The 54,134-nt window shown below is 72.4% G+C and carries 59 protein-coding genes (1 of these 59 running past the window's edge); 31 read left to right on the top strand and 28 right to left on the bottom strand.

What is annotated here, in order from left to right:
• Window positions 1-475, top strand: partial view of a MarR family winged helix-turn-helix transcriptional regulator gene (locus tag ACWC0C_RS40640; protein WP_450869616.1) — the 3' portion only. 47 nt of this gene lie to the left of the window's left edge; 475 of the gene's 522 nt are visible here — the last part of the coding sequence; the start codon falls outside the window, past its left edge; the stop codon is at window positions 473-475.
• Window positions 476-550: 75 nt separating this feature from the next.
• Here ACWC0C_RS40640 and ACWC0C_RS40635 read toward each other — a convergent pair whose 3' ends face one another.
• The 3 genes from ACWC0C_RS40635 to ACWC0C_RS40625 form a co-directional block, all read right to left on the bottom strand.
• A complete protein-coding gene (locus tag ACWC0C_RS40635; RefSeq protein WP_450869596.1) occupies window positions 551-1,603 on the bottom strand; it encodes an aldo/keto reductase in 1,053 nt (350 codons plus the stop codon).
• Between the two features lie 151 nt (window positions 1,604-1,754).
• Window positions 1,755-2,519: a VOC family protein gene (locus tag ACWC0C_RS40630; RefSeq protein ID WP_449199652.1), complete on the bottom strand. Its 765-nt coding sequence runs from the start codon at window positions 2,517-2,519 to the stop codon at window positions 1,755-1,757.
• Window positions 2,520-2,698: 179 nt separating this feature from the next.
• Window positions 2,699-3,091 (bottom strand): VOC family protein, encoded by a 393-nt coding sequence (locus tag ACWC0C_RS40625; protein WP_450869594.1) that lies wholly within the window; start codon window positions 3,089-3,091, stop codon window positions 2,699-2,701.
• A 70-nt stretch (window positions 3,092-3,161) separates the two neighbouring features.
• Here ACWC0C_RS40625 and ACWC0C_RS40620 point away from each other — a divergent pair, with 70 nt between their 5' ends.
• A complete protein-coding gene (locus tag ACWC0C_RS40620; RefSeq protein WP_449199654.1) occupies window positions 3,162-3,698 on the top strand; it encodes a GNAT family N-acetyltransferase in 537 nt (178 codons plus the stop codon).
• 37 nt (window positions 3,699-3,735) lie between these two features.
• Here ACWC0C_RS40620 and ACWC0C_RS40615 read toward each other — a convergent pair whose 3' ends face one another.
• Window positions 3,736-4,419 (bottom strand): glycerophosphodiester phosphodiesterase, encoded by a 684-nt coding sequence (locus ACWC0C_RS40615; RefSeq protein ID WP_449199655.1) that lies wholly within the window; start codon window positions 4,417-4,419, stop codon window positions 3,736-3,738.
• A 393-nt stretch (window positions 4,420-4,812) separates the two neighbouring features.
• On the opposite strand from ACWC0C_RS40615, the gene ACWC0C_RS40610 reads away from it, so the two are divergent.
• The 5 genes from ACWC0C_RS40610 (at window position 4,813) to ACWC0C_RS40590 (ending at window position 10,266) form a co-directional block, all read left to right on the top strand.
• Window positions 4,813-6,210: a DUF6421 family protein gene (locus tag ACWC0C_RS40610; RefSeq protein WP_450869591.1), complete on the top strand. Its 1,398-nt coding sequence runs from the start codon at window positions 4,813-4,815 to the stop codon at window positions 6,208-6,210.
• A complete protein-coding gene (locus ACWC0C_RS40605; protein WP_450869589.1) occupies window positions 6,207-6,998 on the top strand; it encodes an SDR family NAD(P)-dependent oxidoreductase in 792 nt (263 codons plus the stop codon). The genes ACWC0C_RS40610 and ACWC0C_RS40605 overlap by 4 nt, the downstream gene beginning before the upstream one ends.
• On the top strand, window positions 6,995-8,065 hold the full coding sequence (locus ACWC0C_RS40600; protein ID WP_450869587.1) for a threonine aldolase family protein: 1,071 nt from the start codon (window positions 6,995-6,997) through the stop codon (window positions 8,063-8,065). Before ACWC0C_RS40605 ends, ACWC0C_RS40600 begins: the two co-directional genes overlap by 4 nt.
• Window positions 8,066-8,143: 78 nt before the next feature.
• Window positions 8,144-8,734, top strand: coding sequence for a transglutaminase domain-containing protein (locus ACWC0C_RS40595; RefSeq protein ID WP_450869586.1), 591 nt, complete (start codon window positions 8,144-8,146; stop codon window positions 8,732-8,734).
• A 329-nt stretch (window positions 8,735-9,063) separates the two neighbouring features.
• Window positions 9,064-10,266: a hypothetical protein gene (locus ACWC0C_RS40590; protein ID WP_450869584.1), complete on the top strand. Its 1,203-nt coding sequence runs from the start codon at window positions 9,064-9,066 to the stop codon at window positions 10,264-10,266.
• Window positions 10,267-10,287: 21 nt separating this feature from the next.
• Here the strand turns inward: ACWC0C_RS40590 and ACWC0C_RS40585 are convergent, their stop codons facing one another.
• The 3 genes from ACWC0C_RS40585 to ACWC0C_RS40575 form a co-directional block, all read right to left on the bottom strand.
• The gene (locus tag ACWC0C_RS40585) at window positions 10,288-11,271 is read right to left on the bottom strand and encodes a hypothetical protein (RefSeq protein ID WP_450869583.1); all 984 of its coding nucleotides are present in this window, start codon (window positions 11,269-11,271) and stop codon (window positions 10,288-10,290) included.
• A 221-nt stretch (window positions 11,272-11,492) separates the two neighbouring features.
• The gene (locus ACWC0C_RS40580) at window positions 11,493-12,218 is read right to left on the bottom strand and encodes a lysophospholipid acyltransferase family protein (RefSeq protein WP_449199662.1); all 726 of its coding nucleotides are present in this window, start codon (window positions 12,216-12,218) and stop codon (window positions 11,493-11,495) included.
• 187 nt (window positions 12,219-12,405) lie between these two features.
• Window positions 12,406-12,822: a DUF4395 domain-containing protein gene (locus tag ACWC0C_RS40575; protein ID WP_449199663.1), complete on the bottom strand. Its 417-nt coding sequence runs from the start codon at window positions 12,820-12,822 to the stop codon at window positions 12,406-12,408.
• 75 nt (window positions 12,823-12,897) lie between these two features.
• Here ACWC0C_RS40575 and ACWC0C_RS40570 point away from each other — a divergent pair, with 75 nt between their 5' ends.
• From ACWC0C_RS40570 to ACWC0C_RS40545, 6 genes are all read left to right on the top strand, one after another.
• Window positions 12,898-13,311: a thioredoxin family protein gene (locus ACWC0C_RS40570; RefSeq protein ID WP_450869615.1), complete on the top strand. Its 414-nt coding sequence runs from the start codon at window positions 12,898-12,900 to the stop codon at window positions 13,309-13,311.
• A gap of 83 nt (window positions 13,312-13,394) precedes the next feature.
• Complete coding sequence (locus ACWC0C_RS40565; RefSeq protein WP_362615633.1) at window positions 13,395-13,475, top strand: putative leader peptide; 81 nt, start codon at window positions 13,395-13,397, stop codon at window positions 13,473-13,475.
• A 48-nt stretch (window positions 13,476-13,523) separates the two neighbouring features.
• The gene (locus ACWC0C_RS40560; protein ID WP_449199664.1) at window positions 13,524-14,033 is read left to right on the top strand and encodes a flavin reductase family protein; all 510 of its coding nucleotides are present in this window, start codon (window positions 13,524-13,526) and stop codon (window positions 14,031-14,033) included.
• A gap of 228 nt (window positions 14,034-14,261) precedes the next feature.
• Window positions 14,262-15,047, top strand: a complete 786-nt coding sequence (locus ACWC0C_RS40555) for an electron transfer flavoprotein subunit beta/FixA family protein (protein WP_450869581.1) — start codon at window positions 14,262-14,264, stop codon at window positions 15,045-15,047.
• Between the two features lie 53 nt (window positions 15,048-15,100).
• On the top strand, window positions 15,101-16,063 hold the full coding sequence (locus ACWC0C_RS40550) for an electron transfer flavoprotein subunit alpha/FixB family protein (protein ID WP_450869579.1): 963 nt from the start codon (window positions 15,101-15,103) through the stop codon (window positions 16,061-16,063).
• Window positions 16,064-16,246: 183 nt separating this feature from the next.
• Window positions 16,247-17,545, top strand: coding sequence for a DUF6986 family protein (locus ACWC0C_RS40545; RefSeq protein WP_450869577.1), 1,299 nt, complete (start codon window positions 16,247-16,249; stop codon window positions 17,543-17,545).
• 138 nt (window positions 17,546-17,683) lie between these two features.
• On the opposite strand, the gene ACWC0C_RS40540 is transcribed toward ACWC0C_RS40545, so the two are convergent.
• Together ACWC0C_RS40540 and ACWC0C_RS40535 are read right to left on the bottom strand one after the other, a co-directional pair.
• On the bottom strand, window positions 17,684-18,481 hold the full coding sequence (locus ACWC0C_RS40540) for a hypothetical protein (RefSeq protein WP_450869575.1): 798 nt from the start codon (window positions 18,479-18,481) through the stop codon (window positions 17,684-17,686).
• Window positions 18,482-18,488: 7 nt separating this feature from the next.
• Window positions 18,489-19,538, bottom strand: a complete 1,050-nt coding sequence (locus tag ACWC0C_RS40535; RefSeq protein ID WP_450869574.1) for a LacI family DNA-binding transcriptional regulator — start codon at window positions 19,536-19,538, stop codon at window positions 18,489-18,491.
• A gap of 218 nt (window positions 19,539-19,756) precedes the next feature.
• Between ACWC0C_RS40535 and ACWC0C_RS40530 the strand changes: the two genes are divergently transcribed.
• Window positions 19,757-20,707, top strand: coding sequence for an ROK family protein (locus ACWC0C_RS40530; protein ID WP_450869572.1), 951 nt, complete (start codon window positions 19,757-19,759; stop codon window positions 20,705-20,707).
• Between the two features lie 106 nt (window positions 20,708-20,813).
• On the opposite strand, the gene ACWC0C_RS40525 is transcribed toward ACWC0C_RS40530, so the two are convergent.
• From ACWC0C_RS40525 to ACWC0C_RS40515, 3 genes are all read right to left on the bottom strand, one after another.
• Complete coding sequence (locus ACWC0C_RS40525) at window positions 20,814-22,835, bottom strand: NPCBM/NEW2 domain-containing protein (protein WP_450869570.1); 2,022 nt, start codon at window positions 22,833-22,835, stop codon at window positions 20,814-20,816.
• Between the two features lie 219 nt (window positions 22,836-23,054).
• A complete protein-coding gene (locus ACWC0C_RS40520; RefSeq protein WP_450869568.1) occupies window positions 23,055-23,825 on the bottom strand; it encodes a maleylpyruvate isomerase family mycothiol-dependent enzyme in 771 nt (256 codons plus the stop codon).
• Window positions 23,822-24,175: a hypothetical protein gene (locus tag ACWC0C_RS40515; RefSeq protein ID WP_449199673.1), complete on the bottom strand. Its 354-nt coding sequence runs from the start codon at window positions 24,173-24,175 to the stop codon at window positions 23,822-23,824. Before ACWC0C_RS40515 ends, ACWC0C_RS40520 begins: the two co-directional genes overlap by 4 nt.
• A 542-nt stretch (window positions 24,176-24,717) precedes the next feature.
• Between ACWC0C_RS40515 and ACWC0C_RS40510 the strand changes: the two genes are divergently transcribed.
• Together ACWC0C_RS40510 and ACWC0C_RS40505 are read left to right on the top strand one after the other, a co-directional pair.
• Window positions 24,718-24,924, top strand: coding sequence for a hypothetical protein (locus ACWC0C_RS40510; RefSeq protein ID WP_450869567.1), 207 nt, complete (start codon window positions 24,718-24,720; stop codon window positions 24,922-24,924).
• Window positions 24,925-25,067: 143 nt separating this feature from the next.
• Window positions 25,068-26,111: an NUDIX hydrolase gene (locus tag ACWC0C_RS40505; protein WP_449199676.1), complete on the top strand. Its 1,044-nt coding sequence runs from the start codon at window positions 25,068-25,070 to the stop codon at window positions 26,109-26,111.
• An 84-nt stretch (window positions 26,112-26,195) separates the two neighbouring features.
• Here ACWC0C_RS40505 and ACWC0C_RS40500 read toward each other — a convergent pair whose 3' ends face one another.
• Both ACWC0C_RS40500 and ACWC0C_RS40495 read right to left on the bottom strand, forming a co-directional pair.
• The gene (locus ACWC0C_RS40500; protein WP_450869565.1) at window positions 26,196-26,900 is read right to left on the bottom strand and encodes an MBL fold metallo-hydrolase; all 705 of its coding nucleotides are present in this window, start codon (window positions 26,898-26,900) and stop codon (window positions 26,196-26,198) included.
• Between the two features lie 62 nt (window positions 26,901-26,962).
• On the bottom strand, window positions 26,963-28,318 hold the full coding sequence (locus tag ACWC0C_RS40495; protein ID WP_450869563.1) for a M20/M25/M40 family metallo-hydrolase: 1,356 nt from the start codon (window positions 28,316-28,318) through the stop codon (window positions 26,963-26,965).
• Between the two features lie 140 nt (window positions 28,319-28,458).
• Between ACWC0C_RS40495 and ACWC0C_RS40490 the strand changes: the two genes are divergently transcribed.
• Window positions 28,459-29,700: a geranylgeranyl reductase family protein gene (locus tag ACWC0C_RS40490; RefSeq protein ID WP_450869561.1), complete on the top strand. Its 1,242-nt coding sequence runs from the start codon at window positions 28,459-28,461 to the stop codon at window positions 29,698-29,700.
• 48 nt (window positions 29,701-29,748) lie between these two features.
• On the opposite strand, the gene ACWC0C_RS40485 is transcribed toward ACWC0C_RS40490, so the two are convergent.
• Window positions 29,749-30,165: a nitroreductase family deazaflavin-dependent oxidoreductase gene (locus tag ACWC0C_RS40485; protein WP_449199680.1), complete on the bottom strand. Its 417-nt coding sequence runs from the start codon at window positions 30,163-30,165 to the stop codon at window positions 29,749-29,751.
• 180 nt (window positions 30,166-30,345) lie between these two features.
• Here ACWC0C_RS40485 and ACWC0C_RS40480 point away from each other — a divergent pair, with 180 nt between their 5' ends.
• From ACWC0C_RS40480 to ACWC0C_RS40470, 3 genes are all read left to right on the top strand, one after another.
• A complete protein-coding gene (locus ACWC0C_RS40480) occupies window positions 30,346-31,032 on the top strand; it encodes a TetR/AcrR family transcriptional regulator (RefSeq protein ID WP_450869559.1) in 687 nt (228 codons plus the stop codon).
• Window positions 31,033-31,181: 149 nt separating this feature from the next.
• The gene (locus ACWC0C_RS40475) at window positions 31,182-32,405 is read left to right on the top strand and encodes a sensor histidine kinase (RefSeq protein WP_450869557.1); all 1,224 of its coding nucleotides are present in this window, start codon (window positions 31,182-31,184) and stop codon (window positions 32,403-32,405) included.
• A complete protein-coding gene (locus ACWC0C_RS40470) occupies window positions 32,402-33,067 on the top strand; it encodes a response regulator (protein WP_450869555.1) in 666 nt (221 codons plus the stop codon). The genes ACWC0C_RS40475 and ACWC0C_RS40470 overlap by 4 nt, the downstream gene beginning before the upstream one ends.
• Here the strand turns inward: ACWC0C_RS40470 and ACWC0C_RS40465 are convergent.
• Together ACWC0C_RS40465 and ACWC0C_RS40460 are read right to left on the bottom strand one after the other, a co-directional pair.
• The gene (locus ACWC0C_RS40465) at window positions 33,028-33,312 is read right to left on the bottom strand and encodes a DUF6332 family protein (protein WP_450869553.1); all 285 of its coding nucleotides are present in this window, start codon (window positions 33,310-33,312) and stop codon (window positions 33,028-33,030) included. The two genes, ACWC0C_RS40470 and ACWC0C_RS40465, sit on opposite strands and share 40 nt — an antisense overlap.
• Window positions 33,313-33,387: 75 nt before the next feature.
• Window positions 33,388-34,875: an MFS transporter gene (locus tag ACWC0C_RS40460; protein WP_450869552.1), complete on the bottom strand. Its 1,488-nt coding sequence runs from the start codon at window positions 34,873-34,875 to the stop codon at window positions 33,388-33,390.
• 85 nt (window positions 34,876-34,960) lie between these two features.
• On the opposite strand from ACWC0C_RS40460, the gene ACWC0C_RS40455 reads away from it, so the two are divergent.
• On the top strand, window positions 34,961-35,359 hold the full coding sequence (locus tag ACWC0C_RS40455; protein ID WP_449199686.1) for a MarR family winged helix-turn-helix transcriptional regulator: 399 nt from the start codon (window positions 34,961-34,963) through the stop codon (window positions 35,357-35,359).
• Between the two features lie 7 nt (window positions 35,360-35,366).
• Here the strand turns inward: ACWC0C_RS40455 and ACWC0C_RS40450 are convergent, their stop codons facing one another.
• From ACWC0C_RS40450 to ACWC0C_RS40440, 3 genes are all read right to left on the bottom strand, one after another.
• Complete coding sequence (locus tag ACWC0C_RS40450) at window positions 35,367-36,101, bottom strand: maleylpyruvate isomerase family mycothiol-dependent enzyme (protein ID WP_450869550.1); 735 nt, start codon at window positions 36,099-36,101, stop codon at window positions 35,367-35,369.
• A gap of 599 nt (window positions 36,102-36,700) precedes the next feature.
• Complete coding sequence (locus tag ACWC0C_RS40445; RefSeq protein ID WP_450869549.1) at window positions 36,701-37,879, bottom strand: MFS transporter; 1,179 nt, start codon at window positions 37,877-37,879, stop codon at window positions 36,701-36,703.
• Between the two features lie 416 nt (window positions 37,880-38,295).
• On the bottom strand, window positions 38,296-38,982 hold the full coding sequence (locus tag ACWC0C_RS40440) for an SDR family oxidoreductase (RefSeq protein WP_450869547.1): 687 nt from the start codon (window positions 38,980-38,982) through the stop codon (window positions 38,296-38,298).
• 170 nt (window positions 38,983-39,152) lie between these two features.
• Between ACWC0C_RS40440 and ACWC0C_RS40435 the strand changes: the two genes are divergently transcribed.
• Together ACWC0C_RS40435 and ACWC0C_RS40430 are read left to right on the top strand one after the other, a co-directional pair.
• Complete coding sequence (locus ACWC0C_RS40435; RefSeq protein ID WP_450869546.1) at window positions 39,153-40,166, top strand: sigma-70 family RNA polymerase sigma factor; 1,014 nt, start codon at window positions 39,153-39,155, stop codon at window positions 40,164-40,166.
• 207 nt (window positions 40,167-40,373) lie between these two features.
• The gene (locus ACWC0C_RS40430) at window positions 40,374-40,769 is read left to right on the top strand and encodes a luciferase domain-containing protein (RefSeq protein WP_449199691.1); all 396 of its coding nucleotides are present in this window, start codon (window positions 40,374-40,376) and stop codon (window positions 40,767-40,769) included.
• Window positions 40,770-40,877: 108 nt separating this feature from the next.
• On the opposite strand, the gene ACWC0C_RS40425 is transcribed toward ACWC0C_RS40430, so the two are convergent.
• A complete protein-coding gene (locus ACWC0C_RS40425; RefSeq protein WP_449199692.1) occupies window positions 40,878-41,657 on the bottom strand; it encodes a DeoR/GlpR family DNA-binding transcription regulator in 780 nt (259 codons plus the stop codon).
• 124 nt (window positions 41,658-41,781) lie between these two features.
• Here ACWC0C_RS40425 and ACWC0C_RS40420 point away from each other — a divergent pair, with 124 nt between their 5' ends.
• Window positions 41,782-42,663 (top strand): SIS domain-containing protein, encoded by an 882-nt coding sequence (locus ACWC0C_RS40420; protein WP_450869545.1) that lies wholly within the window; start codon window positions 41,782-41,784, stop codon window positions 42,661-42,663.
• Between the two features lie 39 nt (window positions 42,664-42,702).
• Window positions 42,703-43,569 carry a class II fructose-bisphosphate aldolase gene (locus tag ACWC0C_RS40415; protein ID WP_450869543.1) on the top strand — a complete coding sequence of 289 codons (867 nt, stop codon included), beginning with the start codon at window positions 42,703-42,705 and terminating at the stop codon, window positions 43,567-43,569.
• Here the strand turns inward: ACWC0C_RS40415 and ACWC0C_RS40410 are convergent.
• Window positions 43,556-44,689, bottom strand: coding sequence for a methyltransferase (locus ACWC0C_RS40410; protein ID WP_450869613.1), 1,134 nt, complete (start codon window positions 44,687-44,689; stop codon window positions 43,556-43,558). The genes ACWC0C_RS40415 and ACWC0C_RS40410 overlap by 14 nt on opposite strands.
• Before the next feature lie 80 nt (window positions 44,690-44,769).
• On the opposite strand from ACWC0C_RS40410, the gene ACWC0C_RS40405 reads away from it, so the two are divergent.
• The 3 genes from ACWC0C_RS40405 to ACWC0C_RS40395 are packed head-to-tail and all read left to right on the top strand — an operon-like array spanning window position 44,770 to window position 47,101.
• Window positions 44,770-45,075 carry a hypothetical protein gene (locus ACWC0C_RS40405; protein WP_450869541.1) on the top strand — a complete coding sequence of 102 codons (306 nt, stop codon included), beginning with the start codon at window positions 44,770-44,772 and terminating at the stop codon, window positions 45,073-45,075.
• 35 nt (window positions 45,076-45,110) lie between these two features.
• Window positions 45,111-46,349, top strand: coding sequence for an ROK family protein (locus ACWC0C_RS40400; protein WP_450869540.1), 1,239 nt, complete (start codon window positions 45,111-45,113; stop codon window positions 46,347-46,349).
• The gene (locus ACWC0C_RS40395; protein WP_449199697.1) at window positions 46,346-47,101 is read left to right on the top strand and encodes an NUDIX hydrolase; all 756 of its coding nucleotides are present in this window, start codon (window positions 46,346-46,348) and stop codon (window positions 47,099-47,101) included. The genes ACWC0C_RS40400 and ACWC0C_RS40395 overlap by 4 nt, the downstream gene beginning before the upstream one ends.
• 121 nt (window positions 47,102-47,222) lie before the next feature.
• Here ACWC0C_RS40395 and ACWC0C_RS40390 read toward each other — a convergent pair whose 3' ends face one another.
• From ACWC0C_RS40390 to ACWC0C_RS40370, 5 genes are read right to left on the bottom strand one after another with little or no spacing between them, the layout of a single operon-like run.
• Window positions 47,223-48,134 (bottom strand): phosphotriesterase family protein, encoded by a 912-nt coding sequence (locus ACWC0C_RS40390; RefSeq protein WP_450869538.1) that lies wholly within the window; start codon window positions 48,132-48,134, stop codon window positions 47,223-47,225.
• Entirely contained in the window at window positions 48,131-48,715 is a 585-nt protein-coding gene (locus tag ACWC0C_RS40385) for a DUF4865 family protein (RefSeq protein WP_450869536.1), read from the bottom strand. Before ACWC0C_RS40385 ends, ACWC0C_RS40390 begins: the two co-directional genes overlap by 4 nt.
• A gap of 22 nt (window positions 48,716-48,737) precedes the next feature.
• Window positions 48,738-49,127: a (R)-mandelonitrile lyase gene (locus ACWC0C_RS40380; RefSeq protein WP_450869535.1), complete on the bottom strand. Its 390-nt coding sequence runs from the start codon at window positions 49,125-49,127 to the stop codon at window positions 48,738-48,740.
• A gap of 4 nt (window positions 49,128-49,131) precedes the next feature.
• Window positions 49,132-49,722, bottom strand: a complete 591-nt coding sequence (locus ACWC0C_RS40375) for a TetR/AcrR family transcriptional regulator (RefSeq protein ID WP_450869534.1) — start codon at window positions 49,720-49,722, stop codon at window positions 49,132-49,134.
• Window positions 49,723-49,730: 8 nt separating this feature from the next.
• Window positions 49,731-49,898: a hypothetical protein gene (locus ACWC0C_RS40370; protein ID WP_450869532.1), complete on the bottom strand. Its 168-nt coding sequence runs from the start codon at window positions 49,896-49,898 to the stop codon at window positions 49,731-49,733.
• 37 nt (window positions 49,899-49,935) lie between these two features.
• Between ACWC0C_RS40370 and ACWC0C_RS40365 the strand changes: the two genes are divergently transcribed.
• Genes ACWC0C_RS40365 through ACWC0C_RS40355 form a run of 3 tightly spaced genes read left to right on the top strand, consistent with a single transcriptional unit; the run spans window position 49,936 to window position 53,533 of the window.
• Complete coding sequence (locus ACWC0C_RS40365; protein ID WP_450869530.1) at window positions 49,936-50,229, top strand: SHOCT domain-containing protein; 294 nt, start codon at window positions 49,936-49,938, stop codon at window positions 50,227-50,229.
• A complete protein-coding gene (locus ACWC0C_RS40360; protein ID WP_449199703.1) occupies window positions 50,226-50,975 on the top strand; it encodes an ABC transporter ATP-binding protein in 750 nt (249 codons plus the stop codon). Before ACWC0C_RS40365 ends, ACWC0C_RS40360 begins: the two co-directional genes overlap by 4 nt.
• Window positions 50,972-53,533 (top strand): ABC transporter permease, encoded by a 2,562-nt coding sequence (locus ACWC0C_RS40355; protein ID WP_450869528.1) that lies wholly within the window; start codon window positions 50,972-50,974, stop codon window positions 53,531-53,533. Before ACWC0C_RS40360 ends, ACWC0C_RS40355 begins: the two co-directional genes overlap by 4 nt.
• 412 nt (window positions 53,534-53,945) lie before the next feature.
• Here ACWC0C_RS40355 and ACWC0C_RS40350 read toward each other — a convergent pair.
• Window positions 53,946-54,134, bottom strand: a 189-nt coding sequence (locus tag ACWC0C_RS40350; RefSeq protein WP_450869527.1) for a hypothetical protein, incomplete at its 5' end; no start/stop codon positions are given.

Genomic DNA, 54,134 nt, shown 5'->3' with positions numbered 1-54,134 from the left:
GCAGTGGCGGGCCGTGCACCCCGAGCTGGACACCGGGCCCATGGAGGTCATCGGCCGGATCAACCGTTGCGCGGCTCTCCTCCAGCAGGCCGAGGACGCCCCGCTGCGGCGGGCCGGGCTCAGCAGGCCCGAGTTCGACCTGCTGGGCGCGCTGCGCCGTACGGGCCATGAGCTGACCCCGGGGGAGCTGGCCCGGGAGACCTTCTCCTCGGGGGCAGCGGTCACCAAGCGGCTCAAGCAGCTGACCGAACGCGGACTGGTCGAGCGGCGCGGCGACACCCGTGACCGCCGCGTCGCCCACCTCCGTCTCACCGACACCGGCCGCGACCTGGTGGACGGCATCCTCCCGGAGCAACTCGCCTATGAAACAGCCGTGTTGTCGGTGCTGGCCCCGGAGGGTCAGGACGAACTCGCGGGCCTGCTCGCCGAGTTGCTGAGCCGCTTGGAAGGCCGCATGGGTGCGCTGCGGGCCTAGGACGCCTTCTAGGCGGCCGCCGATGCCAGGCGGCTCTCACGTCCCCGTCCAGGGATACAGCTGACGCGACCGGCGTCAGAGCACGTCGTGGACCGTACGGCGGTACGTGGAACGGCGGTCGTCGATGTCGGCCCAGCGGTCGCCGTAGACGTTCCGTGTGATGGGCGGCTCCCGCAGGAAGTCGTGCGGGAAGCCGAGCGGCACCGCGCTCACCTCGTCCAGCCGCTTCAGCGCGTCCGCGTCCAGCCGGACCTCGGTGCTCGCGAGGTTGTCGGCCAGCTGCTCCGGCTTCGTGGCGGAGATGAGCGGTACGACGTTCCCGGGGCGCCCCAGCAGCCACGCCAGGGCCACCTGTGCCGGGCTCCAGCCGCCCTGCTCGGCGACCTCCAGGACGGCGCCGATCACCTCCTCCTCCCGGGCCGTCGGCTCGTCACCCACGACGTCGAGCCGTCCCGTCTCCCCGCGCCGGTACTTCCCGGTGAGCTTGCCCCTCGCCAGCGGCTCCCAGGCGAACACGGCGAGGTCGAACGCTCGTGCCTGCGGGAGCAGTTCGCGCTCCGGAGTGCGTTCCAGCAGGCTGTAGCGCAGCTGCGAGCCCGCGAAATGCGTCCAACCCCTGAGTTCCGCAAGGGTGTTGGCCTGCGCGATCTCCCAGGCAGGCCAGTCCGAGACGCCCACGTACAGCACCTTCCCGGAGCGCACGACGTCGTCCAGGGCGCGCATCACCTCCTCGACCGGGGTGAAGTTGTCGCGGGCGTGCACCCACAGCACGTCCAGCCGGTCCGTGCGCAGCCGGCGCAGGCTCTCCTCGACCGACTGCACGAGGTTCTTGCGGTGGTTGCCCGCGGAGTTGGGGTCCCCGTCGCGGGTACCGCAGGTGTACTTGCTGGCCAGGACGAAGTGGTCCCGGCGTCCGGCGAGCAGTTCGCCGAGGATCCGCTCCGAGCTGCCGTCGGTGTAGTTGTTGGCGGTGTCGATGAAGTTGCCGCCGGCGTCGGCGTAGGCGTCGACGATCCGCGCGCAGGTGTCCTTGCCGGCACCCCACCCCCAGTCCTCGCCGAAGGTCATCGTGCCGAGCGCGAGCTCGCTGACGCGCAGACCGGTCCGTCCGAACAGCGTGTGACGCACGTGTGCTCCCTTTCCGAGCTTCCCGGGATGCCCAGGTCTTCCGGGCTACGGGTGGTGCCCGCGACGCTAGGAGTTGAAGCGTGCACGAAGGCAAGCGGGCGAGCGGGGCGAGCGGGGTAACGGGGGGAGAGAGCGGGGCAGGCGAAGTGTCTCAGCCCTCCTCGCCCGCCTGGTGTACCCCGAACGCCGCGCCCTGCGGATCCCGGAGCACCGCGATGCGCGGGCCGTCCGGCACCGACACGGGAGCCAGGAGGACGGCACCGCCCGCCCCCGCCGCGACCTCGGCCGTCGCGTCCACGTCGGCCACCGCGAAGTACGGCAGCCAGTGCGGCGGCACCTCGGGCGGGAAACGGTCGCCCATGTCGGCCATGCCGCCGAAGTCGTCGCCGTCGATGCCCCACTGCGTGTACCAGCCGGAGGCGTTGACGCTCCACCCGAACACCGTGGTGTAGAAGTCCTGGGCCCGCTCGGTGTCCCGGGTCGCCAGCTCCACCCAGCCGAGCGTGCCGGGCGCGTTGAACAGCCCGGCGCCCGGGAACGACCGCGCCTGCCACAGCTGGAACGCCGCTCCCGTCGGGTCGAGGGCCACCGCGAACCGGCCCACGTCGAACACGTCCATCGGGCCGAGGACCACCGTCCCGCCGGCCTCCTCCACGCTCCGTACCGCCGTGTCCGCGTTCGTCACCGCGAAGGAGACGTTCCACGCCACAGGCTGGGACTCCTGGTACAGCGGGGTGAGCGCGGCGACGGCCGCGTCCCCCAGGTGCGCCACCGTGTACCCGCCCGCCTCGGGCCGTGGATCGGTCTCCGGCCGCCAGCCGAACAACTCGGTGTAGAACCGCTTGGCCCCCTCCAGATCGCTGGTCCCGAGCTCGGTCCAGCACGGTCCGCCGATCACCGGCTTGTCGAACTTCATGGGGGATTCCTTCCGGCCGGGTGGACTGCCGTACGGCACAGAGATCTCTCCCGCACGCTAACCCCGCCCCCCTGCCCCGGCCATCCGGGGCGGTCCCGGAGCCCGGAAATCACCGAGTACGACGGCCACGACCAGGAGGACGCCCGGCTGCGCGGCGGCGGCAGCGGCACCCACGCGGACTAGATCCCCGGCCGGTACCGCATCGGATGGTCATCCGGGACCTCCACCAGCGCGATGCGGGTGCCGTCCGGGTCGGTGATCCACATCTCGACCAGGCCCCATGGCTCCTTCACCGGCGGCCGGGCGATGGCGACGCCCTTCGCCCGCAGCTCCTCGTGCGCGGCCGTCACGTCGTCGACCTGCAGCCACAGCCGGACCGCGGGAGACGGCGACGTCTGCGACCTCCCGGACACCTCCAGGAAGCCGCCGCCGAGGAAGTAGACCGTCCCGCGTTCGGGCCCCGCGCCGAACTCGCGGTAGACGGACAGTCCCAGCTGCTCGCCGTAGAAGGCCCGGGAGCGCTCGGGGTCGGTGGGGGTGAGCAGCGTTCGGCTGCTGAGTACGTGCACCATGCAGGCGGAGCCTAATGGCAGGGTTACCCTCGACCCTGGGTGAGCCACGCCCGAGATCGGAGACCGCCCCATGGAAGCGCGCACCACCGGACCCACCTTCCGCGACGCCACCGACGCGGACGTCGACGCGCTGGTCGCGCTGATCGAGTCGGCCTACCGCGGGGACTCCAGCCGGGCCGGGTGGACCACCGAGGCGGACATCCTGGAGGGCCCGCGGACGGACCCCGACGGCGTGCTGGACGTGATCAAGTCGCCCGACAGCAAGCTGCTGACGGTGGAGCAGGACGGCCGGATCGTTGCCTGCTGCCAGCTCGAACACCGCGGCGACCACGCCTACTTCGGTATGTTCGCGGTCAGCCCCACGCTGCAGGGCGCGGGCCTGGGCAAGACGGTCATGGCGGAGGCCGAGCGCCAGGCCCGCGAGGCCTGGGGAGCCACCGAGATGCACATGACGGTGATCTCCGTACGGGACGACCTGATCGCCTGGTACGAGCGGCGCGGCTACCGCCGTACGGGAAAGATGTCGCCCTTCCCGTACGGCCAGGAGCGCTTCGGCATCCCGCAGCGCGACGACCTGCAGTTCGAACTGCTGATCAAGAAGTTCTGATCGTTTCGGTCTGCCACCTGCGCCGTGAAGCGCCCGGTTACGCCGTGAAGCGCGCCGTGCGCTTGATCTCCGGGAAGTCGGTCGTCGCGCCGTCCAACTCCAGCGCGCGTACCAGCCGCAGATGATCCTGGGTGTTGACGACCCAGCCGATGATCCGCAGCCCGGACTTGCGTGCGTGCTCGACCACCTCCAGGGTGAGCCGGCGGATGTTGAGGCAGACCGTGGCCGCGCCGACGGCGACCGCGCGCTCCACCACGTCCGTGCCGTAGCGGCCGGCGATCAGCGCCGTGCGCACGCCCGGCACCAGCCGGGCGATCTCGGCGACCGCCTCGTCGTGGAACGAGGACACCTCCACGCGACCGACCAGGTCGCGCTCGTGCATCACCGCCGCGAGCGCCCGGGCTGCCGCCACATCCTTGATCTCGGCCTGGAGCGGCGTGTGCACAGCGTCCAGGACCTCCTCGAACACCGGCACCCGCTCGCCGCGGCCCGCGTCCAGGGCGCGCAGCTCGGCCAGGGTCTTGTCGGCGATCGGCCCGGTGCCGTCGGTCGTACGGTCCACCTCGGCGTCGTGCATGACGACCAGGGCGCCGTCCTTGCTCAGATGCAGATCGAGTTCGATCAGGTCGAAGCCGGCGTCCCGCGCGGCGACGAAGGAACGAAGGGTGTTCTCGGGCTCGACACCCATGACCCCGCGGTGACCGATGGTAAGAAAGTTCAAGGTTCGACTCGCTTCCGTCGACGGCGGCTCGGCACGCGCGGGACGGACGGACGCCGTCGTCCGCGCGGGAGAGTCGCAGCCTAATGGCCGGGCCCCGCGATGAACCCGCACGTGCATGAGGCATTAGGGGCGCGTGGCAGCTGTCAGCTGGCCGATATCCGCCCCCACCGTCACCCTCTCGTGGGCGAGTCCCGCGTGCCTTGACCGACCGGATCGCTACGGCGCGGGGATCAGGGGTACCCGACGGAAGTGAGCGCCGTCACGGTTTACGGCAGGAAAAATGTCCGTGACCAAGGTGCTGGACAGAAAATTTTCCCGAGCTGCCTCTTGCTGGCGGAAACCGGGTATGCATACGGTGTCCGCGACGCGAGGTTCTCCCGTGGAGGATGGGACATGACGGAAATTCTTGTGCAGGCGGCTACCGAAGGACAGGTTCCTTCGTCGAACAGGGTGATCGAGCACCCGGCCTGGCCCGTGCTCAAGGATGCCGTGGAGCAGATCCGGCCATGGCAGTCGAAGGACGGATCGATCGACTTCGAGGCCGAGGGCGCCCCCGCGAAGGCGGACGCCGAGACCGCCGTACGGCGTGTCGTCGACGCGGTCGAGCAGCTGTCCCCGCTGCTCCCGCACGACGAGGCCTACCACCAGGCCATGGTGAAGGACCTGCACCGCTGGGCCGACGGCGGCTTCCAGGTGCCGGACTTCCTGGACTCCCTGCTGGCCTTCCAGCCCGCCGCGAACCGTGCGGACGGCCTCCAGCACCTGGTCGTCTTCCCGATGTACACGCAGAACGGCAACCTGGACCGCAACCTGGAGGCGGTCGTCCTGCGCATGGTCTGGCCCGACTGGCTGGCCGAGCTGGAGCGCACCCGCTACGACAACCCGCTGTTCTGTGGCATCACGTTCGAGGACTTCACCTCCGGCTACGACACGAACTCGGCAGTGCTCTTCCCGGAGACCATCGCCGTACGCGAAGCGCCGGAACGTTTCTCTTGGGGCGGGATCTTCTGCGACCGCGAGGCCGCACGCTTCCGCCGGGTCACCGACGCGGCCGTCGACATCCTGGGCCTCGAACTCCCCGAGGACATCGCCGCGATGGTCCACGACCAGAAGCGCTGCGAAGAGGCCTTCGTGCTGTGGGACATGGTCCACGACCGCACCCACAGCCACGGCGACCTGCCGTTCGACCCGTTCATGATCAAGCAGCGCCAGCCGTTCTGGATGTACGGCCTGGAGGAGCTGCGCTGCGACCTCACTGCCTTCAAGGAGGCCGTGAAGCTCCAGGCGGACGGCGTCCCGCAGGCCCGTGACGTGCAGTACGCGGTGCTCTTCGACCGGATGTTCCGCTTCCCGGTCACCGGTGACCGGGTGCGCAACTACGACGGCGTCGGCGGCCAGCTGCTCTTCGCCTACCTGCACAAGCACGACGTCATCCGCTGGACCGACAACAAGCTCTCCATCGACTGGGAGCGCGCCCCGCAGGTCACCAACCAGCTGTGCGCCGAGATCGAGAAGCTGTACAAGGACGGCATCGACCGGCCCAAGCTCGTGCACTGGTTCGCCGGCTACGAGCTGGTCTCCACCTACCTCGCCCCGCACCCGGGCTCGAAGTGGGCCAAGGGCCCGGACGCCCTGGACCTGACCCAGCCGCCGCGCAAGCTCGTGGACGACGTGCTTCCGGACGAGTTTCCGCTGAGCATGTTCTACGAGGCCCTGTCCAAGAAGCTGAAGACTGTGATCGCCTCCACCAAGGGCATCACGGCGGACAGCGCCGAGCCGGTCGCCGCGTGAGCGACCGCGTCCAGAACACTGTTCAAGAGGGGAAGAACGTGGGGAACAACGGGTCTCTCAGCGGTGCGGTGATCGCGGTGGCCGGTGCGGGCGGACCGGCCGGACACGCGACACTGGTCCGGCTCGCCGAGGCCGGCGCGGTCGTCGTCGGCGCCGACAACAACCCCGAGCGCCTGGCGGAGTCCGTGGACGCCGCTCGCTATGCGCGTGGCGGTGCCACGGTCACCGGGGAGACGGTCGACCTGCTCGACCTGGAGAACACCCGGGCCTGGGCCGACCGCATCGAGAAGGACCACGGCCGGATCGACGGCCTGGTCCACCTGGTCGGCGGATGGCGCGGCAGCGCGAACTTCGCCGAGACCGATCTCTCCGACTGGGATCTGCTGGAGAAGCTGCTGATCCGCACCGTCCAGCACACCTCCCTCGCCTTCTTCGACGCCCTGCAGCGCAGCGACCGCGGCCGCTACCTGCTGATCAGCGCCGCCGGCGCGTCGAAGCCCACGGCGGGCAACGCGGCGTACGCCGCGTCCAAGGCCGCCGCGGAGGCGTGGACGCTGGCCATGGCGGACGGCTTCCGCAAGGCCGGGGGCGAGGAGGGTCCGCGTGCGGCTGCTGCCATCCTGGTGGTGAAGGCGCTGGTGCACGACGCGATGCGCGCCGAACGCCCCAACGCGAAGTTCGCGGGCTTCACGGACGTCAAGGACCTCGCCGAGGCCATCGAGGGCGTCTGGAGCAAGTCCGCCGGTGAAGTGAACGGAAACCGTCTGTGGCTGACCGAGAAGCCGTGAACCCTCCCAAGACCGACGCGCGTCGCCATCACGACCCGCAGGTCCGCGGTTTCGCCAGTGACAACTACGCCGGAGCCCACCCGGAGGTGCTGGCCGCCCTGGCCCTGGCCAACGGCGGCCACCAGGTGGCGTACGGCGAGGACGAGTACACCGAGAACCTCCAGGGGATCATCCGCAGCCACTTCGGGGCCACCGCGGAGGCCTTCCCGGTCTTCAACGGCACCGGCGCGAACGTCGTCGCGCTCCAGGCGGTCACCGACCGCTGGGGCGCGGTGATCTGCGCCGAGAGCGCGCACATCAACGTCGACGAGGGCGGCGCGCCCGAGCGGATGGGCGGCCTGAAGCTGCTCACCGTGCCCACGCCCGACGGCAAGCTCACGCCGGAGCTGATCGACCGGCAGGCCTGGGGCTGGGAGGACGAGCACCGCGCGATGCCGCAGGTCGTCTCGATCACCCAGAGCACGGAGCTGGGCACCCTCTACACGCCGGACGAGATCCGCGCGATCTGCGAGCACGCCCACGCCCGGGGCATGAAGGTGCACCTGGACGGCTCCCGGATAGCCAACGCGGCCGCCTCCCTGAACGTGCCCATGCGGACGTTCACCAACGCGGTCGGCGTCGACATCCTCTCGCTGGGCGGGACCAAGAACGGCGCCGTCTTCGGCGAGGCGGTCGTGGTCATCAACCAGGACGCGGTGCGGCAGATGAAGCACCTGCGGAAGATGTCGATGCAGCTGGCCTCCAAGATGCGCTTCGTGTCGGTGCAGCTGGAGGCGCTGCTGGCGAAGGACCTGTGGCTGCGCAACGCCCGGCACGCCAACGAGATGGCCCAGCGGCTCGCCGAGGGCGTGCGCGCGGTGCACGGCGTGGAGATCCTCTACCCGGTGCAGGCCAACGGCGTCTTCGCCAAGCTCCCGCACGACGTGAGCGAGCGCCTGCAGAAGCGGTTCCGGTTCTACTTCTGGGACGAGGGCGCCGGAGTGGTGCGCTGGATGTGCTCCTTCGACACCACGGAGGACGACGTCGACACCTTCGTCGCCGCGCTCAAGGAGGAGATGGCGCGCTAGTCCCCAGCTATGCATAGGTATGCGATCACTCGAAAAGTCATTGACTGTCGAGTGATCGCATTCCTATGCTCTGCGGGCATGGAGCTGATCCAGAACATCGCCGATCTGTCCGCATACTTGGCTGCGGACGAGGTCATCGACCATCACCATCCGGTGGTCCGGAAGACGGCCGCCCAGCTGGCCGCAGGGGCGGCCGACTCGTATGCCTATGCGCGGGCCGCCTACGAATTCGTGCGCGACACCATCCCGCACTCCGCCGACGCCGACGACCACCGCGTCACCTGGCGCGCCTCCGACGTGCTGGCCCTGCGCACCGGCATCTGCTACGCCAAGGCCCACGCGCTGGCCGCCCTGCTGCGGGCCGAGGACATCCCGACGGCCCTGTGCTACCAGCGTCTGACCGACGACGAGGGCGGCCATGCCGTACACGGTCTGGTCGCCGTCCGCTTCCACGGCGCCTGGCACCGGCAGGACCCGCGGGGGAACATTCCCGGCGTGGACGCCCGGTTCTCCCTGGACGGCGAGCGGCTGGCCTGGATCCCCGACCCAGCGGCCGGTGAGCAGGACTATCCGGTCCTGTATGCCGAACCCCACCCGGCCGTCCTCGACGCCCTGAAAACGGCCCCCGACCGACCGCACCTGTGGAAGAACCTCCCCGACGCACTCTGACGCCGGGCGGCACCCCGCCCGGCAACGCCTCGATCGCACTCGCTAACCTCCCGGCCATGAGCAACGGGGGAGCAGCAGGGGAAGACGACATCACCGGCGCGCAGAAGACGCCGGGGCCGGCGCCGTCCGTCCCGGAGGGCGAAGCCGAGGGTGACAGCTGTGGCGGGGGGCGGACGCCCGCCGGCGGGGGCCCGGAGTCCGCCGAGCGAGGGCAAGGTTCTGCCGGGTCGGGGCGGGATGAGTCTGGGCGGGGTGGGGCTCCCGTCGGCCCGGACGCGGATGCGGTCGGCCGGGGTCCGGAGCCCGCCGGGCGGGACCGTGATTCCGCCGTGGGGGAGCAGACCTCCGCCGGGCCGGAGGAGGCAGCGGCCGACGGTTCGGCGGATGCCGTCGGGTCCGGTGGCCGGTTCGCCCGGCTGCGCAAGCGCAGGGTGCTCGCCTCGACCGTGGCACTGGCCGTCGTCGCGGGGGGTGCCGCCGTGCCGCTCGCGCTCGGCGTCTGGGATCCGTCCTGCAAGGAACTTCCCGCCGCCACACGTGAGTTGGCGAAGAACCCGGTGTCGGCGACCCGCGCCCTCGACCCCCGGGACGACATGTCGCGCTACGACGCCGTGCGCGCGCTCCTGCCGTCCGGCACCCTGTGCGGCGACGGCGGCCGGGTGCTCGGCCAGGTGATGGAGGCCGCCACCGGCGCCTCGGCCCCCGGCAAGCCGCACACCACCGCCCAGTCCCGCGTGGTCTACGCCGTCAGCGCGATCTATCACGAGGCCGAGGTGCCGCCCGGTGCGGAGCCGGGCCTGGCCCGGGTGCTCGCCGGCTATGTCGCCGACACCACTGCCTTCACCCTCGACGATCCCGATGCCGCCACCCCGGCGGCCTCCGGCGCACAGGCCGCGCCCGACCAGGCCGGCTGGTCCCGCTTCGGCCGCTTTCTCGCACCCGGCGAGGCGCACCCCGAGTTCGGCTTCGACTACACCGGCACACTGACGGCCGAACCCGGACGGCTCTTCGCGGAACTGGCCAGGAACCCGGAGGCGTTCGCGATCCTGTACGACGCCGAGCGCGCCTACCTCGCCCACTACCTGGAGCGGCTCACCGCCCAGGGCACGGACCCCGGCTACCGGCGGGAGAAGGAGCCGGGGGAGGAGAAGACGCGCCCCACGCTCGGCCCCGACAACGACCTCAAGGACATCGCGCGCCGCATCGGCACCCTGATGTACGCCCGAGCGAAAGGCGCCCGCGACGGCGACATCACCGATCTCGGCTCCTTCGACGCCTCGGCACGCCGGCACACCCGCGGCGCCTACCAGGCAGCGCCACGGCAGGTGAGCAGCCGCCCCTCGATGGGGAGCATCGCGCTCCGCCCGGTGAGCGGGCCCGCGCAGGACGATCTCATGGACGCGCGCCGTCAGTTGTTCCTGACGGTGGACGCCTGGGCCAAGGCCCGGAAGGTACCGTCCGAGCGGGCCTCGGCCATCCGGCAGCTCCTGGACGACTCGTACCTGGGCGCGTACCGGTACGGCCCCACGTGAGGGCGCCCACATCGGAACGCGTCAGCCGGTCACCCGCAGCCCCGTACAACCGCGCCGCTCGACCTGGTCCTCGGCGAAGGCCTTCAGCAGCCTGCGCCGCTCCGCCGTACCGACTCCCGGGATCTTCTGCGAGCCGGTGACCGCGAAGTTGGCCGCCTCGCCGTCGCAGCGCGCGGTCGCCGTCAGGCCGCTGCGTACCCCGTCGGACGTGACCAACCGGTTGCTCCAGTCGCCGTACCAGGCGGCGAAGTCCAGATACGTCGAGTCCGTCGAGGTTTTCCGGTACAGGTCACAACGCCCGGCGGGAGCCGTGTCGTTCATCAGCGGCTCGACCTGCCACTCGGCGGCGTGCGGGATCCGCGCGCCGGCCACCCACCCGCAGGCGGTGCCCTCCACCTCGGTGACGGGGACCGCGCGCCAGGCCCTGTCGGGATCCGGTGGCGCGGCATCGTCCTTCGGCACGGCCAGCGGCTCGGCGCCGCAACCAAGGTGCCGGGAGGCGGAGTTGACGAGGGGGATGACCGTCTCGTACGCGGCGTGGCTCGTGCGTGCGGTGGCGTACCCGAGGTGCGTCCTCACCAGCATCCTGCGCGGTCTGCCCGCCGTGTCCTTGCCCAGGTCCGGGCAGCGCAGCAGGAACTGAAGGTCGCCGAACTGGTCGACGAATCCCGGCAGGCCCTGCGGCATGGGGTGGATGCGCGGGAAGCCCGCCTGCGGGAAGTCGAAGAGAAACTCGCCGTCCTGGTCGTCCCGCCCGGTGTAGGCGGTCATCTCCACCACCGTCGTGGCGTCGCCATGGCCCTCGAAGGACAGGCTGCAGCCATAGTCACCGAGCCGCGGATGCGCGGACGCCTCGGCCTTCGTGAAGTGGCCGCCGCCGTCCGCGAGTCGACGCACCGGCCCGGAGGGGAGCGCGCCGTCGCAGGCGGTACGCACCAGCCACCAGTCCTTCACATACGGCGCGGCGATCCAGCCGGTCAGAGCCAGCACGGCCGCAGCCGTCAACGTCACCTTCCACCAGCGCCGCATCGTCGAGCCCCCGTACAGCGGTCGGCACACGAGAGCCCGCAGGCTCTCCCGTCACGATCGCGAACCCTATCGGCCGGACCGCCGCCGCATGATGCCGGGTGCGAGTACTTAGGGGCGCGGGGAACTGCGCGACCAGCCCCCACCGCCCCGCAGCCGAAGGAACTGCTGAGGGCGCCCCCGGCTAACGCGCCGCGGGCTTACGCCTCGGCTGCCCGCAGCTGCTCCACCGTGGGTGCCGTGCCGCCCAGGTGGGCGGGCAGCCACCAGGAGTCCTCGGCGCCCCTGGGGCGGCCGGGGTAGGCGCGCTGCGCGGCCTCCAGCAACTCCTGGACGCGCTCGCGCAGCCGGCGGGTGATGGCGCCCGCGTACTGGTCGCGGGGTGCCTCGACCGCCTCGCCGACCCGGATGGTGACGGGCAGGTGGCTGCGCTTGAAGTTGCGGGGCTGGCCCTTCGTCCACAGCCGCTGGGTGCCCCACACCGCCATCGGGATCAGCGGGACACCGGCGTCCTGGGCGAGCCGGGCCGCACCCGACTTGAAGCTCTTCAGGGTGAACGACTGCGAGATGGTGGCCTCCGGGAAGACCCCGACGACCTCGCCGGAGCGCAGCGAGTCCAGCGCGTGCGCGTAGGCCGCCTCGCCCTGCTTGCGGTCCACCGGGATGTGCCGCATGCCGCGCATCAGCGGACCGGAGATCCGGTGGCGGAAGACCGACTCCTTCGCCATGAAGCGCACCAGGCGCTTCTGCGGCAGGGCCGCCAGGCCGTTGAAGACGAAGTCCAGGTAGCTGATGTGATTGCTCACCAGCACGGCGCCGCCCGAGCGCGGGATGTTCTCCGACCCCTGGCAGTCGATCTTCAGGTCCCAGACCTTGAACAACGTCTTGGCGAATCCGACGACGGGACGGTAGACCAGTTCTGCCATGGGCGGGACGGACCCTTTCTGCTCTGCTCGGGAAAGGGGCTCCCGGCGCGAAAGTTACGCAGCCGTAGGTTTACGGCGTCTCGCAGATCGTGCCCGAAGAACGGACGGGTAGCCAGTCCTGGTGCCCCACGGCGGCGAGATCCTCGTCACGTCGGCCTACACCCCACCTTGGATCTTTAAGTCCCCTTTACTCCGCCCGTGCCGTGGCCCTCTTCAGGAGCAGGAACATCTCGCACCCCAGGCAGTAGCCGAACGCCGCGTTCAGAAACGCGGCGGCGAGCGCGGCGCCGGTCGCGGCGAGCCCCAGCCACTGCGGTCCCACGCCGAACCCGACGAGACCGAGCCCTGCGAACAGCAGGCCCACCGCCTGTGCGAACCGCGGCGGCTCCGGTGCCTCGAACTCCTTCGGCGGCCCGAGCCGCGGTCGTACGGCCGTGCGGAACGCCCAGCCGTACGGCGAGCGCTGGACACCCGCGGCCGCGCCGAGCGCGAACGCCAGTGTCTGCCAGCCCAGTACCCAGGGGTTCTGCAGGATCAGAGCCACGGCCAGAACGGCCGTCGTCACCACGGCCGCGAAGCGCGGCCCCCTCGCGTCGATGTCCATGAACCAAGCATTCCGCAACGGAAACTTCTGCGGGAGGCGGGAATCTTTGCAGTCTGATGAATGCTGGTGCAGGTGATGACCGGACTGGTGGTGTGCGTGGCGGTGCTCGTCGTGGCGAGCGCCGCCGGAGTGCTGCACAAGCGGCGGAGCGGGAGAGTACGGGTGCGCGGGCGGGACGACGGCAAGCGGCTGGGCGCGGCCGAGCTGGGCGACGAACTCGGCGAGCGCGCCACGCTGGTCCAGTTCTCCAGTGCCTTCTGCGCGCCCTGCCGGGCCACCCGGCGCGTGCTCGGCGAGGTCGCCGCAATGGTCCCCGGTGTGGCCCACATCGAGATCGACGCCGAGGCCCACCTGGACCTCGTACGCGAACTGGAGATCCTGAAGACGCCCACCGTGCTGGTGCTCGACGCCGACGGGCGGGTGGTGCGGCGCGCCACCGGCCAGCCCCGCAAGGCCGACATCATCGCGGCACTGGGGGAGGCCGTGTGAGGGGGCTTCAGGCCGTGGTGATCGATCTCGCAGAACCCGGACCGTGCTTGACTGCGCGCGCCACCTATCGTCAGCCTGACCGTATGCCGACCGAACTCCTTCTCCACGGGCGGGTCCACGTCGACCTCGCCCGCACCGCGAGCGCCACCTGTCCGGACCGCTGAGCACCGACGGCCCAGTTCGCTCGCGACCTCCAGCAGAAGGACAACTCCATGACGGCCACGCCCGACCTCGGCACCGTTCAGCTCGCGTCTGCCGACCTGTTGCGCTCGACCTTCCGCCGGCACGCCGCCGGTGTGGCGGTGATCACCGCGCGCGGTGAGTCCGGTCCGGTCGGCTTCACCGCCACCTCCCTCACCTCCGTCTCCGCCGAGCCCCCGCTCGTCTCCTTCGGCATCGGTACGGGCGCCTCCAGCTGGCCCGCGATAGCCGAGACGGACCACGTCGGCGTCCACATACTGGGCGAGCACCAGAGCGAGCTGGCCGCCACCTTCGCCCGCAGCGGCGCCGACCGCTTTGGTGCGCCGACCGCGTGGCGCGAGGGCCCGGAAGGCGTACCGGTGCTCGACGGCGTGCTCGCCTGGCTGGTCTGCCGGATCGTCGGCCGCGTCCCGGCCGGTGATCACCGGATCGTGCTCGCCGAGGTCGTCCTGGGCGACCCCTCCGGCTCCGGCCGGCCCCTCCTCTACCACCAGGGCCGCTTCAACGGCCTGCGGGATTGATCACTCCAGAGGTTGTGCCCCCTTGCCTGCGAGCCCGTCGAGTTCCGGTTACGCTGCGTTGCGAAGGTCACAGTCCAAAGCGCTTGCTTAGCGAGCCTGGACTGGGTGTACTGACGAGTAATATTTCGGTCGGAGCGCGCGGACGCCCCGACCGGGATAGGCCGCTTGAGGCGCCTATGCTGCCTGCAAGAGGCAGCCCGGAAATGACGATGCAGTAGGAGAGCCGGCGTGAGCTTGAGGATCGTTGTCACTGTGAAGTACGTGCCCGACGCCACTGGCGACCGGCACTTCGCCGATGACCTGACCGTCGACCGCGACGACGTGGACGGTCTGCTCTCCGAACTCGACGAGTACGCGGTCGAGCAGGCGCTGCAGATCGCGGAGGACGCGGACGAGGCCGAGGTCACCGTCCTGACGGTCGGCCCCGAGGACGCCAAGGACGCGCTGCGCAAGGCCCTGTCCATGGGTGCCGACAAGGCCATCCACGTCGAGGACGACGACCTGCACGGCACCGACGCCATCGGCACCTCCCTGGTGCTGGCCAAGGCGATCGAGAAGGCCGGCTACGACCTGGTGATCTCCGGCATGGCGTCCACCGACGGCACCGGCGGTATCGTCCCGGCCCTCGTGGCCGAGCGTCTCGGCGTCCCGCAGGTCACCCTGCTCTCCGAGGTCTCGGTCGAGGACGGCACGGTCAAGGGCCGCCGCGACGGCGACGCCGCCAGCGAGCAGCTGGAGGCCTCCCTCCCGGCCGTCGTCTCCGTGACCGACCAGTCGGGCGAGGCGCGCTACCCGTCCTTCAAGGGCATCATGGCGGCCAAGAAGAAGCCGGTGCAGTCCTGGGACCTGTCCGACCTGGACATCGAGGCCGAGGAGGTCGGCCTGGAGGGCGCGTTCACCAAGGTCGACGAGGCCAACGAGCGTCCGGCCCGCACGGCCGGCACCATCGTCAAGGACGAGGGCGAGGGCGGCAAGCAGCTCGCTGAGTTCCTCGCGAGCCAGAAGTTCATCTAAGGGCTCGCCCCCGCTGACCGCCCCTCAACTTCGTTACGCAGGAGAGCAATCCCATGGCTGAAGTCCTCGTCTACGTCGACCACGTGGACGGTGCCGTCCGCAAGCCCACCCTCGAGCTGCTGACCCTGGCCCGCCGCATCGGCGAGCCCGTCGCCGTCGCACTGGGCAACGGCGCCGCCGACACCGTCGCCACCCTCGCCGAGCACGGCGCGGTGAAGGTCCTCACCCACGACGCCTCCGAGTACGCCGACTACCTGGTCGTGCCGAAGGTGGACGCCCTGCAGGCCGCCTACGAGGCCGTCTCCCCGGCCGCCGTGCTGGTCCCGTCCTCCGCCGAGGGCAAGGAGATCGCCGCCCGCCTGGCGCTGCGCATCGGCTCCGGCATCATCACCGACGCCGTCGACCTCGAGGCCGGCGACGAGGGCCCGGTGGCCACCCAGTCGGTGTTCGCCGCGTCCTTCACCACCAAGTCCCGCGTCATCAAGGGCACCCCGGTCATCACGGTCAAGCCGAACTCGGCCGCCGTGGAGGCCGCCCCGGCCGCCGGCGCGGTCGAGGCCCTGTCCGTCTCCTTCTCCGAGAAGGCGACCGGCACGAAGGTCACCGCCCGTACGCCGCGTGAGTCGACGGGCCGCCCGGAGCTGACCGAGGCCGCGATCGTGGTCTCCGGCGGCCGTGGCGTGAACGGCGCCGAGAACTTCTCGATCATCGAGGCCCTGGCCGACTCCCTCGGCGCGGCCGTCGGCGCCTCGCGTGCCGCCGTCGACGCCGGCTGGTACCCGCACACCAACCAGGTCGGCCAGACCGGTAAGAGCGTGTCGCCGCAGCTGTACATCGCCAACGGCATCTCCGGCGCCATCCAGCACCGCGCCGGTATGCAGACCTCCAAGACGATCGTGGCCGTCAACAAGGACGCCGAGGCCCCGATCTTCGAGCTGGTCGACTACGGCGTGGTCGGCGACCTCTTCGACGTCGTCCCGCAGCTGACCGAGGAGATCAAGGCCCGCAAGGGCTGAGCCCCTCCCCGGCGCTACCAGGCCCCTGTGACCGGCGCGGTCACGGGGGCCTCGGTGCATCCTGAAGACGGATCGGTGCGGGCCGACCAGGGTTCGGGCGGGTGTTGACCAGCGGGAACCACGCCGGATAACTTCATTCTACGGATTGTTGATTCCGTAGAGCGGAAAATTGGAGGGTGTGGGATGGGTCAGCAGGAGAAGGTGGCGACGAGCCTCGCGGGCGCCGTCAGCGAGGAGATCAGCGCCTCCCTCGCACCGGTCGACGCGGAGCTGGAGCGCCGCTACCCCGGGGACCCCGGCACCCGGCAGCCCGTCCACACCGTCTACGTGCCCGGTGACGCCTTCGCCGCCGACACCATCCGCTCCTGGGGCGACCAGGCCCTCGCCGCCCTCGCCGCACACGCCCCGGACGCCGCCTCCTTCGCGGCGGTCCTCGGCCTGTCCGACGAGCTCGCCGAGCCGGTCTACTCCCGTGTCCGCGCCAAGCTGGAGCGCGAACCGATCGAAGACCTGCGCGTCGACTTCGAGGACGGCTACGGCCCCCGCCCCGACGCCGAGGAGGACGAGACGGCGGCCCGCGCGGCCCGGCTGATCGCGGAGGCCTACGCCGGTGGCACGGCGGCGCCGTACATGGGCATCCGTATGAAGTGCATGGAGGCGGCGGTCCGCGACCGGGGCATCCGCACCCTCGACGTCTTCCTCACCGGCCTGATCGAGGCGGGCGGACTGCCCGAGGGCCTGGTCCTCACCCTGCCGAAGGTGACGTACCCCGAACAGGTCACCGCGTTCTCGCGCCTCCTGGAGGCCTTCGAGAAGGTGCACGGCCTGGACGCGGGCCGGCTCGGCTTCGAGATCCAGATCGAGACCAGCCAGTCCATCCTCGCCACCGACGGCACCGCCGCCGTCGCCAAAATGATCCAGGCCGCCGAGGGCCGCGCCACCGGCCTGCACTACGGCACCTTCGACTACAGCGCCTGCCTCGGCGTCTCCGCCGCCTACCAGGCCAGCGACCACCCGGCCGCCGACCACGCCAAGGCGATCATGCAGGTCGCGGCGGCGGGCACCGGCGTACGCGTCTCCGACGGCTCGACGAACGTCCTGCCCGTCGGCCCGACCGAGAAGGTCCACGACGCCTGGCGGCTGCACTACGGCCTGACCCGCCGCGCCCTGGCCCGCGCCTACTACCAGGGCTGGGACATGCACCCCGGCCACATCCCCACCCGCTACGCCGCCGTCTTCGCCTTCTACCGCGAGGGCTTCGAGCAGGCCGCCGCCCGCCTCGCCCGCTACGCCAACCGCGCCGGCGGCGACGTCATGGACGAGCCCGCCACCGCCAAGGCCCTCAGCGGCTACCTGCTGCGCGGCCTGGACTGCGGCGCCCTCGACATCGCCGAGGTCGCCCGCCTCACCGGCCTCACCCGCGCCGACCTGGAGGCCTTCGCGGCGCCCCGGCGCGGCGACCTGACGGCCTCCGCGAAGTAGCGGCAGCGGACCGGTCCGCACCCCCGGCCGGGAGCGTGGACCGGCACCGCCGCCCCGTACGCCCTCGGCGTGGACGAACGTGTGGTGGGCGAAGACCGACGACGACAGCGGCAACACCGGTGTCTACGTCAGCGACGTCTACCTCAAGGGCGGGAAGAACGACTCCCCGGTGCCCGGGCTCCCGGTCTGCCGAGAGGCGGCGTACGGCTCGAAACCCGACTCGGTCACCCACTTCTGCTCGGCGAACAGCCGCGTCCCCCGCGCCCACAGCCCGGTGTCACGGCGTGCCCGCGCGCAGAACTCCTCCGGTGTGACACCGAACAGCTCCCGTAACGGAGCCGATCCCGCGAGGAGTTCGGTGAGCAGGAGGTGCTGGTCGCCGGGATGGCGGCGCGGTGCACCGGCGCCGTTGTGCAGCACGCCGTGCCGGTTGACGTAGGCGTACGCCCCGGTGAGCGCGGAACCGTCCGGCAGCTCGATCCGCACCTGAGGCGGGGGCAGCCAGGCCCGCCAGAAGTTGCCGTCGGTCAGCGGCACGCCCTCGCTGGCGTCGATCACCTCCAGCTGACGCCGGTCCAGCCAGATGACGAACAACTCGCTTAACGCACGCGGGGCTTTGACGGGAGACGCGGAGACATAGCCGAAGCGGCTGACATGCGCCGAGACGCCCACGTCCAGCCCGGACACCCGCGACCGCACCATCGGCACGGGGGAGTCGATCCCGGACTCCGCCATCTTGTGGCGCAGTTGGCCGGGACAGGCGTTGGAGCCGACGGCGAGCACCGGCGCCCGGTCGTCGTACACCAGGCGCTCCAGCGGGAGCATCCGGTCTCCGTGCAGCAGCCCGGAGTCGGCGGGCCAGGCGCCGGGGTAGGTCAGCGGATGGTCGCGAGGGGCGTCGGCGAGGCCGAGTTCCTCCAGCGTGCGGCCGGTCATGGGCGGCTCAGTCGGCGGGCGGCAGCTCGCCCGAGCCGCGCGTGATCAGCCGGGTGGGCAGCTCGATGCGCTCCGGTGCCACGAGCCCGCCCTCCAGCCGGCGGAAGAGGCGCTCGGCGGCGGTGCGGCCGAGGGCGGCCGAGTCCTGGGCGACGACCGTGACGCCCGGCTGGAGCAGATCGGCCAGCTCGATGTCGTCGAAGCCGACGAAGGCGACCCGGCGGGACTGCTCGGCCAGCACCCGGATCACGGTGACCGTCACCCGGTTGTTGCCCGCGAAGATCGCGGTGACCGGGGCGGGCCCGGACAGCATCTCCTCCGCCGCCCGGCGCACCCGCTCCGGATTCGTCGCCCCGAGGGACATCCACGCGTCCTCGACCGGTATCCCGGCGTCCTCCATGGCCGCCCGGTAGCCGCGCAGCCGCTCGGCGGCGGTGTGGATGCGCGGCATGTCGCCGATGAACCCGATCCGGCGGTGGCCGTGCGCGATCAGATGGGCGACACCGTCCCGGGCACCGCCGTAGTTGTCGGAGAGGACCACGTCGGCGTCGATGCGTCCCGCCGGACGGTCCACGAACACCGTCGCCACGCCCGCCCTGATCTCCGGCTCGAGGTAGCGGTGGTCGTCGCCCGCCGGGATCACCACCAGACCGTCCACCCGCCGTGCGCACAACGCCAGCGCCAGCTCCTGCTCGCGGTCCGGGTCCTCGGCGCTGGAGCCGTTGATCAGCAGGGCGCCATGGGCCCGGGCCACCTCCTCCACGGCGCGGCTGAGCGGGCCGTAGAAGGGGTCCGCGAGGTCCTCCAGCACCAGGCCGATGCTCGCCGTACGGCCCTTGCGCAGCACCCGGGCGCTGTCGTTGCGGCGGAAGCCCAGCGCCTCGATCGCCTCCTGCACCCGGCGCTCGGTGTCCGGGGTGACGCCGGGCTCGCCGTTGACCACCCGGGAGACCGTCTTCAACCCGACCCCGGCCCGCGCCGCCACGTCCTTCATCGTGGGGCGGTTGCCGTAACGGGTGCCGGGAAGGCTGTCTGTGCGGCGGGTGGTCTCGGGCACGATGCGGCGTCCTGTCCTGTCGTACGACTTGTCCGACTTGTCAACGGGATGGTGCGTCGATCCTCCGTTTGTATGAGGATGTGGCGTCGAGCATAGAGCCTGGACAACGTTGTCAGATGCGAGAGACACTGTCCACCGCTATCTCCGGCCTGCGCCCCCACCGCTTGACCGGCCTGCCCTTCCTTGGTTTGCGAGTTTCAACGGGGAGTCTGACTCTGATGCACACCGACCTCGTGGCGGCCCTGGACATCGGCGGTACCAAGATCGCCGGCGGCCTTGTGGACGGCCACGGACGGATCCTGGCCCGAGCCCAGCGCGCCACCCCCGCCCAGCAGGACGGCGAAACGGTCATGCGGGCCGTCGAGGAGGTGCTCGGCGAACTCGCCAGGTCGCCGCTGTGGGGACGCGCCGGCGCCATCGGCATCGGCAGCGCCGGTCCGGTGGACGCCTCGGCGGGCACGGTCAGCCCCGTGAACGTGCCGGGCTGGCGTGACTTCCCGCTGGTCGAGCGGGTGCGCGCGGCCGCCGGCGGTCTCCCGGTCGAGCTGATCGGCGACGGCGTCGCGATCACGGCCGCGGAGCACTGGCAGGGCGCCGCCCGCGGTCACGACAACGCGCTGTGCATGGTGGTGTCGACCGGCGTCGGCGGCGGCCTGGTGCTGGGCGGCCGGCTGCATCCCGGGCCCACCGGCAACGCCGGCCACATCGGTCACATCAGCGTCGACCTCGACGGCGATCCGTGCCCGTGCGGCTCGCGCGGCTGCGTGGAGCGCATCGCCAGCGGTCCCAACATCGCCCGCCGCGCCCTGGACCAGGGGTGGCGGCCCGGCCCCGACGGTGACACCTCGGCCGCCGCGGTGGCCGCCGCCGCCCGTGAGGGAGACCCGGTCGCCGTGGCCTCCTTCGAGCGGGCGGCACAGGCGCTGGCCGCCGGCATCGCGGCCACCGCGACCCTGGTCGAGATCGACATCGCGGTGATCGGCGGCGGCGTCGGCAACGCGGGCGAGATCCTCTTCACCCCCCTGCGCAAGGCCCTCACCGACTACGCGACCCTGTCCTTTGTCCAGCGGCTGACGATCGTGCCGGCGCAGATGGGGACGGACGCGGGGCTGGTCGGGGCGGCGGCGGCAGCGCTGGCCCGCCGGCCGGACGCGACGGCGGGGGTCTGAAGGGTTCCGCCCCCGGCGGCCACCCCGTGCCGCCCCAGCGGCACGACTGCCCGTGGCTGCCACGCACCCGCGGTCGCGTCCGGTCCGGCCCGGCGGGTGGGCGCCGTCAGCAGACGAGCCGCGCGTCCGCCCAGTCCGCGTGGTCCGAGTCGATGCCGTCTCCCCCGTCGGTGACGACCAGGCGGATCACCTGGGCGCCGGTGATGTCGGCGGTGAGGTGCCGGGCCGGCATCGCGTTGGTCAGGGTGCCGGTCGAGGCGACCTCGGTGCCGTCCGCCCAGATCTGGAAGGCGACGGTGCCCTTGGTGTCCTTCTCGTCGTCGACGCCGACGTCCGCGGTGACCTTGTCGCAGGCCTTGCCGGTGTAGAAGGAGACATCGCTGAGCGCGTGCACGCCGAGCCCCTTGGCGTACACCGTGCCGCCGATGGTGATCGGGTTGCCGTCGCCCGCGGCGCTCTCCCCGTTGCTGGTGTCGCGTTCCACCGGCCCCCAACCGCTGGTCGCCGACAACCAGTTCAGGTCGCTGAGGTACGACGCCCCGGAGGGCGGCCGCACCACGACGGACGCGGTCAGCGGGAGCGTGCTGGTCACGCGCTGTCCGGCCGGTGAGCGGTACCGGGCCCGGAGTGTGAGGGCGTAGGAACCGGTCGGTGTGCCGGCCGGCGCGGTGACGCTCCAGCCGGTGCGCAGGGTCCTGCCGGTGGCGAGGGTGGCGGCCGTGGTCGAGGTGGTGGGCCGTACGGTCCACCCGTCGGGGCCGGTCAGCGAGACGGACACCTGGCGTGCGGAGGTGCGGCCCAGGTCGGTGACGGTGCTGGTCAGCGTGGCCGGGGTGGCGGCCTCCAGCAACGGGCTGCCGTCCAGGCCCAGTTCGGCGGCGGGCGGGTTCGCGGCCCAGTGCGGGTCGGCCGAGACGCGCAGCAGGACCGTGCCGTGGGCGGGGACGGTGGCCGCGATGGTGCCGGCGGTGTTGTAGCTGCTGTGCTGCCACAGGTCCCGCAGGGTGTAGGCGGGGGCGTCGGGCAGGCCGACGGCGGCGGCGGTGGTGGTGATCCGCTGGGCGGTACCCGACTCGTTGAACAGGGCCACCGCGCGGCCGCCGTCCTTCATCTCCTTGGCGATCACCCAGCGCCCGCCCGCGGTGGAGACGACCGTGCCCTGCTTGCCCAGCGGGTCCTGGTCGACGGCGACGACCTCCTTGTTGCCCAGGATGTCGAACGTCGCCGCAGAGGCCTTGCGCAGGTCGGTGCCGATCAGCAGGGGCGCGGCCATGACCGACCAGAGGGAGAAGTGCGAGCGGTACTCGGTGTCCGTCATGCCGCCGTTGCCGACCTCCAGCATGTCGGGGTCGTTCCAGTGACCGGGTCCCGCGTACGGCGCGAGTGGGAGGTTCTGTTTGAGGATGGACAGCATCGAGGACCAGCTGTCGCTGATGTCACCCGTGGTCCGCCACAGCTGGCCGACGTCGGAGGCCCACTCCCAGGGCTTGTTCTCGCCCCATTCGCAGATGCTGTAGACGATGGGCCGCCCGGTCGCTCTGAGCGCGTCGCGCATGGTCGTGTACCGCTGCTTGGCGTCGACGCCCTGGTTGTTGCAGTTGTCGTACTTCAGGTAGTCCACGCCCCAGTCGGCGAACTGCCGGGCGTCGCTGTACTCGTGGCCGAGCGCGCCCGGGAAGCCCGCGCTGTTGCAGGTCTTGGTGCCGGCGCTGGTGTAGATGCCGAGTTTGAGCCCCTGGGAGTGGACGTAGTCGGCGACGGCCTTGATGCCGTTCGGGAAGCGGGCCGGGTCGGGCACCAGCTTGCCGGCGGCGTCGCGTTGGGGCAGTGCCCAGCAGTCGTCCAGGTTGACGTACTGGTAGCCGGCGTCCTTCAGGCCCTTGGCCACGAAGAGATCGGCGATGCCCTTGACCATGCTCTCGTTGAAGTCGGCGCGGCAGTGCGTGGAGTTCCAGTTGTTGAAGCCCATCGGTGGGGTGAGGGCGAGACCGTCGGTCGGAGCGGGGGTGGCGGGAGCCTGGGCGGGGGTCGCCAGGGCGGGGCCGGCGAGGCCCGCCGCGCACAGCAGTCCCGTGGTGAGCGCTGCGACCACTCTTCGGCGGGTGGTGCGGGTGTGAGGGTGACGCATCGTTGACGTTCCTCCGACTCGCGAGAGATGGCTGACGACGACAGGGCGGCGCCTGGGCGTCATGTATGTGTCAGCTGTGCGCGATTACGGTAGGACGTGTCGGACTGTGTTGGAAGAGGTGCGGGCCAACTGTTCGATGCCCCGTCAGAAGCCTTGACGGCAGGGAAGCTTCGCCCTGTCGCCGCTCTTCGGTCGTTCGGATCTGTTGGCTTCCGGGGCTCACGCCTCGTCGTCGACCCGGCCCCAGCCGGGCAGGGGAGGGCGAGGCCAGGCGGGAGGACGTGGCAGGGGGTGTGCCGGGCGGTCGGTCGTCAGCGCGTCGGCCGGGACCCGTCCGCTGAGCCAGCCGAGCACCAGGTGCCCGGCCCCGGCCACCGAGGGGCCCTCCGCCGCCAGCGACCAGTGCCGGCCGAGATCCACGGCCTCCACCGAGGCGAGCGGGAAGCCCTGGGCGCGCAGTGTGGTGAGGGTGTCGTCCAGGGCCCAGGAGACGTAACCGTCGGTCCACCGCTCGGTGCCGTGACCGAGGCCCAGGTCGAGGTGGTGGGTCTCCAGCTCCCGCAGGCAGCGCAGCAGGAGGTACCAGGCCGGGTGGAGCCAGCCGGCCAGCGCCGGGACATGACGGTCCCAGGCGGGCGCGGGCATCGCACGCGCCTGTGCCGTGAAGCGGTCCAGGCTCTCCCGCAGCCGGGCGGTGAGCCGGCCCGCGGACAGCGCCGCGTCCCGTTCGACAGCCGCCGACAGCGCCGCCGCGTCCGGACGCGGGCCCGGTTCACGGCCGGTGCGCGCGAGCCGCAGCAGCCACACGTAGGCGTCGACGCTGTGGGCGACATGGGAGACCACATGCCCACGCGTCCACCCGGGCAGCCCCGACGGCGCACCCAGACCCGCGTCGGACAGCCCGGCGGCGGACCGCGCGAGCAGGTCGCCCGAGCGCACGATGTCCTCGATGCGATCGTCCGCGGCGCCGAAGGCCGTGAGCCCGTTCACCGGAACTCCCGCACGACCTCGATACGGCCGACGATATGGGCGTTGAACTCGTCCAACTCCTCGGCCGGCACCCACAGTTCCAGGATCGTCTCGCCGCCGGCCTGCCGTACCGGATAGCGGCCGAGGAACTCGGTGTCGACCTCGAAACGGGTCACGAAACCGGCGCCGTCGTGCTTGACGTTCCAGTCCCGGGCGATCCGGATCGCATAGTCCTCGTTGAGGACGGGGTAGAAGATCGGCTGCTCCGGGAGCCGGGGCGGCCACGCCCGCCAGTCGAGTGCGCGGACCAGCTCCAGTTCCTTGGGGCCGGTGGGGCGCCAGAGGGTCGTGGTCGGCGGCGGGCTGGTCATGATGTCGCATTTCCGGTCGTGCCTGCCCGGGGAGTGGGCGGGGCGGGATGCCGGACGATACCGGCGCCACAGCGGGGCGGGCCAGCGGATTTCGGTACGGCCGGCATCCTGTCGGCGCCGCGAACCGCCGTGCCGGGTCCCGGTGATGGGCGACCGCCCGCTCCAGCCGGGCGCGGTCGACGGACGGTCCGGGCCGGCCGGCCATCCGGTCGAGCAGGGCCGCGGCGAGCCGTCGGTGCCGGTTGCGGGCGCGCTCGCGGCACGGCAGGCACGTGACGCGGTCGGGGTGCGCGGGGACGAAGGCGCGGGACACCCGCAGCCCGCAGCAGCCCGTGGTGGCCTCGGCGCAGGGCGTGCCGACCGGGCCGAAGACGCGGCCATGACGTCGCGCACCACGGCCGCGTCGCCCTGTGCCCCGACGTGGATGTCACCGCCGGACTTCTCGTGCGCCTCCGTGCGCCCTCTCGCGGTGACGATGTGCGGGGATGGTCCGCTTGCCGGTTTCCGCGTGACCCCTGGCCGGATCCGCAGTTGGTCAGTGCATGAAGAAGCGCAGCATGCTCGCCATCGCCAGCCTGGCCACCGGATTCGTCGTGGCCGCCGTCACCCCCTCCCACGCGGCGGACAAGAACCCCACCGGGATGACGCTCGACGGCCTCAACGTCACGGACACGCTCGACGCGGCCGGCGGCCACCCGGTCACCCTGGACAGCTTCGCCGTCGACGACAACACCCGCGGGCCGCAGTAGCCCCGACGGCTTGCGGCATATGTGCCGGTGTCCCCGCCGCAGGGGGCACCGGCACTCTCGTTCGGGCACCCTCACCGGGGCGGGGTTTCCGTGGCAGGGTGGAGCGGGCAAGCCTCAGGGGGCCAACAGAAGAGGGGGAGCCCGTGACCGTCGTCTGGATCAACGGCGCGTTCGGTGCGGGGAAGACCACCACCGCACGGGAACTGATCGAACTGATCCCGAACAGCACGCTCTTCGACCCCGAGGTCGTCGGCGGGACGCTCACGCAGCTGCTGCCGGCCAAGCGCCTCGCCGAGGTCGGCGACTTCCAGGACCTGCCGATCTGGCGCCGGCTCGTGGTCGACACGGCGGCGGGGATGCTCGCCGAGCTGGGCGGGACCCTCGTGGTGCCCATGACCCTGCTCCGCCAGGAGTACCGCGACGAGATCTTCGGTGGCCTCGCCGCCCGCAGGATCCCGGTGCACCATCTCCTCCTCGCTCCGGCTGAAACGATCCTGCGCGAGCGGATAGCCGGGCGGGAGGTCCCGCCCGACCTCCCCGACGGCGAGATGCGGGTCCGGCAGTGGTCGTACGACCACATCGAGCCCTACCGCGCGGCCCTCGCCTCCTGGCTCACTGCCGACGCCCACCTCGTGGACACCAGCGCCCTCACCCCGTACGCCACCGCCGTCCGTATCGCCGACGCCGTCGGCAGCGGTGCCGTACCGCCCTGCGACATCGTGCAGACCCCCGAGCCGACCGCGGAGACCCTCGCCGCCGGGGTGCTGCTCTTCGACGAACACGACCGGGTGCTGCTCGTGGACCCCACCTACAAGCCCGGCTGGGAGTTCCCCGGCGGGGTGGTGGAGCGCGGCGAGGCACCGGCCCGCGCCGGGATGCGCGAGGTCGCCGAGGAGACCGGGATACGGCTGCGGGAGGTGCCCCGGCTGCTCGTCGTGGACTGGGAACGGCCGGTGCCGCCCGGCTTCGGCGGGCTGCGGCTGCTGTTCGACGGCGGCCGGCTGGAGCCCGGCGAGGCGTCCCGCGTCCTGCTCCCGGGCCCGGAACTGCGCGGCTGGCGCTTCGCCACCGAGCAGGAGGCCGCCGACATGCTGCCGCCGGTCCGCTACGAGCGGCTGCGCTGGGCACTGCGGGCCCGTGAGCGAGGGTCCGCGCTGTATCTGGAGGCAGGGGTACCCGTCGGCTGACCCGCGGCCGCGAGCCGGTGGCCGTCCGGCCGGCGCGGGAGGTCGTGCGGTGTGCTGCGGCGGGTAACGGTCACGCCCCACTGGTCAGCGGGCGTTGGCGATCTGGCGCAGCGCGCCGGCGGCGCCTCCCACCACGGCGTCTCCGTGTCCGAAGCACGCCACGTCCGCGTCCAGTTCCGCCAATCCCCTGATCGAGGCGAGGAGTCGGGGCCGGTCGAGGTTGAACACCCCCGGCATCACCGAGCCGTCCACCGGGGAGGCCGCCACCGTGTCGCCGGTGAACAGCACCCCCTCCGCGGGCAGGAACAGGGCGATGCCGCCGTCCGTGTGTCCCGGTACGTGGATCACCCGGGCGCCGCCGCCGAAGTCCAGTTCATCGCCGTCGGACACGGTGGTGACCGCGGCGGGCGGCACCGGTGTGCCCTCGGGCAGGTGCTTCACGGCCTCCGCGTGGATCGGCAGCTCCCACTCCTCGAACCGCGGGGGCGGGCCGGGGAGTTCACCCCGCACGAACGGCGCGTCCAGGTGGTGCGCCAGTACCTCGGCACCGCTGAGCGCGGCGAACTCGCCCGCCCCGCCCACGTGGTCCTCGTGGAAGTGGGTCAGCACGATCCGCCGTACGTCCCCGGGGGTACGCCCCAGCGCCGTGAGCGCGTCGGCGATCGCGCGGCCGGCGCCGGGCGTGCCGGCGTCGATCAGGGTCAACTCGTCGTCGTCCCACCAGAGATAGGCCTGGCCGATGGAGAAGCGCAGGAGGTGGAGACGGGGGAGCAGTTCGATGACATCCATGCGCCGACCGTAGGCGGCGCCCCCGCCCGTGGGCGAGGGCGCTCTGCCGGGAGCAGAACCGGTCAGCTCGCCGCGTAGTTGCGCAGGAAGAGCGCCTCGGCGACCGACAGCTGCTCCAGCTCCTGCGGGGAGACGCTCTCGTTGACCGCGTGGATCTGCGCCTCCGGCTCGTTCAGGCCGATGAGCAGGATCTCCGCCTGCGGGTACAGATCGGCGAGGGCGTTGCACAGCGGGATGGAGCCGCCCTCACCGGCGTACTGCATGGTCTCACCCGGGTAGGCCACCGCCATCGCGTCGGCCATCGCCTGGTAGGCCGGGCTGGAGGCGTCGGCGCGGAAGGCCTGGCCCTGGCCGATCTGCTCGGTGGTGACCCGGGCGCCCCACGGGGTGCGCGCCGTGAGGTGGGCCTCCAGCAGCTTGCTCGCCTCCGCCGCGTCCACGCCCGGCGGCACCCGCAGGCTGAGCAGCGCGCGGGCGCTCGCCTGCACGGACGGGGTGGCGCCGACGACCGGCGGGCAGTCGATGCCGAGGACGGTGACGGCCGGGCGCGCCCAGACGCGGTCGGCGACCGTGCCGTCACCGATCAGCCCGACCCCGTCGAGCACCCTGGCGTCCGCGCGGAACTGCTCCTCGGGGTACTCCAGGCCGTCCCACGTCCCCGTGGAGTCCAGCCCGTCGACCGTCGTCGTGCCGTCCTCGGCCCGCAGCGAGTCCAGCACGCGGATCAGCGCGGCCAGCGCGTCCGGGGCGGCTCCGCCGAACGAGCCGGAGTGCAGATTGCCCGCGAGGGTGTCGATCCGCACCCGGACCAGGGTCATACCGCGCAGCGTGGTGGTCACCGTCGGCAGGCCGACGCGGAAGTTGCCCGCGTCGCCGATCACGATGGTGTCCGCCGCCAGCAGCTCCGGGTGCTCCTCGGCGTACCGCTCCAGGCCGCCGGTGCCCTGCTCCTCCGAGCCCTCGACGATCACCTTGACGTTCACCGGGACGCCGCCGTTCGCCTTCAGGGCGCGCAGCGCGAGCAGGTGCATGATCACACCGCCCTTGCAGTCGGCGGCCCCGCGGCCGTACCAGCGGCCGTCGCGCTCGGTCAGCTCGAACGGCGGCGTGGTCCAGCCGGCCTCGTCCAGCGGCGGCTGCACGTCGTAGTGAGCGTAGAGGAGAACCGTTTTCGCACCCTCCGGGCCCGGCAGGTAGCCGTACACGGACTGGGTGCCGTCCGGGGTGTCGAGCAGGGCCACGTCGGTGAAACCCTCGGCGCGCAGCGCGTCGGCGATCCAGTTCGCGGCGGCCTCGCTCTCGCTCTTCGGGAACTGCGCGAAGTCCGCCACCGACTTGAAGGCGACCAGTTCGGTCAGCTCCGCCCTCGCCCGGGGCAGCAGTGAGGCGACGGTCTCGGCGACCGGATTCGACGACATGGGCACGCTCCTCGTGGGTGCGACGTTGAACACTGTGAACAGGGTGGGTCCCCCGATACTCCCACAGTGGCCTGCGACGACGGCCGCCGTAGGATGCGAGGGACCCTACGGCAGCGGCTTGATCGGAGCGGTAGACCATCGTGAGCGGCGAGAACTCTTCGGCGGACGACGTGCAGCGGGTGTGGGACGTCGTCGTGGTCGGCGCGGGACCCGCGGGGGCCTCGGCCGCCTACGCGGCGGCGGTCGCGGGACGGCGCGTGCTGTTGCTGGAGAAGGCCGAGCTGCCCCGCTACAAGACCTGCGGCGGCGGCATCATCGGCCCCTCGCGCGACGCGCTCCCGCCCGGCTTCGAGCTGCCCTTCCGCGACCGGGTGTACGCGGTCACCTTCTCGAACAACGGCCGCTTCACCCGCACCCGCCGCTCCAAGCAGATGCTGTTCGGTCTGATCAACCGTCCCGAGTTCGACCAGCAGCTGGTCGAGCACGCCCAGAAGGCGGGCGCCGAGCTGCGCACGGGCGTCATGGTGCAGCGGGTCGAGCAGCACGGCTCGGCGGTCCCCGACCGGCGTACGGTCGCCGTCGTCCTGCAGGGCGGCGAGACGGTGCTGGCCCGGGCGGTCGTCGGCGCCGACGGCAGCGCCAGCCGGATAGGAGCCCACGTCGGGGTGAAGCTGGACCAGGTGGACCTCGGCCTGGAGGCGGAGATCCCGGTCCCGGAGTCGGTCGCCGAGGACTGGAAGGGGCGCGTCCTCATCGACTGGGGCCCGATGCCCGGCAGTTACGGCTGGGTGTTCCCGAAGGGCGACACGCTGACGGTCGGCGTGATCTCCGCGCGCGGTGAAGGCGCCGCCACCAAGCGGTACTTGGAGGACTTCATCGCCCGGCTGGGTCTGTCCGGCTTCGAGCCCGCCATCTCCTCCGGGCACCTCACCCGCTGCCGCGCCGACGACTCGCCCCTGTCCCGGGGCCGGGTGCTGGTCTGTGGTGACGCGGCCGGACTGCTGGAGCCGTGGACCCGCGAGGGCATCTCCTTCGCGCTGCGCTCCGGCCGGCTCGCGGGGGAGTGGGCGGTCCGCATCGCCGAGGCGCACGACGCGGTGGACACCCGGCGCCAGGCTCTGAACTACGCGTTCGCGATCAAGGCCGGGCTCGGCGTCGAGATGAGCGTCGGCAAGCGGATGCTGACCGTGTTCGAGAAGCGTCCCGGCCTCTTCCACGCGGCCATCACCGGCTTCCGTCCGGCGTGGAAGGCGTTCCGTGACATCACACGGGGGTCGACCTCGCTGGGGGAGATGGTCCGCTCCCGCCCGATCGCTCAGCGCGCCCTGACCGCGCTGGACCGGGGGCAGGCCGTCCCGGCGGAGGACTCCGTCGGTTCGTGACGGCTCGGTTCGTGATGGCCCAGTCCGTGTCGGCTCAGTTCTGACGGCTCAGTTCGTGACGGTGATCCGGAAGACCGGGTGGTCGCCGGCGCAGGCGATGATCTCCTCGTCGGAGGACTTGGCGGTCACCCCGTTGAAGTACTGGTTGACCTCCCAGCCCCACTTCTCCAGGTAGGTCCGCAGGACGGGGAGCTTCTCGGCGTCGGGAAGCTCCACCGCCGTGAAGGTGCGCACCTTGCGGCCGATGCGCAGTTCGCCGCCGCCCGCGACCCGCATGTTCCGCACCCACTGCGAGTGGCCGCGCGCCGAGACCAGGTACTGCCCGCCGTCGTAGGTGTGCGGGTTGACCGGGATGCGCTGCATCTGGCCGCTCTTGCGCCCCCGGACGGACATCTCGGCGCTGCCCGCGAGGCTGAGGCCGTGCCGGGCGAGCCAGCCGATGACGCTGTTCAGACGGACGGTCATCGGGCTGCCCTTGAGGTAGTACGGCGCAGAAGAAGCAGAAGAAGACGACGACATGGTGACCCCCACGGTTTGGGAGAGCGGTGCTCTCGGCTGACTCCAGTGTGGGGGAGGTCGATGCGAGAAATCAAGAGCGGTGCTCTCTTTTGTGTGCACCGCTCTCCTTCGTGGCACACTGCTGACATGAGCACCCCCCAGGGCGCCCGTGCACGGGCCAGGATCGAAGTCACCGCCGCCATCAAGGAAGCGGCCCGCAGACAGCTTGCGGAGGAAGGCGCAGCCAAGCTCTCGCTGCGGGCCGTCGCCCGCGAGCTGGGCATGGTCTCCTCGGCCCTGTACCGCTACTTCCCCAGCCGCGACGAGCTGCTCACCGCCCTGATCACCGATGCCTACAACTCCCTCGGCGAGGCGGCGGAGCAGGCCCGGGACACCACGGCCGACGCCGCTCCCGTGGCCCGCTGGACGGCCGCGTGCGAGGCGGTGCGCGGCTGGGCGCTCGCCCACCCCCACGAGTACGCGCTGATCTACGGCTCGCCCGTGCCGGGATATGCCGCCCCGCAGACCACCGTGCCGGCCGCCGCCCGCGTCGGCCTGGTCCTCATCGGCATCGTCCGGGACGCCCGCGAGCACTCCGCGCTCTCCGACCTCCCCCTGCCCGCCGGGCTGCGCCCCGAGGCCGAGCGCATGGCCGCCGACTTCGCTCCTGACCTGCCCCCGGAGGCGATCGCGGCCCTCGTGGTGGCCTGGGCCCAGCTGTTCGGGCTGGTGAGCTTCGAGCTGTTCGGCCAGTTCGAGAATGTCGTCGAGGACCGGGAGACCTTCTTCCGGCACGCGGCGGCGGGGCTGGCGCACGGAGTGGGCCTGCGGTAGGCGCAGGGTGGCGGGGACGGTTGGGGCGGCGGGCGGCGGGCGGCGGGCCCGTGCCGGGCGAGGTGATCACTCGTACTCCCCGGGAAGTATGAGTGATCACCCCGCCCGGCTGACGCCCTCCCCTGCCGCCGGCGTCTAGCGTGGCGGTCATGGAAGAGCAGCGCGCCCCCTCGCACTGGTGGCGGTACGGGCCTCCGTGGCGCGGCGCCCCGGACGAAGACGGAGCGGAGCCGCACCGCGCCCGCCGCCTGCCCTGGCGCTCCACCGCGCTGCTCACCGCTTTCGTGCTGATCGGCTCGAACTTCGCCGCGCACGATCAGCCCTACCGCCAGCACCTCGACCCCTACGCGCGTGTGCTGCTGCTCATGGGCTCGCTCGTGCTGTTGTGGCGGCACCGCCACCCCGTCCTCGCCGTCTTCGCCGCGACCGCCGCGACCCTGGTCTACCTGGCCGCCGGCTACCCCTACGGCCCGGTCTTCCTGGCGGTCGCGGTCGGCTGCTTCAGTGCCGTCGTCGCCGGACACCGGCGCGCCGCCTGGAGTGCGCTGGGCCTGCTGTGGGCCGGGCACGCCCTGGTCACGCTCTGGCTCTACCGCTGGCTGCCACCCGCGGGGGACGGGAGGGCGAGCATCGGCCAGGAGATCGTCGTCGCCAGCTGGTTGCTGGCCATCGCCGCGGTCTCCGAACTGGCCCGGGTGCGGCGCGAGCAGTGGGCGCGGGAGCGCGCGGACCGCGCCCAGGCGGCGAAGAGACGGGCGGACGAGGAACGGCTGCGGATCGCCCGCGAGTTGCACGACGTGCTCGCGCACAGCATCTCCGTCATCAACGTCCAGGCCGGCATGGGGCTCGCGCTGCTCGACAGCGACCCCGAGCAGGCGCGCGCCGCGCTCACCACCATCAAGGCCGCCAGCAAGGAGGCGCTCGGCGAGGTGCGCCAGGTCCTGGACACCCTGCGCACCTCCGGCGCCGCGCCCCGCGCCCCCGCCCCCGGCCTGGACCGGCTGCCCGAGCTGGTGGCGCAGGCGGCCGCGGCCGGGCTGACCGTGGAGATCGAGGGCGACCCGCCCCGGCTGCCGCCCGGCGCCGACCTCGCCGCCTTCCGCATCGTGCAGGAGGCCCTGACCAACGTCGTACGGCACTCCGGATCGCGGCATGCGCGCGTGCGGTTCGCCCACGACGGCGACGCGCTGCGGCTGCGCATCGACGACGACGGGCCGGCCACCGGTGCCGACGCCGGGGGCAGCGGGAACGGACTGGCCGGGATGCGGGAGCGGGCCGCCGCGCTCGGTGGCACCATCGAGGCGGGCCCGCGCCCCGACGGCGGCTTCAGGGTGCTCGCCGTACTGCCGTCGCACATCAGGGAGGACCAGTGATCCGGGTACTGCTCGCCGATGACCAGTCGCTGGTGCGGGCCGGTTTCAGGGCGCTGCTCGACGCGCAGCCGGACATAGAGGTGGCCGGGGAGGCGGCCGACGGCGAGGAGGCGCTGCGCCTGGTGCGCGAACTACGGCCGGACGTCGTCCTGATGGACATCCGCATGCCCCTGCTGGACGGCCTCGCCGCCACCCGGCACATCACCGGCGACGCGGAGCTGAAGGACGTGAAGGTGGTCATGCTCACCACCTTCGAGCTGGACGAGTACGTCTTCGAGGCGATCCGCTCGGGGGCCTCCGGCTTCCTGGTGAAGGACACCGAACCGGACGAACTCCTGCGCGCCGTACGGGCGGTGGTCCAGGGCGACGCGCTGCTGTCGCCGGGCGTCACCCGCCGCCTCATCGCCGAGTTCGCGGCCCGCTCCAAGGAACCCGCGGCGGCGGACGCCCTCGGCCGGCTCACCGAGCGGGAGAGGGAGGTGATGGCGCTGGTCGGCATCGGCCTGTCGAACGAGGAGATCGCCCGCCGGCTGGTGGTCAGCCCCCTCACGGCCAAGACCCATGTGAGCCGCACGATGGTGAAGCTGGGCGCGCGGGACCGCGCCCAACTCGTCGTACTGGCCTACGAGTCGGGGTTGGTACGGCCCGGCTGGCTGGGCTGAGCCGCCCGGCGGAAGCGCACCAGCACACTCACCACCCGGGCCACGAAGACGACCGGTGCGACCGCCATGCCGAGCCGCAGCAGGGCCTTGGACAGCAGATGCGGCAGGTCGAAGAGGTAAGCGGGCCCGGCCAGGGCCCCGAACAGCACCGCCGCCGCGAAGGCGGCGCTCACCAGCGCGTAGCCGATCTCGACTGTCGCCGCGTCCTGTTGGGCTTTGGTGCGGCGTCCCCCGTATGCGTACATACGCCCAGCGTCACAAAAGCGCGCCCGGCGGGGCAAGCAGCCCCGCCGGGCGCGCGTTCGGAGGCTTCCCCCTGGTCAACGGACCGCCACGCGCTCCGCTTCCGCCTCCTCCACGGTGGACCTGGCGACTACGACGGACCGCTGCGTACGCCGGCCGCGCAGACCGGTGAGGGTGATCAGCAGGCCGGCCGCCGCGATACCCGTGACGACCATGAAGCCGGGCCGGTAGCTGTCGAGGACGGCCTGCGGGGTGGTGTGCGCGGGGGCGTTCGCGGTCACCACGGCCGTGACCACCGCCAGGAAGATCGCGCCGCCCACCTGCACCGAGGTGTTGAGCAGACCGGAGACCATACCCTGCTCATGGTCCTCGACCCCGTTGGTGGCCTGGATGTTGAGCGAGGGGAAGACCAGCGCGCAGGCCGCGCCGATCAGCAGCATGGACGGCAGGATCACGGCCGCGTACACCGGATCGAGGTCCACGCGCAGGAACAGCGCGTAGCCGAGCACCATGAAGGCGAAGCCGGCCGCGATCAGGCGTGGCGTGCCGAACCGGTCGACGATCGCGCCGACCTTCGTGGACGACACCGCCACCAGCGCGCCCGCCGGCAGGAACGCGAGCGCCGTGTGCAGCGCGGACCAGCCGAGCAGGGACTGCATATAGAGCGTCGTCAGGAACTGGAAGCCCACATACGAGCCGAAGAAGGCGATCGCGCCGAGCTGGGCGCGGACCTGGCTGCCCGAGCGCAGCACGCCCAGCCGGATCAGCGGGCTCGGCGAGCGCCGCTCCACCAGGACGAAGACGGTCAGCAGTGCGGCGACGGCGAGGAAGGACAGCAGCGTACGGGCCGAGGCCCAGCCGGCCTCGGGGGCCTGGACGACGGTGAAGACCAGCAGCAGCATCGAGGCGGTGCCGAGGACGGCGCCGGGGATGTCGTAGCCGTCGTGGTTCTCCTCACGGGCGCTGCGCGGCAGCAGCCTCAGCCCGGCGAGCAGCGCGAGCAGGGCGATGGGCGCGGGCAGCAGCATGGTGAAGCGCCAGCTGGCCTCGGTGAGCAGGCCCGAGAGCACCAGGCCCATGGAGAAGCCGGTGGCGGCGCAGGTGGTGTAGATGGAGAGGGCGCGGTTGCGCAGCGGGCCCTCCGGGAACGTCGTGGTGATGATCGACAGGCCGGCCGGTGCCGTGAAGGCCGCGCTCAGGCCTTTGATGAAACGGCTGGCGATCAGCAGCGGACCCGAGTCCACGAGCCCGCCGAGCAGCGAGGCGAGCGCGAAGACGCCGAGGGCGACGAGGAACACCTGGCGCCGGCCGAGCAGGTCGGCGGTGCGGCCGCCGAGGAGGAGCAGTCCGCCGTAGCCCAGGATGTAGCCGCTGACGATCCATTGCAGCGTCGACGTGGACAGATGGAGGTCGGAGCCGATGGACGGCAGCGCGACGCCGACCATCGACACGTCCAGCGCGTCAAGGAACATCGCCGCGCAGAGCACCAGCAGGGTGCCCCACAGCCGGGGGGTCCAGCGGAGCGCCGGGGACGGGGCCGCGGAGGGGGTGAGCGGAGAGGTCATGCCGAAGACACTACATGCGCATGCATCGGATGCAAATGCATTTAATTCCGATGCAATAATCTTGCTTCTCTGCTACGGTGCGCCCATGGCGTCGAACAGGGCCGAGCAGGCGCTCGTGGAGCAGTGGCGGAGCATCCTCGCACTGCATGCCCGCACCCAGTGCGAGCTGGACCGGGCACTGCACGGACACGGCCTGTGCGCCAGCGACTTCGAGGTTCTCGACCTGCTGGCCGAAGGGACGGCGACGGACGGCGGCTGTGCCTACCGTGTGCAGGAGATCTCCGAGCGGGTCCATCTCAGTCAGAGCGCGCTGTCCCGGCTGATCGGCCGCCTGGAGAAGGAAGGCCTGGTCGAGCGGGCCATGTGCGCCGAGGACCGGCGCGGGGTGCGCGTGGCGCTCACGACGCAAGGGCGCGCGCTGCACGGCGAGGTACGGCCGGTGCAGCGCGCGGTGCTGGCCAGGATGCTGTCCGACGCCGACTGACGGGGCGTCAGATCCCGCCCTTGTCCCGCCAGAGGTCGGCGAGCGAGCGGTCACCGGTCACGGTGGGCACGGGCCGTCGATTCCACAGGGCCAGGTACAACTCGTTGGCAGGGCCGGACAGTTCGGCATCCGCCTCCTCTGCCGCATGCGGCACGGTCACCGGCGGCTCGGCCGTGAGCCGTACGGTCCACACCGCGTCCGCGTCCACCGCGCGCACCCTCAGCACGCGCGGCTCCGGTGTGCGCAGGCGGCTCCTGGAACGGGCGTGGACACCACGCAGCAGCTCGTCGATGCCGTCCACCGCGAAGTCCGGCGCGATGGGCGACGCCGTACCGCCGCGGGCGGCCTCCGCGTCGTACCGGTGGACGGTCGTCTCGTGCGCCTGCCGACGTGTCCAGAAGGCCAGCGGTGAGGGAATGGGCGCGGGGTGGAAGGTCCAGCACTCCACGTCGGCGGGCGCGGCGGCCAGGGTGTCGACCAGCAGCCGGTGACTGTCCCGGTACCAGTCCACCAGCTCGGCACCGTCCAGGTCCGGTGCGTCGCCCAAGGGGCGGGGCTCCGCGCAGGCGTCGGCGACGAATCCAGCGGCCCACCGGTGCACCGCTCCGGTGTGCCGCAGCAGGTCGCGCACCTGCCACTCCGGGCAGGTCGGCACCTTGGCATCGGTCCCCGCCGCAGCAGCCGCCGCCGCGAGCAACCGGCCCTCCTGGTCCAGGGTCTGAAGAAGATCGGCAGTGTTCATGGGTGTGAGTGTGCCGGATGGGGTGGGCTGACCGGCCGGGATTTTTGGGAGTGGGGTCGACCGGGCTTGGGGGAGGTCGCCGGCCGGGCAATTTTGGTGGCTTTCAGGACGGGCGGGCTGGTTGGGGGTTTTCCGATGGTGGGCTGGTCTCGTGTTTCCGGATGTGGGGTCGCCTCGGTGTGTCGGGTGCGGGCCTGGGTGGGCTTGGTGGTGGGGCTGGTCGGGGGTGTGTGGTGAGGAGTCGGGCGGGTGCTGGGGGTGTGTGGCTGTGGGGGCTTTGAGGGTGGGGCTGTTTGGGGTTTCCGGTCGTGGCTGGTCTGGTGTTTCTGGGTGTGGAGTCGCCTGGGTGTGTCGGTGCGGGGCTGGGTGGGATTGGCGGGCTTGATGGGTGGCGCTGTCCGGCGGCGTGCGGTGCGAGTCGGCCGGGTGTTCTCGGCGCGTGGCCGGCCGGGCCTTCCGGGTGGCCGGCCTGGTGTGTTCCGGCGGTGAGTTGGCCGCGTGCTCGTCGGTGAGGTGCTGGTTGGGCACGTCGCGGTGTGTCGCCGGGCTGCACCGTCGCTTCTCGGTGCGGCCGGGGCCGGCGGCTTTCGGCTGCCGGTTCAGGCCCCCATCGTCCGCCGCGTGGACACCCCGATGACCGCTGCGACGGCGGCCAGTGCCGCCACGCTGGTGAGGGCGGTCGGCAGCGAGAACCAGTCGGCCATGAACCCGATCGTGGGCGGTCCGAGGAGCATGCCGCCGTAGCCCAGTGTCGAGGCGACGGCCACGCCGGACGGACCGGTCAGCGCACCCGCCCGCTCCACGGCGACCGGGAAGAGGTTGGCGAGGCCGAGCCCGGTGACGGCGAAGCCGATCAGCGCGGCCCACACGGAGGGCGCGAGCGAGCCGAGCAGCATGCCTACCGCCGCGACAGTGCCGCCGGCGATCACCGTGCGGGCGCGGCCGAGACGCTCCAGGAGGGTCGTTCCGGTCGCCCGCCCCACGGTCATGGCCAGCGCGAAACACGAGTACCCGGCCGCCGCCACGCCGGACGACGCCGCCAGGTCCTGCTGGAGGTGGAGCGCACCCCAGTCGGCCATGGCGCCTTCGCCGTAGGCGGTACACAGCGCGACCAGGCCGAAGACCAGGACCAGCCCGCGGCTGCCGGTCCGGCGCGGCGCAGCCCCGTCTGCCTCCGGTGGCGAGGAGGAGGTGCGGTCCACCGGTGCGGGTGGTTCCTGTCGGAGCAGGGTGCGTCCGGCGACGGCCGTGACGAGCAGCCCGATCAGGGTGAGGCCGAGCAGATGCCGCGTGGGGGAGAGCGCACCGGCGACCAGTCCGCCAAGGCCGGCGCCGATCATCCCGCCGAGGCTGAACGCGGCGTGGAACGTCGGCATGATCGGCCGCCGCAACGCGGTCACCAGGTCGACGGCGGCGCTGTTGAAAGCGACATTGATGCCGCCGTAGGCAGCTCCGAAGACGAGGAGTACGGCGCCGAGGGCGGGTGTGGAGTGGGTCAGCGGAGGCAGGCTGACGCTGAGGGAGAGCAGGACGGCGCAGACCACGGTGACCGGGTGGCTGCCGTAGCGGCGGCACAGCCGTCCGATCAGGGTCATGGTGATGACGGCACCGGCGGAGACACCGAGCAGTGCCAGGCCCAGGGTGCCGGCGGAGGCATCGGTCTGCTGCTTGATGGCCGGGATACGGACGACCCAGCCCGCGAAGATGAAGCCGTCCAGGGCGAAGAAGGCCGTGAGGGCGGCGCGGAGGCGGGTGAGGTCGCGGTTGGCACCCGGCACGACGCTGTGCGATCGGGGTTTGTTTATTAGCGGCACAAAGTCAGGCTAGGTGGGGGCGCGGGGGAGGGGCAAGGGATATACCGGGGGCGAAGCAGCGCGGTGGCGCGGTGGGGGGCGAGGGCGGTAGTGCTGGGCGCGTGGGCGTGCGCGTGCGCGTGCGCGTCGGCGTCGGCGTTGTGCGCTTGGCGCGCGTCCACGTGCCTGTCGGCGTTGTGCGCTTGGTGCGCCTACACGTGCGCGTGCCCGTCGGCGTTGTGCGTCGGCGTTGCGCGTCGGCGTTGTGTGGGGCGGGCGGGACGCCGGACGTGTTCCGTGTCCTGCCCGCCCCACGTGCCCAACCGCGGCTGCCTGCCCCTGCCGTCGTACGCCCGCCGTCGTGTGTGGCGTCCGGCGTCACGACCGCCCCGGCACACGGATCAGACGGGCTGGACCCCCTCGCCCGTCACGCTCAGCACCGTCTGCCCGGCATGTTCCCCGCCGGAGGCGATCGCGAGGACGGCCCTCGCCACCCCGGCCGGGTCCAGCGGCGCCGGGAAACGCTCCTTCAGATAGGCGTCCGCCGACTGACCGGTCTCGGCGCCGTACGCGGCGGCCGCGGCCTCGCCGATCGTGGTGCCGGTCAGCAACTGGCCCGGGGCCAGGACGACGAACCGGATGCCGAGTGCGCGGGCGTCGGCGGCGCGCTGGAGATAGCCGGCCAGGAACATCTGCGTCCGCTTGGCCCCCGCATAGCCCCCCGAGAGCGGGGAGCCGCCGAGTGCGGCGCCGCTCGACAGGATCACCACGGTCGAACCGGGCCGCAACGGCCGGGCGAGGGCGGCGCGGCCGACCTCGAAGGCGATCCTGACGTCGACGTGCCACGGAGCCGAGAACGACTCCCAGCTCTGCTCCTCGATCGGCGCCATCCGCGGACGCGCACCCGCGGCGATCACGACCAGGTCGGGATCGGCCTCATCGAGAAGTGCCGTGACCTGCGCGGGATCCGTGGCGTCCCGCTCGTGTCCGGCCGCCAGGACACGGACACCGGCGGAGGTGGGGGCGTCGGCCGTGGCGCGCCCGACGCCCCCGGCGGCGCCGATGACCAGAGCCTTGTGGATGTTCACGAGATTCCTCCTTGCTGCGCGCGTACGCCCAGGGAAAGGGCGTACGCGCGGGGAAATTGCGGTCGCTTGTTGAGACACGGCCGCTCCGGGGAAGTCACCGATGACTTTCCGGCCCGGACGGTGTCGTTACCGGAAGGGGGAGCGGAAGAGTCGAGGCGAAGGATGTCGTGGTGATCGAGACGATCCCGGACCGTGCCCGGGCGGGCGACGGTGAGGCGTTCCGGGAGCTCGTCGAGCCCCACCGGCGCGAGCTCCAGCTGTACTGCTACCGGATCCTCGGCTCCGTGCAGGACGCGGAGGACATGGTCCAGGAGACCCTGCTGGCCGCCTGGCGCGGGCTGGACGGATTCCAGGGACGGGCCTCCGTACGCGCCTGGCTGTACCGCATCGCCACCAACCGCTGCCTGAACGCACTGCGCGACGCGCGCCGCCGCCCGCAGCCGCGCGAGCCGGTCCGTCCGCCGGTCGACGTGGCCGAGCCCACCCGTCGCTCCGAGGCGGTCTGGTACGAGCCGTACCCGGACGCCCTGCTGGCAGATCTGCCCGACACCGCGCCGGGGCCGGAGGCCCGATACGAGACGCGGGAGGCGCTGGCGCTGTCGTTCACGGCCGGGCTCCAGCAGCTGCCGCCGCGGCAGCGCGCGGTGCTGGTGCTGCGCGATGTGCTCGGCTTCCGCGCCGCCGACGTGGCCGAACTCCTCGACAGCAGCCGCGTGTCGGTGAACAGCGCCCTGCAGCGCGCGCGTGCCGCGCTGGACGGACGGCTGCCCGCGCCGGAGCGCGACCGGGCGCCGCTGCCGCGCTCGGCGCGGGAACGCGCGCTCGCCGGACGGTTCGTGGACGCGATGGAGAACTCCGACGTCGACGGGCTCGTCGCGCTGCTGACCGAGGACGCCTGGCTGACCATGCCGCCGGAACCCCTCGAGTACCAGGGGCCCGCGGCGATCGCCCGGTTCTACCGCGCCCTGCCCTGGTGGGGTGCCCAGGGGCTGCGTCTCGTACCCACGCGCGCGAACGCCCGGCCCGCGTTCGGCAGCTATCTGCGCGAGCCCGGCGGACCGAACGCACACGCCTACGGCTTGGTCGTTCTCACTCTGCGGGACGACCGGATCTCCGCCATCACCCGCTTCGGCGACAACGGCCTCCTGGCGCGGTTCGGGCTGCCACGAATCCTCCGCGGCTAGGGCGCGCGTGCCCACGGATGGAGCGATGTGGCCCTGACCTGCGCGGACTTGCGCTGATGCGGGGCAGCTGCCGCGTCAACTCGGGGTGACATATGCCTCATTCGGTGCGCTTCGGCGGCGTCCGCGTCCGGTCCACGACCGGATACGGGTCGGTTAATGCTTGCTCACGAGCTGGTTGCCGAGGGGTGAGCGGTCCATGATGGGCCCATGACGTTGGCCTCGCGCGCGCTCGCGCAACTGGCGACCTGGCCCGATCTGAGGCAGGCGGTCCCGAGCTGCGGCCTGGGACAGGCGGTCAGTTCGGCACAGGGCGAGATCGCCCACTTCCACTCGGAGCGCGATGTCGATCTGCGGCTGACCGACCGGGCGATCCGGCGGTTCGCCAAGGACCTCAGGGACTCCGGTGCGATCAGGATCGTGCCCGGTTCCCAGTGGGTGACCCTGCGCCTGGACGCGGCCAGTGACGTCGACCTGCTGCTGACCTTGGTGAGCGTGGCGCTCCAGGCCCAGCAGAGCTGGCCGGACCCGCTCGACCGGCCGTCGGCGGGCTGCAACGACCAACGCGGCGCGGGGTTTGTGAAGGCCGACCTCGGCGGGATCTGAACCGACCCGCGGCCCGGCCCGGTTTCCGCGCGGGCCGACCGCGGCCGAGCCCTGCCCGCCGCCTCCCGGGTGAGGACTGGGACGGCCACACCGTGAGGCCCCAGACCGTCACACCGTGAGCACCCGGACGCCCGCCTCCTCGAAGCGGCGTACCGTCTCCTGCCCCACCGCCGTGTCCGTCACCAGTGTGTTCACCAGTTCCGTCCCGCAGATCCGGGCGAACGCCCGCTGGCCCAGCTTGCTGGAGTCCGCGGCCACCACCACCCGCTCGGCGCGCTCGCATAGCAGCCGGTTGATCGCGGCCTCCGCCTCGTCGTGGGCCGCCGCCCCGTGCGTGACGTCGAAGGCGACGACACCGAGCACCGCCACGTCGAGCGTGATCTGCCCGAGCACACCGTCCGCGAGCGGACCGATGAGTTCGTACGACTGCGGGCGCGCCACCCCACCCGTCACCACGATCTTGAACTGGGGTCGTACGGCAAGCTCATTGGCGATGTTGAGCGCGTTGGTCACGATGGTCAGCGCGGGTGAGCCGGTGGCCAGGTCACCGCGCACGGCCAGGGCGCGGGCCACCTCGGTGGTAGTCGTACCGCCGGTCAGCCCCACCGCCTCGCCCGGCGCCAGCAGATCGGCCACGGCCTTGGCGATGCGCTGCTTCTCCGAGGCGCGGCGGGCCGTCTTGTAGCGCAGCGGGAGTTCGTACGACACCCCGTGCACCACCGCGCCGCCCCGGGTGCGCACCAGCATCTGCTGCTCGGCGAGCTGGTCGAAGTCCCTGCGGATCGTCGCCGCCGACACCTCCAGCTCGGCCGCCGCCTCCTCGACCTCCAGCCGGCCGCGCTCGACGAGCAGCTCCAGCAGCGCCTTCCAGCGGGCGTCCCGGGACATCCGCAGCCTCCGTTCTGACGTGTTCCCGGTGACCCTAGCGCACCTCACTCTGCGCTCGAATGCTTGATTGTGCTCGAAAGCTCGCTATATCTTGCAGGAACAATCAGCAGGGGAGGGTGTGGGCATGACACATGTCGAGCACGAGCTGAACAGCCAGCCGGAGTGCTGGATACGGGCGGCCGAGGCGGCGGAGCGGTACCGGGACGCGCTGCCGGGGCCGGGGGAACGGGTCGCGATCGTGGGATGCGGGACCTCGTACTTCATGGCGCAGGCGGCCGCCGCCCTGCGCGAGAGCGCCGGGCAGGGCGAGACCGACGCGTTCGCGGCCTCCGAGTTCCCGTACGGGCGCTCGTACGACCGGGTCGTGGCGCTCACCCGCTCCGGCACCACCACCGAAGTACTGGAGCTCCTGGGCGAGTTGAGCGGCAGGACGCGGACCACGGCCGTCACCGGCGACCCGGAGACCCCCGTGACGTCGGCCGCCGACGACCTCGTCGTGCTGGACTTCGCCGACGAACGCTCCGTCGTCCAGACCCGGTTCGCCACCACGGCCCTCACCCTCCTGCGCGCCCACTTCGGCCTCCACGCCGACTCCGTCATAGCCGACGCGCGCACGGCGCTCTCCACTCCTCTTCCCGAAGGACTGGTCGCCTGCACCCAGTTCACCTTCCTGGGGCGCGGCTGGACCGTGGGGCTCGCCAACGAGGCCGGGCTGAAGATGCGCGAGGCCTCGCTGTCCTGGACCGAGGCCTACCCGGCGATGGAGTACCGGCACGGCCCGATCAGCATCACCACCGAGGGCACGGCCACCTGGATGCTCGGCGAGGCACCCGACGGACTCGCCGGGCAGGTCCGCGCCACCGGCGGGTTGTGGATCGGCGGCGGACTCGACCCGCTCGCCGAACTCGTCCGGGTCCAGCGGCTCGCGGTCGCCGTCGCCGCCGCCCGCGGCCTCGACCCCGACCGGCCGCGCCATCTCACCCGCTCGGTGATCCTCGCCCCCTGAGCCCCGACCCGCCGCCCGCGCCCCGGAAGGACACCGCACGTGCCCCTCGCGCCCACCGGCGAGCTGGTCACCGCCGCCGCCGAAACCCGCTCCGCCGTCGCCGCGTTCAACGTCATCACCCTGGAACACGTCGAGGCCGTCATCGCCGGCGCCGAGTCGGCCGGGGCGCCCGTCGTGCTCCAGGTCAGCGAGAACGCCGTCAAGTTCCGCTACGGGCGGCTGCTGCCGCTGGCCCGGGCCGCCGTCGCCGCAGCCGAACGCGCCACCGTCCCCATCGCGCTGCACCTGGACCACGTGCAGAGCGACCACCTGCTGCGCCAGGCGCCCGACGCCGGGTTCAGCTCGGTGATGTACGACGCGGCCCGGCTGCCGTACGCCGAGAACCTCTCCGCGACCCGGGCCGCCGCCGACTGGGCACACTCCCAAGGGCTGTGGATCGAGGCCGAGTTGGGGCAGATCGGCGGCAAGGACGGCAGGCTGCCGCTGGACGCCCACGCACCGGGCGCCCGCACCGACCCGGACCAGGCCCGCGACTTCGTGTCCGGCACCGGCGTCGACGCGCTCGCCGTCGCCGTCGGCAGCGTGCACGCGATGACCACCCGCACCGCCACCCTCGACCACCGCCTGCTGGGGCGGCTGTCCACCACGCTGTCCGTCCCGCTCGTCCTGCACGGTTCCTCCGGTGTCCCGGACGACGGCCTGGTCGCGGCGGTCGCGGGCGGCATCGCCAAGGTCAACGTCGGCACGGCGCTCAATGTGGCCATGACCGGCGCGATTCGTGCGTTCCTCGCGGCCAATCCCGAGGCCGTCGACTCCCGCAAGTACCTGAGTGTGGGCCGGGAGGCGATGGCCCGCGAGGTGAGCCGGATCATCGGGGTCCTCTCCAGGACGGCTAACCCTTCTTGACCGCCCTCAGCACCACGAACTTCGGGTCGGAGGCCACGAGTTCACAGTTCCCGAACAACCGCCTCAGCTTCACGTGATACCCCAGGTGCCGGTTCCCGATCACCCACAGCTCACCCCCCGGCCGAAGCGAGCGCAGCGCCCCCGTGAACATCCGCCACGCCGTCGCGTCGCTCGTCGCCTGGTGGGAGTGGAACGGCGGGTTGTTCAGGACGAGGTCCACGCTGCCCGGCGCCACTCCGGCGAGGCCGTCGCCGACCCGGAACTCCGCGTGCCCGGGCACCCCGTTGGCCTTGTACGTCGCCTCCGCCGAGGCCACCGCCTGGAAGGACTCGTCCACGAACAGCACCTCGGCCGCCGGGTCCGCGAGCGCCACCGCCGTACCGACCACGCCGTTGCCGCACCCGAGGTCCACCACGCGGCCCGCGCCCGGTCCGGGCAGGTGCCGCAGGAAGAAGCGGGTGCCGATGTCGAGGCGGTCGGCGCAGAAGACGCCCGCGTGGTTGACCACCGTGCGCCCGGAGACCGGCCCGATGCCGTCGGGGAGCGGGTAGGTGTACGGCCACGGGTTCGCCGGCCGTTCCAGCGCCGGGTCCGGGGTGCAGAAGATCAGCCGGGCCTTCTGCCGGGCCAGCGAGGTCCGGGTCGGGCCGAGGACCCGCTCGAACAGCTGGAGCGTGGAGGTGTGGATCTCCTTCACCATCCCGGTGCCGACGACCACCGTGCCCGCGTGCACCGCCGGCGCCAGTCGCAGCAACTGGTCCTCCAGCAGCGCCAGGCTCTTCGGAACCCGCACCAGCAGCACGTCCACCCGCTCCGGCGGCGGATCCTGGGTGGTCAGCAGCTGGACGGCACCGGGCTCGACACCGGCCCGCGCCAGATTCGCCCGGGTCGCCTCCTGACTCAGGTAGGAGTCGGTGATCTGCGTCGGCCGGTGCTCCGCAAGCGCCGTGACCAGCGCACCCCAGCGGTCCCCGACCACCACGACCGAACCCGTGAGGGACACCCCTTCCTCGGCCAGATGGCGCAGCAGGTACGCGTCGGAGGCGTCCCAGGCACGCAGCCGGTCGCGGGGGTCCTCGGGGAAGCGGGACAGCTCGACCTCGCCCCACGGTGTCGTCATACGGTCGCTCATCGTGTCTCCCAGGCTAGCGGAGCCGCAGCTCAGGGGTGGTGGGGCGGGCCTGCGGCACGATGGAGCGTGTGGACGCGGAGCTGTTTCCCGGGGAGCGCGCGGAGGTCGCGACGGGCGCCGTGCACGTCCCGGACCGGCCGGACGCGGCCGGACTGCGCACGGTCCGCACCCCGGGCGGCGACGACGGCGGCATGGGCATGCACCTGTGTCGAGCTGCGCGGCGGCGACCTGTTCGTGTTCGGCGGGCCGTCGCGGCTCGCCTGCCACGGGGTGCCGCGGGTGTCGCGGGTGTCGCGGGTGTACGGGGCACCGCGCCGACCGAGTTGGACCTGTCCGGACGTCCGGACATCACGCTTCGGGTCGGTGGCCGGTAGGCCGCCGTACGTGTGGATCATGGGAGACTCGCCTCATGAGCGGCAAGGCGGATCCCCGGACGGCGGGGGAGCGGACCACCTCGAGGGCGCGGCTGGACCGAGGGCGCGGCGCGCTCGGACCCGCGCTGGAGCTGGTGCACACCGGGCGGGCGCCGACCCGCGCCGTGCTCACCGCGGAACTCGGCGTCACCCGGGCGACGGCGGGGGCGGTGGCCGCCGAGCTGGAGGCGCTCGGGCTGATCCGGGTGGACGCGCGGCCGGGTGCCGCGGCCGGCTCCCAGGGGCGTCCCTCGCACCGCCTCGAGGTCGCCGAGGACGGCCCGGTGGCGCTCGCCGCCCAGGTCCACGCCGACGGCTTCCGGGCCGCGCTGGTCGGTCTCGGCGGGCGGATCGTGGCGACCGCGCCCGGCTGCGAGACCGTCGACGCCGACCCGGCGAAGGTGCTCGGCTCGGTCGTCGAGGCGGGCGCGGAACTGCTGCGCACGACCGGCCGCCGCTGCGTAGGCGCCGGACTCGCCGTACCGTCCGCCGTGGCCGAACCCGACGGCCTCGCCCTCAACCCGCTGCACCTGGCCTGGCCCGTCGGCGCCCCCGTCCGCCGGATCTTCGCCGAGTGTGTGCGCGCCGCCGGCATCACCGGCCCGGCCTTCGCGGGCAACGACGTCAATCTCGCCGCGCTCGCCGAGCACCGGCACGGCGCCGGCCGGGGCGCGCGGGACCTGCTGTGCGTGGCCACCGGGCACCGGGGCGTCGGCGGTGCCCTGGTGCTGGACGGCCGCCTGCACACCGGCAGTTCGGGACTCGCCCTGGAGGTGGGCCACCTCACCGTCAACCCGGAGGGCCGGCCCTGCCACTGCGGCAGCCGCGGCTGCCTGGACGTCGAGGCCGACCCGCTGGCCCTGCTGGTCGAGGCCGGCCGTGAGCCGGGGCCCGAGGTGTCCCTGCTCCAGCAGGCCAACGACCTGCTGCGCACCCAGTACGCGGACCCGGCCGTCCGGACGGCCGCCGAGGCGCTGATCGACCGCCTGGGCCTGGGCCTGGCCGGCCTGGTCAACATCCTCAACCCCGACCGCATCATTCTGGGCGGCCTGCACCGCACCCTCCTGGACGCAGATCCCGGCCGGCTGCGCGCGGTCGTCGCCGACCGCAGCCTGTGGGGCCAGAGCGGCGGAGTACCGATTCTGCCCTGCACGCTCGACCACAACAGCCTCGTCGGCGCGGCCGAGCTGGCCTGGCAGCCCGCACTGGACGACCCGCTGGGGGCGCTGCGGTGACCGACGCGAGCGAGGGCATCCCTCCCGCTCCGGCCGTGGAGATCCTGCCCGCCGGGCGCATCCGCCTGGTCGAGACGGCCCTGCCGGAGCTGCCGGAGCACCACCGCTCGGCGAGGGACCGGGCGTGGGAGGCGGCGGTACGAGCCAACCCCGCCCTGTTCGACGGACCGGTGGCCGCGCTGACCGCACTGGAGCGGGACGGAGCCGACGGCCTGGTGCTGTCCTGGGCCCGCACCACCTACCGGCACCGGGCCCTGCGCCAGGTTCCCGACGCTCCCGTGTACGCCTCCCTGTTCGTGTCCGTGCTCCAGCCGGCCGACGACGGGCGCCTGCTGGTGGGCCGGACGGCGCCCTCGACCGCCGCCCCGGGCCGCTGGCAACTGCCCGGCGGAACCGTCGAACCGCCCGTGGAACAGGGCGAGTTGGACCTGGACGCACTGCGTGCGCACGCGGCTCGCGAACTGGCCGAGGAGACCGGCTCCGACACCCCCGCCGACGCCCTGGCCCCGCGGCTGACCACCCGGGGCGGACACGGCAGCGTCGGCGTCATGTTCACCGCCCCGCCGCGCCCCGCACGGGAGTTGTACGACCGGTACGCGGAGCTGGTGAGGAAGGAGACCGTCCACGGCGACGACCCCGAGTTCGACCGGGTCGCACTGATCGGTTCCACCGCCGACCTGGAGCGGCTCGAAGGACCCAGCGTCGACTATCTGCGCCCGGTCGTACGCGCCTACACGGCCGCGGCCGACTGAACCGTGAGGAAGCGTTCCGGCGCCGGGTCGGCCGGGAGGACGGTTAGACGGTGGCGGACCGCACTGTGCCCCAGCTTGCCCGGCGCCGTGCACGGCAGCGGGCGCTCCCAGCGAAGAGCAATCACCGCCACTCGACCGCGAACGCCCGCCCCGGATGCTCGGTAAGCATCCGGAACACCAACTCGGCACCCAGCTCTGCCTCAAGCCGCGGCCGAGCCCTGCGCAGCAGATACGGCATTCCGGGGCCGCCGGAGACCGAGCGGCCCCCCGCAACCACCGTGTCGCCACCGAGCAGCAGCCGGTCACCGAAACCGGCCTCCGCCAGCGCCCGTACCGCCTCCGGCATCTGCCAGTCGGTGGCGTGATGGGCGCGGGAGGGACCGTCGAAGGCCAGCCAGCACCCCGACCCGGCGGCCTGCCGCTGCACCACCGGGTCGGGGAAGCGGTTCAGGTGGCCCAGGACCACCCGGTCACCGGGCACGCCCAACTCGCCGCACAGCAGGTCGAGCACGTCCAGCGCGCTGGTGCCCAGCTCCAGGTGCACGGCGATAGGCGCGCCGGTGGCGTGGTGGGCCTCGGCCGCCGCCGTCATGGTCCAGCGGGCGTGCGCGTCGAGGGTGTGGAAAGCGCCCGCCACCTTGATGAAGCCGGCTCGCACCCCGGACGTACCGATGCCCTCGGTCAGCTCGGCCACGAACAGCCCGGCGAGGTCGCTGCCACGCAGCTTGTCGAGCAACTCCTGCTCATAATGCGCGGCTTGATGCAGGCCTGTGGCGCACACCAGCCGCACTCCACTGGCCCGGGACAGCTCCGGCAGGTCCGCCGCCCGCCGCCCCATGCCGTACGGCGTCCACTGCACGACGGCCGCTCCGCCCGCCGCCCGGAACGCGGCCAGCTCGGCACGCGCGGCCGGCACGTCGTCCAGCTCCTGGCCCGGCAACAGCGGGCTGTGCAGGAAGAGATGGTCGTGCGCGTCGCACACGCCCAGGTCCTCGGGCGGGATGTCGCCGAGGACCGTACGGACGTGGCTCACCACTGCCGTCCGCGCGGGAGGCGGTCCCGGCCGGGCGCGGACAGGTGCAGGACCTCGAAGACGTCCCCGTCGGCCTTGGGCGTGTCGTGCTCCCAGAGCGAGAAGTGGACCAGCTCCCACGCGCGCGTGTCCACGGCCGCCGCGGTGAGGACGGCACCGTCCTCCGCGGCCAGCCGCCCGGTCTCGGCCGCGGCGTCCGCCATGAACGCGGCCAACTCGACGCCTTCCGGCACCGGTTGGCGCCGACGCACGGCGAACGCGGGTGCGGACCCGGCCGCGGTGCCCTCCTCGAACGCCAGGCCCGTCCACTGCCGTATCACCGGCCGCCCGAAGTCGTTCACGGGCCCCTGGAAGGTTCCTCCCCACAGGAAGCTGTTCATGCCCTCCATGGTGTTCCAGAGGTAGAACGGGCCGTACTGGTTCACCGGCGAGCCGTTCACCCCGCGCTCGCGCATCACGTACGTCTTGATCCCGAGGCCGTCCCAGTCGTCCAGCAGATGCGCGACACGGGCGACGCGGGAGCGGATGACGCCCATGTCGTAGTCGGCGGGCAGGGTGTACTCGTACTGCATGGCGTGCATGTCGTGATTCCCTTCCAGGGTCTCAGGCGGGGTAGTTGTCCACGTGCGTGTGCCACTCGGTCGTCGTGCCGTCCTCGGCGGCCTCCACGACCGCGAGATGGGTCATGAAGGTGCGGGGTGCGGCGCCGTGCCAGTGCCGTTCGCCCGGCTCGATCCACACCGTGTCGCCCGCGCGGATCGCCTCCACCGCACCGCCTTCGCGCTGCACCAGTCCCTCGCCCTCCAGGACGTGCAGCACCTGGCCGTGCGGATGCCGGTGCCAGGCGGTGTGGGCGCCGGGAGCGAAGTGGACGTTGAACATGCGCAGTCGGGACGGGGCGGCCGGGGCGGCTATCTCGTCCAGCCAGACCGTGCCGGCGAAGTTCTCCGCCGGGCCCTGCCGGGTGTCGGGACGCCGTCTGTTGATGTGCACTGACTCAGTTCTCCTGTCCGGGAGTTCGGGGTGCGAGCAGGGAGAGCAGACCCCGGACACCGGCGTCGAAGGCGGCGGGGGAACCGGAGGCGCGGGCGAGGACATAGCCGCCCTGCAGGGTCGCGAGGACGGTCGCGCCGATCTCCTCGCCGTCCAGTGAGGGCGCGAACTGCCCCTGCCGCTTGCCCTCTTCGACGATCTCCGCGATCAGCTCCCGGATCCGCGTGATCGTCTCGTCCACGGGCGCGCGCAGCTCGTCGCTCGCGATCACGTCCGGGTCCATGGTCAGTCGGCCGATCGGGCAGCCGCGCAGTACGTCACGCTCGCGCAGCAGATACGCCTCGATCCGCTCGTACGGCGTGCCCGGCCCGGCCAGGATCCGCTCGACGGCCGCCCGCAGCTCCTCCGCGGTCCGCCGGATCGCCGCCAGGGCGAGGTCCGGCTTGCCCTTGAAGTGGTGGTACATGCTGCCCTGGCCCGCGCCCGCGCGCTCCAGGATCGCCTTGGGGCTCGTGCCCACGTACCCGCGCTCCCACAGCAGCTCACGGGTGGACTCGATCAGACGTTCCGAGGTGCTCATGCGACTACTGTACATACTAGTAGTTACAGTCGCCAGTCCTTCTGCCGGTCCATCTGCCGGTCCGTCAGCCAGTCCATCCGCCAGTCCCCGGGGAGCAGGGCGCCGCCCCGGTCGTACTCCCCGGGAGGTACCCGTACTGCCGCCGGCCGCACGACGACCCGGAGCCCCTGCCGGAGGGAGTCTCGTGGCATCCCCGCTGAGAGAAACCGACAAGGGAGATGACCCGAGATGCAGACCCTGGCCAACTGGGACGGCGGCGGCCCCGGCCCATGGATCCTCTTCTTCCCGCTGATCTGGGCGGCGGTGGTGATCGGAGCCGTCACCTTCCTGCGCCGCACCGGCCGGCGCGGGCGCGGCGGCCCCTGGCGGCCCATGGACGGCGCACGCCCCGCGGGCGACTCGCCGCTCGCCGTCCTCGGCCGCCGTTTCGCCGCAGGCGAGATCGACGAGGACGAGTACTGGCGCCGCCTGTCCGTCCTGGAGGAGCAGTTCGGCCGCGCGGGCAAGGGAGGTGTGGCATGACCACCACGACCGCACTGCGAGCCGCGGCCCGCGTGGTCGACGCGGTGAAGGTGTACGGCGGTGGCGACACCGCCGTACGCGCCCTGGACGGCGTCGACGTCTCCTTTCCCGCCGGACGCTTCACGGCGATCATGGGCCCCTCGGGATCCGGCAAGTCCACCCTCATGCACTGCGCGGCCGGCCTCGACACGCTCACCTCCGGCGCCGCCTACATCGGCGGCACCGAACTCGGCACGCTGGACGACCGGCGCCTGACGCTGCTGCGCCGCGACCGGGTCGGCTTCGTCTTCCAGGCGTTCAACCTGGTGCCGACGCTCACCGTCGCGGAGAACATCACCCTGCCCCTGGACCTGGCGGGGCGGCGCGGCGACCGGGAGTGGATCGACGCGCTCGTCGACGTCGTCGGACTGCGCGACCGGCTGCACCACCGGCCCTCGGAACTCTCCGGCGGGCAGCAGCAACGCGTCGCCGTGGCACGGGCGTTCGCCGGGCGCCCCGACGTGGTCTTCGCCGACGAGCCGACCGGAAACCTCGACTCCCGCTCCGGCGCGGAGGTCCTCGGCCTCCTCGGCCGGGCCGTACGGCAGATGGACCGTACGGTCGTCATGGTCACGCACGACCCGGTGGCCGCCGCGCACGCCGACGAGGTGCTCTTCCTCGCCGACGGACGTCTGGTGGACCGGATGGAGTCGCCGACCGCGGACCGGGTCCTGGACCGCATGAAGGCCTTCGAGGTGCGGACATGAACGCATCACTCCGACTCAGCCTGACCTCTCTTCGCGCGCACCGGCGCCGGTTCGCCGGCACCTTCGTGGCCGTGTTCCTCGGGGTCGCCTTCCTGACCGGCACCCTCGTCATGGGCGACACGCTGCGTGCGAGCTTCGGCAGCATGTTCGGCGAGGCCACCAGCGGCACGGACGCCGTCGTACGCGGCGCCGACGCCATCACCACACCCGGCGAGGCCCAGGGCGTACGGCGGCCCGTGGACACCTCGCTGGTGAAGACCATCGAGCGGGTCCCCGGCGTGGCCGCCGCGGAACCGAACATCCAGGGCGCGGGCCAGCTCGTCGGCTCCGACGGCAAACCCGTCGGCGGCCAGGGACCGCCGACCCTCGCCGGGAACTGGATCACCGACCCGCACCTCAACCCGTACCGGCTGGCCGAAGGCCGCGCGCCGGCCAGGTCAGGCGAGGTCGTGGTGAACCGGGGCGCCGCGAAGAAGGGCGGCCTGAAGATCGGCGACTCGACCGTCCTGCGCACCCCGGACCCGGTTCGCGTGACCGTCGTCGGACTCGCCACCTTCGGCGGCCAGGACGGCATGGCCCAGGTGACGTTCACCGGCATGACCCGGGCCGACGCCGGGAAGTACCTCACCGCGCGCCCCGGCCAGGCGGCGGCCATCGAGGTGCGGGCCGGACCCGGAGTGAGCCAGCAGGAGTTGGTGCGGCGGCTGACTCCCGTGCTGCCCGAGGGGGTCGAGGCCATCACCGGTCGGCAGTCGGCGCAGGAGAACACCGACATGATCTCCAGCCAGTTCCTCACCATCTTCACCACCTTCCTGCTCGTGTTCTCCGGTGTCGCCCTGCTCGTGGCCACCTTCTCCATCCACAACACGTTCGCCATCGTGGTCGCCCAACGCACCCGGGAGAACGCCCTGTTGCGTGCCCTCGGCGCGGCCCGCCGCCAGGTGACCGCCGCCGCGCTCGCCGAGGCCTGCGTCGTCGCGCTCACCGCGTCCCTCACCGGGCTCGTGGGCGGCATCGGCATCGCCGCCGGCCTCCAGGCGCTGTTCCCGGCGATCGGATTCCCGTTCCCCGAGGGGGACTTGGTCATCAAGACCCTGTCGATGGTGCTGCCACTGGCGGTGGGGATCGTGGTCTGCCTGGGCTCCGCGCTGCTGCCGGCCCGGCGCGCCGGACGGACGGCACCGCTCGCCGCCCTGCGCGAGACGGCTGTCGACACCTCCGGTGCCTCCCGCGTGCGTGCGATCGCCGGGGGCGCCCTCGGCGCGCTGGCGCTCGCCACGACCCTGACCGGTGTCCTCGTCTCCCCGTCCGTGTGGCTGGCGGGAGTCGGCGCACTGCTCGCCCTTGCGGCCTTCGTCGTCCTCGGCCCGGTCGCCGCCACCACGGCCGTACGACTGCTCGGCGGCCCGCTGGACCGGCTGCGCGGGGTCACCGGATCCCTGGCCCGGCGCAACGCCCTGCGCAGCCCCAAGCGGACGGCGGCCACGGCGAGCGCGCTGATGATCGGCGTGGCCGTCGTGTCGCTGTTCACCGTCTTCGGCGCCTCGCTGAAGGCCACCATGGACCAGACGGTGTCCCGGTCCTTCGCCGGCGACGTCGCCGTCAGCAGCCCGTCCTTCGGCGCGGGCGGCAGCGGACTCAGCCCCCGGCTCGCCCCCGCCCTGCAGCGACTGCCCCAGGTGGACACCGCCGTGGGACTCGGCCGCGGGGTCGCCGAAGTCGACGGCAAGGGGCGGGCGTTGACCGTCACCGATCCGGCCGCGCTCGCCCGCACCTTCGACCTCGGTACGGTCACCGGGTCCCTGCGCGACCTCGGCAGCGACGACATCGCGATCACCCGTGCGGAGGCAGACCGGCAGCGGCTGCGCACCGGCGACACCGCCCGGCTGACCTTCACCGACGGCAAGTCGGAGAACTTCACCGTCCGGGCCGTGTACGGCCGGTCGGAACTCGCCGGCGACTACGTCATCACCCGGGCCGCCTGGGCCCCGCACCGCACCCAGGACGCGGACAGCCTGATCGCCGTCACCTTCAGGCACGGTGTGAGTGCCGACGCGGGCAAGGCGGCGGTGCGGGCGGTCGCCGCGCGGTACGGCAACCCGTCCGTGCAGAGCCGGGACGAGTACGCGCAGTCCTCGGCGGGCGGCATCGACATGATGCTCACCCTCGTCTACGCGCTGCTCGCCCTCGCGGTGGTCATCGCGCTGCTCGGCATCGCGAACACGCTGACGCTCGCGCTGCACGAACGCACCCGGGAACTGGGCCTGCTGCGGGCCGTCGGCCAGACCCGCGCCCAGCTGCGGGCCATGGTCCGCTGGGAGTCGGTCCTGGTCGCCGCGTTCGGCACGGTCGGCGGGCTCGGACTCGGTGCCTTCCTGGGCTGGGTGCTGGTCAAGGCGTCCGACGGCGCGAGCGACACCGCCTTCGCCTTCGCCCTCCCGCCCACGCGGCTCGCGGTGGTCGCCCTCATCGGCCTCACCGCCGGCGCCCTGGCCGGCCTCCGCCCGGCCCGACGAGCGGCACGGCTGGACGTCCTGCGGGCGATCGCCACGGAGTAACTCGGCGGCGAGAGGTTCGTGCCGCCGGGACGGCACCCTTGCTCTGCTGGGCGTCTGCCGGGCGCGGCCCATCGTGCCACTGGGGCGGCGCCTACCCGCCGGGCCGGTTGAGACCGTTCGCGTGTGCGGCTGCGTGGTGCCTGATCGCGCAGTTCCCCGCGCCCCTGGGGAACTGCAGCCGGCCGCACCGCATTCGCGCCGTAGCTGCGGGCAGTCGTGCCGCTGGGGCGGCACCCACCCGGCAGTTGCAGGTGTACCCGCATAGCTGCGGGCAGTCGTGCCGCTGGGGCGGCACGGGTGGGCGCAGCGGCACCCGGCCGGCGCCGGCGAGCGATCCGACCCCCGCCCAGCCGCAGCACCGGTGCAAGCTCCATGAAGGGACCCTCCGCTGGGGCCGAAGGTCACCGCCCGGTCAGCCGGGAAGGCCCGGCCTGGCGGGCGCATGGGCACCGGCGGGGGCGGGAGCCACGCTCACCACGGGCGCCGGCGCAGCGCTTGCCACGGGAGCCGCAGCCGCGCTCCCCACAGGCGCCGCCACCGGTGCCGCCACCGGCGTCGGCGCCGGGCTCGCGCTCAGCGCGGAGGCGGCTGCGGCGAGCGC

It is taken from the genome of Streptomyces sp. NPDC001709, assembly GCF_053596375.1.
This window is presented reverse-complemented; position numbering and strand designations above follow the sequence as displayed.

Excerpts from the sequence above, each read along its gene's own strand:
- ACWC0C_RS40630 (WP_449199652.1), bottom strand. The coding sequence starts at position 2,519 with ATGAAGTTCGACAAGCCGGTGATCGGCGGACCGTGCTGGACCGAGCTC.
- ACWC0C_RS40625 (WP_450869594.1), bottom strand. The coding sequence starts at position 3,091 with ATGGTGCACGTACTCAGCAGCCGAACGCTGCTCACCCCCACCGACCCC.
- ACWC0C_RS40620 (WP_449199654.1), top strand. The coding sequence starts at position 3,162 with ATGGAAGCGCGCACCACCGGACCCACCTTCCGCGACGCCACCGACGCG.
- ACWC0C_RS40610 (WP_450869591.1), top strand. The coding sequence starts at position 4,813 with ATGACGGAAATTCTTGTGCAGGCGGCTACCGAAGGACAGGTTCCTTCG.
- ACWC0C_RS40595 (WP_450869586.1), top strand. The coding sequence starts at position 8,144 with ATGGAGCTGATCCAGAACATCGCCGATCTGTCCGCATACTTGGCTGCG.
- ACWC0C_RS40580 (WP_449199662.1), bottom strand. The coding sequence starts at position 12,218 with ATGGCAGAACTGGTCTACCGTCCCGTCGTCGGATTCGCCAAGACGTTG.
- ACWC0C_RS40575 (WP_449199663.1), bottom strand. The coding sequence starts at position 12,822 with ATGGACATCGACGCGAGGGGGCCGCGCTTCGCGGCCGTGGTGACGACG.
- ACWC0C_RS40570 (WP_450869615.1), top strand. The coding sequence starts at position 12,898 with ATGACCGGACTGGTGGTGTGCGTGGCGGTGCTCGTCGTGGCGAGCGCC.
- ACWC0C_RS40565 (WP_362615633.1), top strand. The coding sequence starts at position 13,395 with ATGCCGACCGAACTCCTTCTCCACGGGCGGGTCCACGTCGACCTCGCC.
- ACWC0C_RS40560 (WP_449199664.1), top strand. The coding sequence starts at position 13,524 with ATGACGGCCACGCCCGACCTCGGCACCGTTCAGCTCGCGTCTGCCGAC.
- ACWC0C_RS40550 (WP_450869579.1), top strand. The coding sequence starts at position 15,101 with ATGGCTGAAGTCCTCGTCTACGTCGACCACGTGGACGGTGCCGTCCGC.
- ACWC0C_RS40545 (WP_450869577.1), top strand. The coding sequence starts at position 16,247 with ATGGGTCAGCAGGAGAAGGTGGCGACGAGCCTCGCGGGCGCCGTCAGC.
- ACWC0C_RS40540 (WP_450869575.1), bottom strand. The coding sequence starts at position 18,481 with ATGACCGGCCGCACGCTGGAGGAACTCGGCCTCGCCGACGCCCCTCGC.
- ACWC0C_RS40530 (WP_450869572.1), top strand. The coding sequence starts at position 19,757 with ATGCACACCGACCTCGTGGCGGCCCTGGACATCGGCGGTACCAAGATC.
- ACWC0C_RS40525 (WP_450869570.1), bottom strand. The coding sequence starts at position 22,835 with ATGCGTCACCCTCACACCCGCACCACCCGCCGAAGAGTGGTCGCAGCG.
- ACWC0C_RS40515 (WP_449199673.1), bottom strand. The coding sequence starts at position 24,175 with ATGACCAGCCCGCCGCCGACCACGACCCTCTGGCGCCCCACCGGCCCC.
- ACWC0C_RS40510 (WP_450869567.1), top strand. The coding sequence starts at position 24,718 with ATGAAGAAGCGCAGCATGCTCGCCATCGCCAGCCTGGCCACCGGATTC.
- ACWC0C_RS40500 (WP_450869565.1), bottom strand. The coding sequence starts at position 26,900 with ATGGATGTCATCGAACTGCTCCCCCGTCTCCACCTCCTGCGCTTCTCC.
- ACWC0C_RS40495 (WP_450869563.1), bottom strand. The coding sequence starts at position 28,318 with ATGTCGTCGAATCCGGTCGCCGAGACCGTCGCCTCACTGCTGCCCCGG.
- ACWC0C_RS40485 (WP_449199680.1), bottom strand. The coding sequence starts at position 30,165 with ATGACCGTCCGTCTGAACAGCGTCATCGGCTGGCTCGCCCGGCACGGC.
- ACWC0C_RS40480 (WP_450869559.1), top strand. The coding sequence starts at position 30,346 with ATGAGCACCCCCCAGGGCGCCCGTGCACGGGCCAGGATCGAAGTCACC.
- ACWC0C_RS40475 (WP_450869557.1), top strand. The coding sequence starts at position 31,182 with ATGGAAGAGCAGCGCGCCCCCTCGCACTGGTGGCGGTACGGGCCTCCG.
- ACWC0C_RS40465 (WP_450869553.1), bottom strand. The coding sequence starts at position 33,312 with ATGTACGCATACGGGGGACGCCGCACCAAAGCCCAACAGGACGCGGCG.
- ACWC0C_RS40460 (WP_450869552.1), bottom strand. The coding sequence starts at position 34,875 with ATGACCTCTCCGCTCACCCCCTCCGCGGCCCCGTCCCCGGCGCTCCGC.
- ACWC0C_RS40455 (WP_449199686.1), top strand. The coding sequence starts at position 34,961 with ATGGCGTCGAACAGGGCCGAGCAGGCGCTCGTGGAGCAGTGGCGGAGC.
- ACWC0C_RS40450 (WP_450869550.1), bottom strand. The coding sequence starts at position 36,101 with ATGAACACTGCCGATCTTCTTCAGACCCTGGACCAGGAGGGCCGGTTG.
- ACWC0C_RS40430 (WP_449199691.1), top strand. The coding sequence starts at position 40,374 with ATGACGTTGGCCTCGCGCGCGCTCGCGCAACTGGCGACCTGGCCCGAT.
- ACWC0C_RS40425 (WP_449199692.1), bottom strand. The coding sequence starts at position 41,657 with ATGTCCCGGGACGCCCGCTGGAAGGCGCTGCTGGAGCTGCTCGTCGAG.
- ACWC0C_RS40420 (WP_450869545.1), top strand. The coding sequence starts at position 41,782 with ATGACACATGTCGAGCACGAGCTGAACAGCCAGCCGGAGTGCTGGATA.
- ACWC0C_RS40410 (WP_450869613.1), bottom strand. The coding sequence starts at position 44,689 with ATGACGACACCGTGGGGCGAGGTCGAGCTGTCCCGCTTCCCCGAGGAC.
- ACWC0C_RS40400 (WP_450869540.1), top strand. The coding sequence starts at position 45,111 with ATGAGCGGCAAGGCGGATCCCCGGACGGCGGGGGAGCGGACCACCTCG.
- ACWC0C_RS40385 (WP_450869536.1), bottom strand. The coding sequence starts at position 48,715 with ATGCACGCCATGCAGTACGAGTACACCCTGCCCGCCGACTACGACATG.
- ACWC0C_RS40375 (WP_450869534.1), bottom strand. The coding sequence starts at position 49,722 with ATGTACAGTAGTCGCATGAGCACCTCGGAACGTCTGATCGAGTCCACC.
- ACWC0C_RS40370 (WP_450869532.1), bottom strand. The coding sequence starts at position 49,898 with ATGCCACGAGACTCCCTCCGGCAGGGGCTCCGGGTCGTCGTGCGGCCG.
- ACWC0C_RS40365 (WP_450869530.1), top strand. The coding sequence starts at position 49,936 with ATGCAGACCCTGGCCAACTGGGACGGCGGCGGCCCCGGCCCATGGATC.
- ACWC0C_RS40360 (WP_449199703.1), top strand. The coding sequence starts at position 50,226 with ATGACCACCACGACCGCACTGCGAGCCGCGGCCCGCGTGGTCGACGCG.
- ACWC0C_RS40355 (WP_450869528.1), top strand. The coding sequence starts at position 50,972 with ATGAACGCATCACTCCGACTCAGCCTGACCTCTCTTCGCGCGCACCGG.